General features: G+C 66.9%; 55 protein-coding genes and 1 pseudogene (1 of these 56 cut by a window edge). 26 read left to right on the forward strand and 30 right to left on the reverse strand.

Features of this window, described 5'->3' with window-relative positions:
• The 3 genes from F618_RS14830 to gshA all read right to left on the reverse strand — a co-directional run.
• Window positions 1-187: helix-turn-helix domain-containing protein (locus tag F618_RS14830; RefSeq protein WP_019567440.1), on the reverse strand; the 187-nt coding region annotated here is incomplete at its 3' end.
• 119 nt (window positions 188-306) lie between these two features.
• Entirely contained in the window at window positions 307-1,323 is a 1,017-nt protein-coding gene (locus F618_RS0109740) for a glutathione S-transferase family protein (RefSeq protein WP_019563341.1), read from the reverse strand.
• A 149-nt stretch (window positions 1,324-1,472) separates the two neighbouring features.
• Window positions 1,473-3,059 carry a glutamate--cysteine ligase gene (gshA, locus tag F618_RS0109745; RefSeq protein ID WP_018169182.1) on the reverse strand — a complete coding sequence of 529 codons (1,587 nt, stop codon included), beginning with the start codon at window positions 3,057-3,059 and terminating at the stop codon, window positions 1,473-1,475.
• Between the two features lie 175 nt (window positions 3,060-3,234).
• Here gshA and F618_RS0109750 point away from each other — a divergent pair, with 175 nt between their 5' ends.
• The 10 genes and pseudogenes from F618_RS0109750 (at window position 3,235) to F618_RS0109795 (ending at window position 10,379) form a co-directional block, all read left to right on the forward strand.
• Window positions 3,235-4,113 carry a helix-turn-helix domain-containing protein gene (locus F618_RS0109750; RefSeq protein WP_019568443.1) on the forward strand — a complete coding sequence of 293 codons (879 nt, stop codon included), beginning with the start codon at window positions 3,235-3,237 and terminating at the stop codon, window positions 4,111-4,113.
• Window positions 4,114-4,231: 118 nt separating this feature from the next.
• Complete coding sequence (locus F618_RS0109755) at window positions 4,232-5,320, forward strand: class I SAM-dependent methyltransferase (protein ID WP_019568444.1); 1,089 nt, start codon at window positions 4,232-4,234, stop codon at window positions 5,318-5,320.
• A 152-nt stretch (window positions 5,321-5,472) separates the two neighbouring features.
• Complete coding sequence (locus F618_RS16165; RefSeq protein WP_019568445.1) at window positions 5,473-5,613, forward strand: hypothetical protein; 141 nt, start codon at window positions 5,473-5,475, stop codon at window positions 5,611-5,613.
• A gap of 34 nt (window positions 5,614-5,647) precedes the next feature.
• Window positions 5,648-6,100 (forward strand): DUF302 domain-containing protein, encoded by a 453-nt coding sequence (locus F618_RS0109765; RefSeq protein WP_018144698.1) that lies wholly within the window; start codon window positions 5,648-5,650, stop codon window positions 6,098-6,100.
• A 45-nt stretch (window positions 6,101-6,145) separates the two neighbouring features.
• Window positions 6,146-6,760, forward strand: a complete 615-nt coding sequence (locus F618_RS0109770; RefSeq protein ID WP_019568446.1) for a hypothetical protein — start codon at window positions 6,146-6,148, stop codon at window positions 6,758-6,760.
• Entirely contained in the window at window positions 6,760-7,281 is a 522-nt protein-coding gene (locus tag F618_RS0109775) for a TlpA disulfide reductase family protein (protein WP_019568447.1), read from the forward strand. The genes F618_RS0109770 and F618_RS0109775 overlap by 1 nt, the downstream gene beginning before the upstream one ends.
• Window positions 7,282-7,407: 126 nt before the next feature.
• Complete coding sequence (locus F618_RS0109780) at window positions 7,408-7,806, forward strand: hypothetical protein (RefSeq protein ID WP_019563346.1); 399 nt, start codon at window positions 7,408-7,410, stop codon at window positions 7,804-7,806.
• Window positions 7,807-7,872: 66 nt separating this feature from the next.
• Window positions 7,873-8,025, forward strand: a pseudogene (locus tag F618_RS16595) (UDP-2,3-diacylglucosamine diphosphatase); the annotation flags it as partial.
• Window positions 8,026-8,074: 49 nt separating this feature from the next.
• Entirely contained in the window at window positions 8,075-8,476 is a 402-nt protein-coding gene (locus F618_RS0109790; protein ID WP_019568449.1) for a hypothetical protein, read from the forward strand.
• 217 nt (window positions 8,477-8,693) lie between these two features.
• Entirely contained in the window at window positions 8,694-10,379 is a 1,686-nt protein-coding gene (locus F618_RS0109795; protein ID WP_019568450.1) for an alpha/beta-hydrolase family protein, read from the forward strand.
• A 12-nt stretch (window positions 10,380-10,391) separates the two neighbouring features.
• Here the strand turns inward: F618_RS0109795 and F618_RS0109800 are convergent, their stop codons facing one another.
• Both F618_RS0109800 and F618_RS0109805 read right to left on the reverse strand, forming a co-directional pair.
• The gene (locus F618_RS0109800) at window positions 10,392-10,808 is read right to left on the reverse strand and encodes an ABZJ_00895 family protein (protein WP_019568451.1); all 417 of its coding nucleotides are present in this window, start codon (window positions 10,806-10,808) and stop codon (window positions 10,392-10,394) included.
• A 94-nt stretch (window positions 10,809-10,902) separates the two neighbouring features.
• Complete coding sequence (locus tag F618_RS0109805; protein ID WP_019568452.1) at window positions 10,903-11,265, reverse strand: hypothetical protein; 363 nt, start codon at window positions 11,263-11,265, stop codon at window positions 10,903-10,905.
• 252 nt (window positions 11,266-11,517) lie between these two features.
• On the opposite strand from F618_RS0109805, the gene F618_RS0109810 reads away from it, so the two are divergent.
• Complete coding sequence (locus F618_RS0109810) at window positions 11,518-12,165, forward strand: outer membrane protein (RefSeq protein WP_019568453.1); 648 nt, start codon at window positions 11,518-11,520, stop codon at window positions 12,163-12,165.
• Between the two features lie 43 nt (window positions 12,166-12,208).
• Here the strand turns inward: F618_RS0109810 and F618_RS0109815 are convergent, their stop codons facing one another.
• From F618_RS0109815 to F618_RS0109825, 3 genes are all read right to left on the reverse strand, one after another.
• Window positions 12,209-15,388: an efflux RND transporter permease subunit gene (locus F618_RS0109815; RefSeq protein WP_019568454.1), complete on the reverse strand. Its 3,180-nt coding sequence runs from the start codon at window positions 15,386-15,388 to the stop codon at window positions 12,209-12,211.
• A 3-nt stretch (window positions 15,389-15,391) separates the two neighbouring features.
• Complete coding sequence (locus tag F618_RS0109820) at window positions 15,392-16,432, reverse strand: efflux RND transporter periplasmic adaptor subunit (protein WP_155997998.1); 1,041 nt, start codon at window positions 16,430-16,432, stop codon at window positions 15,392-15,394.
• Window positions 16,433-16,604: 172 nt separating this feature from the next.
• On the reverse strand, window positions 16,605-17,660 hold the full coding sequence (locus F618_RS0109825; protein WP_019568456.1) for a hypothetical protein: 1,056 nt from the start codon (window positions 17,658-17,660) through the stop codon (window positions 16,605-16,607).
• A gap of 124 nt (window positions 17,661-17,784) precedes the next feature.
• Here F618_RS0109825 and F618_RS0109830 point away from each other — a divergent pair, with 124 nt between their 5' ends.
• Window positions 17,785-18,621, forward strand: coding sequence for a zinc-dependent peptidase (locus tag F618_RS0109830; protein ID WP_018951849.1), 837 nt, complete (start codon window positions 17,785-17,787; stop codon window positions 18,619-18,621).
• Complete coding sequence (fliL, locus tag F618_RS0109835; protein WP_019563392.1) at window positions 18,618-19,025, forward strand: flagellar basal body-associated protein FliL; 408 nt, start codon at window positions 18,618-18,620, stop codon at window positions 19,023-19,025. The genes F618_RS0109830 and fliL overlap by 4 nt, the downstream gene beginning before the upstream one ends.
• Before the next feature lie 148 nt (window positions 19,026-19,173).
• Here the strand turns inward: fliL and F618_RS0109840 are convergent, their stop codons facing one another.
• Window positions 19,174-19,470 (reverse strand): hypothetical protein, encoded by a 297-nt coding sequence (locus tag F618_RS0109840; protein WP_018144712.1) that lies wholly within the window; start codon window positions 19,468-19,470, stop codon window positions 19,174-19,176.
• A gap of 86 nt (window positions 19,471-19,556) precedes the next feature.
• On the reverse strand, window positions 19,557-21,470 hold the full coding sequence (locus F618_RS0109845) for an ABC-F family ATP-binding cassette domain-containing protein (RefSeq protein ID WP_018938290.1): 1,914 nt from the start codon (window positions 21,468-21,470) through the stop codon (window positions 19,557-19,559).
• A 265-nt stretch (window positions 21,471-21,735) separates the two neighbouring features.
• On the opposite strand from F618_RS0109845, the gene F618_RS0109850 reads away from it, so the two are divergent.
• A complete protein-coding gene (locus tag F618_RS0109850; RefSeq protein ID WP_019568457.1) occupies window positions 21,736-22,659 on the forward strand; it encodes a GGDEF domain-containing protein in 924 nt (307 codons plus the stop codon).
• 46 nt (window positions 22,660-22,705) lie between these two features.
• Here the strand turns inward: F618_RS0109850 and F618_RS0109855 are convergent, their stop codons facing one another.
• Together F618_RS0109855 and F618_RS0109860 are read right to left on the reverse strand one after the other, a co-directional pair.
• Window positions 22,706-23,644 (reverse strand): hydrogen peroxide-inducible genes activator, encoded by a 939-nt coding sequence (locus tag F618_RS0109855; protein WP_018169200.1) that lies wholly within the window; start codon window positions 23,642-23,644, stop codon window positions 22,706-22,708.
• Window positions 23,641-23,997 (reverse strand): DUF3301 domain-containing protein, encoded by a 357-nt coding sequence (locus F618_RS0109860; protein WP_026289493.1) that lies wholly within the window; start codon window positions 23,995-23,997, stop codon window positions 23,641-23,643. Before F618_RS0109860 ends, F618_RS0109855 begins: the two co-directional genes overlap by 4 nt.
• A gap of 96 nt (window positions 23,998-24,093) precedes the next feature.
• Here F618_RS0109860 and F618_RS0109865 point away from each other — a divergent pair, with 96 nt between their 5' ends.
• From F618_RS0109865 to F618_RS0109880, 4 genes are all read left to right on the forward strand, one after another.
• On the forward strand, window positions 24,094-24,924 hold the full coding sequence (locus F618_RS0109865) for an inositol monophosphatase family protein (protein ID WP_019568458.1): 831 nt from the start codon (window positions 24,094-24,096) through the stop codon (window positions 24,922-24,924).
• Complete coding sequence (locus tag F618_RS0109870; RefSeq protein ID WP_019568459.1) at window positions 24,921-26,324, forward strand: adenylate/guanylate cyclase domain-containing protein; 1,404 nt, start codon at window positions 24,921-24,923, stop codon at window positions 26,322-26,324. The genes F618_RS0109865 and F618_RS0109870 overlap by 4 nt, the downstream gene beginning before the upstream one ends.
• Entirely contained in the window at window positions 26,321-27,442 is a 1,122-nt protein-coding gene (locus F618_RS0109875) for a tetratricopeptide repeat protein (protein WP_019568460.1), read from the forward strand. The genes F618_RS0109870 and F618_RS0109875 overlap by 4 nt, the downstream gene beginning before the upstream one ends.
• 84 nt (window positions 27,443-27,526) lie before the next feature.
• On the forward strand, window positions 27,527-28,741 hold the full coding sequence (locus F618_RS0109880) for a TraB/GumN family protein (RefSeq protein WP_018938296.1): 1,215 nt from the start codon (window positions 27,527-27,529) through the stop codon (window positions 28,739-28,741).
• Between the two features lie 340 nt (window positions 28,742-29,081).
• Here the strand turns inward: F618_RS0109880 and F618_RS0109885 are convergent, their stop codons facing one another.
• From F618_RS0109885 to F618_RS0109900, 4 genes are read right to left on the reverse strand one after another with little or no spacing between them, the layout of a single operon-like run.
• Complete coding sequence (locus tag F618_RS0109885) at window positions 29,082-30,080, reverse strand: zinc-binding dehydrogenase (RefSeq protein WP_018938297.1); 999 nt, start codon at window positions 30,078-30,080, stop codon at window positions 29,082-29,084.
• A 59-nt stretch (window positions 30,081-30,139) separates the two neighbouring features.
• Window positions 30,140-30,631: a Slp family lipoprotein gene (locus F618_RS0109890; protein WP_026331211.1), complete on the reverse strand. Its 492-nt coding sequence runs from the start codon at window positions 30,629-30,631 to the stop codon at window positions 30,140-30,142.
• A 2-nt stretch (window positions 30,632-30,633) separates the two neighbouring features.
• On the reverse strand, window positions 30,634-31,218 hold the full coding sequence (locus F618_RS0109895) for a Slp family lipoprotein (protein ID WP_051080752.1): 585 nt from the start codon (window positions 31,216-31,218) through the stop codon (window positions 30,634-30,636).
• 44 nt (window positions 31,219-31,262) lie between these two features.
• On the reverse strand, window positions 31,263-32,159 hold the full coding sequence (locus F618_RS0109900) for an HDOD domain-containing protein (protein ID WP_019568463.1): 897 nt from the start codon (window positions 32,157-32,159) through the stop codon (window positions 31,263-31,265).
• A gap of 194 nt (window positions 32,160-32,353) precedes the next feature.
• Here F618_RS0109900 and F618_RS0109905 point away from each other — a divergent pair, with 194 nt between their 5' ends.
• Entirely contained in the window at window positions 32,354-33,148 is a 795-nt protein-coding gene (locus F618_RS0109905; RefSeq protein ID WP_019568464.1) for a dienelactone hydrolase family protein, read from the forward strand.
• 51 nt (window positions 33,149-33,199) lie between these two features.
• Here the strand turns inward: F618_RS0109905 and F618_RS0109910 are convergent, their stop codons facing one another.
• The 5 genes from F618_RS0109910 to metH form a co-directional block, all read right to left on the reverse strand.
• Window positions 33,200-34,573 (reverse strand): response regulator, encoded by a 1,374-nt coding sequence (locus F618_RS0109910; protein ID WP_019568465.1) that lies wholly within the window; start codon window positions 34,571-34,573, stop codon window positions 33,200-33,202.
• Between the two features lie 214 nt (window positions 34,574-34,787).
• The gene (locus tag F618_RS0109915) at window positions 34,788-36,341 is read right to left on the reverse strand and encodes a bifunctional GNAT family N-acetyltransferase/carbon-nitrogen hydrolase family protein (protein WP_018938302.1); all 1,554 of its coding nucleotides are present in this window, start codon (window positions 36,339-36,341) and stop codon (window positions 34,788-34,790) included.
• Window positions 36,342-36,398: 57 nt separating this feature from the next.
• Complete coding sequence (locus tag F618_RS0109920) at window positions 36,399-36,722, reverse strand: hypothetical protein (RefSeq protein WP_018938303.1); 324 nt, start codon at window positions 36,720-36,722, stop codon at window positions 36,399-36,401.
• A complete protein-coding gene (locus F618_RS0109925; protein ID WP_018938304.1) occupies window positions 36,719-37,111 on the reverse strand; it encodes a PH domain-containing protein in 393 nt (130 codons plus the stop codon). Before F618_RS0109925 ends, F618_RS0109920 begins: the two co-directional genes overlap by 4 nt.
• 138 nt (window positions 37,112-37,249) lie before the next feature.
• A complete protein-coding gene (gene metH, locus F618_RS0109930) occupies window positions 37,250-41,041 on the reverse strand; it encodes a methionine synthase (RefSeq protein WP_019568466.1) in 3,792 nt (1,263 codons plus the stop codon).
• A gap of 155 nt (window positions 41,042-41,196) precedes the next feature.
• Between metH and F618_RS0109935 the strand changes: the two genes are divergently transcribed.
• Window positions 41,197-41,931, forward strand: a complete 735-nt coding sequence (locus tag F618_RS0109935) for an arginyltransferase (protein ID WP_019568467.1) — start codon at window positions 41,197-41,199, stop codon at window positions 41,929-41,931.
• A gap of 28 nt (window positions 41,932-41,959) precedes the next feature.
• Here the strand turns inward: F618_RS0109935 and F618_RS0109940 are convergent, their stop codons facing one another.
• Both F618_RS0109940 and F618_RS0109945 read right to left on the reverse strand, forming a co-directional pair.
• Complete coding sequence (locus F618_RS0109940) at window positions 41,960-42,808, reverse strand: methyltransferase domain-containing protein (RefSeq protein WP_018938307.1); 849 nt, start codon at window positions 42,806-42,808, stop codon at window positions 41,960-41,962.
• A complete protein-coding gene (locus tag F618_RS0109945) occupies window positions 42,805-43,623 on the reverse strand; it encodes a class I SAM-dependent methyltransferase (RefSeq protein WP_018169217.1) in 819 nt (272 codons plus the stop codon). Before F618_RS0109945 ends, F618_RS0109940 begins: the two co-directional genes overlap by 4 nt.
• Window positions 43,624-44,115: 492 nt before the next feature.
• Between F618_RS0109945 and purH the strand changes: the two genes are divergently transcribed.
• The 3 genes from purH to F618_RS0109960 are packed head-to-tail and all read left to right on the forward strand — an operon-like array spanning window position 44,116 to window position 49,514.
• On the forward strand, window positions 44,116-45,681 hold the full coding sequence (gene purH, locus F618_RS0109950) for a bifunctional phosphoribosylaminoimidazolecarboxamide formyltransferase/IMP cyclohydrolase (protein ID WP_019568468.1): 1,566 nt from the start codon (window positions 44,116-44,118) through the stop codon (window positions 45,679-45,681).
• 13 nt (window positions 45,682-45,694) lie between these two features.
• A complete protein-coding gene (purD, locus tag F618_RS0109955) occupies window positions 45,695-46,984 on the forward strand; it encodes a phosphoribosylamine--glycine ligase (RefSeq protein ID WP_019568469.1) in 1,290 nt (429 codons plus the stop codon).
• Window positions 46,985-47,027: 43 nt separating this feature from the next.
• Window positions 47,028-49,514, forward strand: coding sequence for a glycogen/starch/alpha-glucan phosphorylase (locus F618_RS0109960; protein ID WP_019568470.1), 2,487 nt, complete (start codon window positions 47,028-47,030; stop codon window positions 49,512-49,514).
• 15 nt (window positions 49,515-49,529) lie between these two features.
• Here F618_RS0109960 and cysQ read toward each other — a convergent pair whose 3' ends face one another.
• From cysQ to F618_RS0109975, 3 genes are all read right to left on the reverse strand, one after another.
• Window positions 49,530-50,363, reverse strand: a complete 834-nt coding sequence (gene cysQ / locus F618_RS0109965) for a 3'(2'),5'-bisphosphate nucleotidase CysQ (protein WP_018938311.1) — start codon at window positions 50,361-50,363, stop codon at window positions 49,530-49,532.
• A gap of 51 nt (window positions 50,364-50,414) precedes the next feature.
• Window positions 50,415-50,960: an ADP compounds hydrolase NudE gene (gene nudE, locus F618_RS0109970; protein ID WP_018144738.1), complete on the reverse strand. Its 546-nt coding sequence runs from the start codon at window positions 50,958-50,960 to the stop codon at window positions 50,415-50,417.
• Window positions 50,961-51,153: 193 nt separating this feature from the next.
• On the reverse strand, window positions 51,154-51,858 hold the full coding sequence (locus F618_RS0109975; RefSeq protein WP_018939197.1) for a hypothetical protein: 705 nt from the start codon (window positions 51,856-51,858) through the stop codon (window positions 51,154-51,156).
• 41 nt (window positions 51,859-51,899) lie between these two features.
• On the opposite strand from F618_RS0109975, the gene F618_RS0109980 reads away from it, so the two are divergent.
• Window positions 51,900-52,637, forward strand: a complete 738-nt coding sequence (locus tag F618_RS0109980) for an HAD family hydrolase (RefSeq protein ID WP_019568471.1) — start codon at window positions 51,900-51,902, stop codon at window positions 52,635-52,637.
• On the opposite strand, the gene F618_RS0109985 is transcribed toward F618_RS0109980, so the two are convergent.
• Together F618_RS0109985 and F618_RS0109990 are read right to left on the reverse strand one after the other, a co-directional pair.
• Entirely contained in the window at window positions 52,630-52,869 is a 240-nt protein-coding gene (locus F618_RS0109985; protein ID WP_018144741.1) for a hypothetical protein, read from the reverse strand. The genes F618_RS0109980 and F618_RS0109985 overlap by 8 nt on opposite strands.
• Window positions 52,866-53,507 carry a 7-cyano-7-deazaguanine synthase gene (locus tag F618_RS0109990; RefSeq protein WP_018176310.1) on the reverse strand — a complete coding sequence of 214 codons (642 nt, stop codon included), beginning with the start codon at window positions 53,505-53,507 and terminating at the stop codon, window positions 52,866-52,868. The genes F618_RS0109985 and F618_RS0109990 overlap by 4 nt, the downstream gene beginning before the upstream one ends.
• A gap of 43 nt (window positions 53,508-53,550) precedes the next feature.
• Between F618_RS0109990 and F618_RS0109995 the strand changes: the two genes are divergently transcribed.
• Window positions 53,551-54,024, forward strand: coding sequence for a TerB family tellurite resistance protein (locus F618_RS0109995; protein ID WP_019563409.1), 474 nt, complete (start codon window positions 53,551-53,553; stop codon window positions 54,022-54,024).
• 15 nt (window positions 54,025-54,039) lie between these two features.
• Window positions 54,040-54,702 carry a sulfite exporter TauE/SafE family protein gene (locus tag F618_RS0110000; protein ID WP_019563410.1) on the forward strand — a complete coding sequence of 221 codons (663 nt, stop codon included), beginning with the start codon at window positions 54,040-54,042 and terminating at the stop codon, window positions 54,700-54,702.
• 49 nt (window positions 54,703-54,751) lie between these two features.
• Here F618_RS0110000 and F618_RS0110005 read toward each other — a convergent pair whose 3' ends face one another.
• On the reverse strand, window positions 54,752-55,204 hold the full coding sequence (locus F618_RS0110005; protein ID WP_019568472.1) for a DUF4426 domain-containing protein: 453 nt from the start codon (window positions 55,202-55,204) through the stop codon (window positions 54,752-54,754).
• A 137-nt stretch (window positions 55,205-55,341) separates the two neighbouring features.
• Window positions 55,342-55,531, reverse strand: the end of a protein-coding gene (locus tag F618_RS0110010; protein WP_019568473.1) for a YggT family protein. The gene runs 371 nt beyond the window's last position; 190 of the gene's 561 nt are visible here — the last part of the coding sequence; its start codon lies beyond the right edge, outside the window; its stop codon occupies window positions 55,342-55,344.

Raw genomic sequence — 55,531 nt, forward strand, 5'->3', positions numbered from 1 at the left:
TGCTCACCGTCTCCGCCGAGACGCCAACCCGCGCGCCAATCTCCGAAGCCTTCAGGCCTCGCGTGCTCAGCAGAATCATGCGCGCGCGCTGTTGTTCCGCCGCGGGCATCTGGCGCCGCCGCAGCCAGCTCTCGAGCTCGTCGCGTTCGGCTTCACTGATCGTCAACGTCTTGATCGGTCGTCCCATTCCGGTCGCCTCCCGAGTGCCTGTTATCAGGATACAGGGGGACAGTCACGGAGTCGATGAACTTTTGTTAAAGGACACTGGCCGGGCCACGGTTGAACCTCCCAACAGTGTAACGACCGTCACGTTTCGTCGACGTTCCGCAACGCGGCCGGCAGCTCGCCCAGGGGGCGGCCATGCGGCCGGGTGTAGTCAATCATTGGCCCCTTCGGCACGATGCCGCTGGGGTTCAACATCGGGTGACTGCCGTAGTAATGCGCCTTGATGTGGTCCATGCGCACCGTCTCGGCCACCCCCGGGCGCTGGTACAGCATGCGCAGATAGGCGGAGAGGTTCGGGAAGTCCAGCAGCCGCTGGCGATTGCACTTGAAATGGCTGTAGTACACCGGATCGAAGCGCAGCAGCGTGGTGAACAGCCGCCAGTCGGCCTCGGTCAGTCGCTCGCCGACCAGGAACGGCTGGCGTGCCAGGCGCTCCTCCAGCCAGTCCAGGGTCTCGAACAGACGGTCGAAGGCCGCCTCGTAGGCCTTCTGGCTGGTCGCGAAGCCGCTGCGATACACCCCGTTGTTCACGTTCTCGTAGACCCGCTCGTTGACCGCGTGGATCTCCTCGCGCAGATCTTCCGGATAGAAATCCAGGGTGTTGCCGGTAATACCGTCGAACGCGCTGTTGAACATGCGCACCATGTCCAGCGACTCGTTGTTCACGATGCGGTCGGTCTGGGTATCGAACAGCGCCGGCACGGTGATGATGCCGGTGTAGTTTGGATCGGTACGGGTGTAGAGCTCGTGCATGTAGCGCGAGCCGTGCACCCGGTCCCCGGTGCAACCGTCGCAGTCATCAAACGACCAGCCGGCGTCACCCATGTAGTGGTGCACCACCGAAACCCCGATATGCGGCTCCAGACCCTTCAGTTTGCGCAGGATCAGCGTGCGGTGTGCCCAGGGGCAGGCGTAGGAGACATACAGGTGATAGCGCCCTGACTCGGCCGGATAGCCGCCGTCACCCATCGGGCCCGGCGAACCATCCCTGGTGACGTAGTTACGATACTGCTGGTCCTGGCGCACGAACTCGCCGCTCTCGTCCGACTCTTCTTCCAGCCAGCCCTCGCGCAATTCACCGTTGATCAAAAGACTCATGCCATGCTCCTGCCGTCTGTGCCCGGCACCGAATGCGCGCACGCCTCAACGGCTGAATGTATGTGATAGCCCGATCATCCCATCGATTTTATCGAAGATAAATCGCGTTAAATGCGGTCAACCGTTCTACAAAATCGAACGAATCCGGTTCAGGAGGCCCGCAGGGTGCCGTCGAAATAGCGCGTCAGGAAGGTATCGAAGTCCAGCTCGTCCGCCTGCTCGATGGCCGCCTGATCGGCCAGGCTCTCGCGGGCCAGGGCCTCCAGCGTCTCGGCGCGCGGCAGCGGCCCGTTGAAGCGAAAGGCCTCGCGGTGCTGGGCCGACAGGCGGCGCGCGTAGGAGTAGAACCCCTCCTCGCGCGCCATCATGTCTTCCAGCATGCGCGCGGACGGGGTCAGATCCGCCTGCTCGACCTTGCCCCACTGCTCACTGAGCGCCCGGCGGTAGGGGTCACCCGGCAATTCCTGATCCAGAACGGCGGCCACCGGTCGCATCAGCGCCAGCAGCTCGCGCGCCCAGGCCTGGAGCGCAACGCTCTCGCCCCCCCGGCGCAGCTCAAGGCCCGGGCGACGCCCGTAATGCGCGACGTCCAGCAGGTTGCGGTCGATCGCGTCCAGCTCGCCGTCGGCCAGCAGCGGGCTTGGCTGCAGCAGACAGGCCAGCGCGAACACCTCGAGAAAACGCAGCTGGGTCTCGTCCACCCCCAACGGGTGCTGGGCGTTGATGTCCACCGAGCGCAGTTCGACGTATTCGATGCCACGCGCCTCCAGGGCGTCGGTCGGCTTCTCGAAACGCTCCAGCGGCTGCTTGGGCCGCACGGTGGAGTAGTACTCGTTCTCGATCTGCAGGATGTTGGCATTCAGCTGGCGATACTCGCCATCCACCTTCACCCCGATGTGCTCCCACTCGGGGCTGGGGGTATTGATCGCACAGCGCAGGGAGTCGACATAGCCGGCCAGCGAGTTGTAGTCCGCCTTGATGCCGGTGTCCGCCTCCTTGCGGTTGGTATAGCCGATATCGCCCATGCGCAGGCTGGTGGCATGCGGCAGATAGGAGGTGTCGTCGTCGAAGTCCTCCAGCACCGCGCCGTGGCCTTCGAGAAAGGAGTTGCAGACGGCCGGCGACGCCCCGAACAGATAGGGCACCAGCCAGCCAAAGCGCAGCAGGTTGCGGATCATCCCCATCATGCGCTCGTCGCGGAAGGCGCGGCCGTCGGGCGCACCGAGCACCTCCGCCAGGGCCGGCCAGAATTCCGGGCGCGGGGAGTAATTGAAGTGGACCCCGGCGATCACCTGCATCTTGCGTCCGTAGCGATGCCCGAGACCGATGCGGTAGACGGTCTTCATGCGCCCGGCATTGGAGGCACCGTACTGCGCGACCGGAATCGCATTGTCATCGGCCGTCACACAGGGCATGGAGGTCGACCACAGGGTCTCGTCGCCGACGTTGGCGGCGGCGAAGGCCTGCAGGTCGTGCAGGAAGCCGAGGGTCTCGCGTACATCCTCGAACGGCGGCGTCACCAGTTCCAGCAGCGCCTCGGAGTAATCCGTGGTGATGTATGGATGCGTCAGCGCGGATCCCAGCGCGGCCGGGTGCGGCGTAAGCGCCGGCGAGCCTTCCGGCCCGACCCTCAGGGTCTCCTTTTCCAGCCCGATCTGCCCGTGCAACCCGACACCCGCCAGCGCCTCGGCCAGCTGGTGCGTCAGATCCTGCAGCTTGCGCTCGTCCGTACTCACGTGATGGTAACCCTGCGGTCATCGAAACCCGGCGAACATACCCGAATGCAGCGCCACGGTCACATACGACCCGGCGCGGTCCGCGAGGTTCGTGCGACGCCTGCACCGCAAGCGGTTCCCAAATGGCCTATAACAAAGTTGCGGGGTACACGGAATGCTGCAACGTTCATCCAGCATGCTCGACTTCTTCGCCCGGGTACGTGACGCGCCGTTCCTGGAAGAGGCCCGTGCGCGACCCGATCTCCCGGTGCCGATGATCGAGAACGCGCACCCGGCCGGCCACCTGAGCACCCCGCCAGTCTGCGAACTGATGCTGAGCCAGTCCGTGGGCACCCCCTTTCGCTACCACTGTGACATCGGGGCCGGTCCGTTCTCCGGTTGCGCCGGCCCGCGCGAATTCGTGGTGATCGCCCCGCAGGTCGCGGGACGCTGCCATATGCGGGACCCGGCACGCATGCGGTTTTTCGGCATCCCGCCCGAGCTGGCCCGGGACTGCCTGGAGCGCGCCCCCGGCGATCCGCTGGACTTTGGCCACCTGCATACCCGCCACCACCGGGACCCCCTGATCACCCAGGCCCTGGATGCCCTGTGGCAGGAGATGGACCGCGACGACCCGGCCGCGCAACTGTTCGTCGAGAGCATGCTCGCCGTTCTGGTTGTGCGCCTGGCCCGCATGGCCGAACACGACCGGGACCTGGACAGGCGCCGTGGCGGCCTGGCACCGCACCAGTCGGCACGGGTGATTGACTACATGCAATGCCACCTGGATCAGCGCATCACCCTGCGCGATCTGGCGGCCCTGACCGGACTCTCGCCCTGGCACTTCGCGCGCGCCTTTCGCGATACGCACGGCCTGCCACCCCATCGCTATCTCACGCGCCTGCGCGTGGAGCACGCCCGCGACCTGCTGACCCGAACATCACTGAGCATCACCGAGATCGCTGCCGCGACCGGGTACTCCCCGCAACAGCTGGTCCGCCATTTCCGCCAGGCCCTGGGTATGGCCCCCGCGGCATACCGGCGCCTGCATTTAAACGGATCCATGCGCCCCTGAAATCACCGCAAGATTCGCCCCACCCCCGCAAGATCGTGACCGCCCGCAAGGGCTTCCCGGCCTAGGCTCGAAGTAACGCCGACACCCGGCCCGGCTTGTCCTGGCGGAGGTCCACTGCATGTCGTCAGCCCCGCAATGCCTGTCACCCCCATCTGCCGCCGAGGCCTTCGGCGAGCATCTGGTCAGCGTGCTCAACCACGGCGCGCTGTGCCTGACCCTGTCGATCGGGCACCGCACCGGGCTGTTCGACCACATGCGCGACCGGCCACCCGCCACCTCCGGCGAGATCGCCGCAGCCGCGGGCCTGAACGAGCGCTACGTACGGGAATGGCTCGGGGCCATGGCGACCAGCGGCATCGTCAAGGTGGATGCGGATGGCCCACGATTTGCCCTGCCCGCGGAACACGCCGCCTGCCTGACGCGCGCGGCAGCGGCCGACAACCTGGCCGTGTTTGCGCAGTACATGGGCCTGCTGGGTGGGGTGGAGGACACGATCGTTGCGAAATTCCGGACCGGCGGTGGCGTGGGGTACGAGCACTACACGCGCTTCCACGAGGTGATGGCCGAGGACAGCGGCCAGTCCGTACTGTCGTCACTGGAAAGCGACATCCTGCCCCTGGTTCCGGGCCTGACCGACCACCTCGAGCGCGGCATTCAGGTCCTGGATATCGGCTGCGGCAGCGGGCGCATCCTCAACCAGTTGGCCACGCTGTACCCGCACAGCCGGTTCACCGGCCTGGACCTGTCCACAGAGGCTATCGAGCGCGCCCGTGCCGAGACACGCGCCACCGGGCTGGGGAACGTCGAATTCATCCAGGCCGACGCGGCCGAACTGGATCGGCATGTGGCCGCGCAACAGTTCGCGCTGATCACCACCTTCGATGCCATCCACGACCAGGCCGACCCGCTGGGCGTACTGACGGGCATTCACCGCGCGCTCGAGTCCGAAGGCATCTACCTGATGCAGGACATCCGCGGCTCCGGACAGATTCATGGCGATCTCGAGCATCCGCTCGGACCCTTTCTCTACACCATCTCCTGCATGCACTGCATGCCGGTATCGCTCGCCCGGGGCGGACCCGGCCTGGGCGCGATGTGGGGCGAGCCCCGGGCACGTGACTACCTGGAGCGCGCCGGCTTTCACGACATCCGGGTCCACCAGCTGGTCCACGACCCTCAGAACAACTGGTACGTGGCCACCCGTTAACGACGGCGCGAGGAGGACTCATCCATGACCGCAGCCAATCCCTACGAACGCCTGGGCAGCAAGGCAGCATCTTCGGCGAGGGGAACACGGATGCATCTGCAACGGCACCGGCGGCCTGCAGGGACCGCGACAGGCTGACCATCCATCGCGGCATGAACATCCGCGAGGAGGCGTTCGCCGCCGTGGTCGACGACCTCGCCGAGACCCTGGACGGACTCGGGATTGGCCAGCGCGAAAAGGAAGCGCTGCCGATGATCTCCGAGTCACTGAAACCGGAGATCGTTCGCGTCTGACGCGCCTTCACCCACCCACCTGGAGGACACGATCATGAAAACACTCACACCCATCGCCGCCTTCACGCTGGCCACTGCACTGGCGCTGTCCGCCCCGCTGGCAGCCACCGAGCCAGACGACCACTTCATCATCCGCGACTGCGAACAGTCGCGCGCGGACCTGGCGGGGGCGATTCGCGAATACGCCGAAAACGAGGAGGACTGGATCTTTCTGGCCGAGTTCGACCTGGCCGGCGGTGACATCACCGCGCTCAAGGTCTGCTACCTGCCGCTGGGACCGGACATCCTGGATGCCGGGCTGCATGTCGGGGCGATGATGCCCTGCGGCCACATCGGCCTGTACGAGGAGGACGGGGGCACGAAACTGTCCATGCTCCACCCGAAGTTCATGACGACGCTGCAGCCGCACCCGAGCCTTGAACGTGCCGTGGAAAACGCCGAGCCCGCCTTCGAGGCGCTGCTGGATCATGTCCTTGGTGGGTCGTAGGGACGCCGCGCCAAGCCACCCCGCCGGTTTGCCACGAGGCGCCCAATGCCCGGCCCAGGGTTGACGGTCGTCGCATGGACGCTTCTGGCTCTGGCGGGGCCGGCCCTTCCGGGCGGCGCCGGGACGGCGGAGGAGATGCAGGTGCATACCGACCCCGACAGTGGGCTGATCACCTGGCACTGGCAGGGCGGGGGGCTTTCGCTGGAACTCGCACAGCGGCTCCCGGACCAGACCCGCGCGTTCTTCCTGGGCCGCGGGTTCGACACCGAGGATGCGACGTTCATCGCCGGCCACTGCGTGTTTCAGGGCGTCCTGCGCAATACCGACCGCAGCGCATCGGCCACCGTGGACCTGCGCCAATGGCGCAGCCAAACGCCCAACGGGGCCGCGCGACCGCTCCCCAACCGCGACTGGCAGGACGAGTGGGCGAGCCGGGAGGTTCCGGAAGTAGCCCGCATCGCCTTTCGCTGGGCCTTGTTCCCTGGCGAACACCGGTTCCAGCCCGGCGACTGGCTGATGGGCATGATCGTCTTCAAGCACCCGCCCAGCACGACATTTGATCTGACCGTGCACTGGCGGCAGCAGACGACCCTGCGGCAGTCCACCCTGCCCGATCTGCGCTGCGCCGGGGAACCGGAACGGGACGAGGCCGAACCATGATGAACCGGCGCCGCTTCCTGACTGCAATCCCCGGTGGCCTGCTCGGCCTTTCGCTGCGGCCCGTGTGGGCGGAAGCCACGCACCTGACCGCGATGGAGCCACGCCCCAAGGGCCCGCCCCTGGCACTGGAGGACATCGATGGGCAGCACCATCGACTGGAGGACTATCGCGGACGTGTGGTGGTGGTGAACTTCTGGGCCACCTGGTGCCCATCCTGTCGCGACGAGCTGCCGTCGTTGCAACGGCTCTGGGAGCAGTTGCGCGATGCGGGCCTGGTGGTGCTGGGCGTGAACGTGGGCGAAGACGCCGATCGCATCTTCTTCTTTACCGCCGACTACCCGGTCGATTTCCCTCTGCTGCTGGACCAGGATTCCGCCACCATCGACCGCTGGCCGGTTCGCGGCATTCCCACCACGTTCATCATCGATCCCGAGGGCCGCATCGCCTACCGCGCCATCGGCGCCCGCGACTTCGATCATCCACGCCTCCTCGAGCGCCTGCGCGCGCTCGGGCTCGACTGACAGCCCGCTGCAGCGCCCATGGCGCTTTCTGCGGGGCGGCGGCCTTCCCGGATATCGCGGCCGCCCGGTATCCCGATGCCGGCCGATCTTGTAGATTAGCAATCCCTAATAATCAAGGGATGAGACGTGGAGTCGTCCGGAGAACACCGTAGCTGGGAGGACCGGATCGTGGATGCGCTACGCGCGCCCGCGACCTGGCTGTTCGTGCTGGGGCTCGTGCTCGGTGCCGCCGCCGCGCACTGGGGCGTCGAGCGCCCACCGGCCGAGGGGGCGTTGATGGTCACGGTGCACAATGACAGCGACGTGCTGATCCAGGCGATCCACTTCGACTTCGGCCACGACCTGTCGGAATCGAGCATCCGCGAGGGCCAGCTCCAGCCCGGGGAACACCGGCGGGTGGCACTGAACCATGTCCCCGCAGCCGGCTTCAACATGGAAATCCGCTACGCCGACGGGCAGGTACAGGAGTTCTGCGCCAACCGCGGCGTGGAAGGCTGGGAACAGGAAGTCCGGGTCTACCGCTAAGGACACACCGCCCCGGCCAGGTGTTCAGGTGCCGGCCAGCACCGGGGCGACATCGGCGAATGCAAAGACTGGGTCGAACACTGCACCGCGTTGGTGGAGGACCGCGCCGGCAACCTCAGCCTGCTGCACTGGTCCGATCATGGCACTGTGCAACACGCGCAGACGGACACCCCCGCGGTCAATACACTCGATCTTGATTCGCTCCTGGCCAAACGATAGGTAGGCGCCTGTCACCGGGCTGTCATGGCCCTGTAGTACCGTGGCCACAATGAACGAATCGCGATCGCGTCACTGGGCGGGAGCCGGCGCCGACCTGCTCCTGCTGCTGCAATCCGTCGAGAACCACGAGCAGGCCCGGCGCCTGGCGCGTGTGGCCGGCTGGGTGCTGGTGTTCGCCGGGGTCGTGGTGGTGATGCTGGGTGTCCTGGTGCAGCACACGCCCACCATGCTCGAGGGCACGCTGGTCGCCCTGCTGGCACTGGTGGGCGGCTGGCTGCGCAGCCGGGTCGCCGCCACACTGCTGATGCTGCTGATGGCACTGGGGCTGGCCACCGGCCTCGCGATGGGCGCGGCAACCGGCGGACTCCTCCTGCAGGTCGCGCTGTTCGGAGTGGCCCTGCGCATGGTCGAGGGCAGCTTTCGCTTTCGCAAGTCCGTCACAACCCAATAGGCCGTATTACGAGGCAGCGAAGCACGAGGGGTCGAAGCACGTTAAGAGGCAATGGTGGCGCCGGACAGCGATTGCTTCGTCGCTGCGCTCCTCGCAATGACGGGGACACAACAAAACGCGATATCGGCGGGCCACTCGCGGGCGCGGATACTTGAATCCAGCCGGCGGGGCGGACAGGATGAGCGCCTCCATACCCCGCCAAGGAAGCGCGAACGCGATGTCCGTCGTCGGCCGCCTGCAAACCCGCCTGCGAGCCTTCATCTGGCCGGCCTGGGCCACCCGCATCCTCGGGACGCTGTCGATCCCGGGGCTCATCCTGGCCACGCTGTTCTTTGCCGCCTCGCTGACCCCCAGCCTGATCCCGCGCACCGACGACGTCCAGGGCATCCTGTCCGGGGTATCGCTGGCGGCCGGCTACGGCCTGGGCGTGTTCTTCCACTGGCTGTGGTCATACCTGGAACTGCCGGAGCTCGGCGAACGCACCCACAACACCCTGGTCGTGATCGCCGGCGGCGGGGCCATGCTGATCGTGCTGATCTTCCTGTGGCAGGCCACCGAGTGGCAGAACAGCATCCGCGCGCTGATGGAGCAGGAGCCGGTGGATGGTGGATTCCCCATACGCCTGGGGCTGATCGCAGCGGCGGTGTTCATCGCCACGCTGGCCGTGGCACGGCTGTTCCAGTTGCTGGTGCGCTTCCTCGCGCGGCACCTGCGCCGCTTCATCCCGCGCCGGCTGTCCAACGTGATTGGCGTGCTCGTGGCGGCCGGGGTGTTCTGGGCGGTGATCGATGGGGTCATCCTTGAATACGGCCTGCGCGCCGCCGATCGCAGCTTCCAGCAGTTCGACGTACGTGAACACCCCGGGGCGGAGCAGCCGGGCGCGGCCTTCCGCACCGGCAGCCCGGCCTCGCTGATCAGCTGGGACGAGGGCCTGGGGCGCCAGGGCCAGCGCTTCATTCACCAGGCCCCGGACGCCGCCGCCATTAGCGAGTTTTCCGGCGAGACCGCGCTGGATCCCATCCGCGTGTATGTGGGGCTGAACGCCGCCGAGACCATCGAGGAACGCGCACGACTGGCCCTGCAGGAGATGCTGCGGGTCAATGCCTTCGACCGTTCGGTGCTGGTACTGGCCACGCCCACCGGACGCGGCTGGGTAGACAACCGTGCGATCCAGCCGGTCGAGTACCTGCACGGTGGCGATGTGTCCACCGTGGCCGTGCAGTACTCCTACCTGCCGAGCTGGTTGTCGCTGATGGCGGAATCGCAATACGGTCACGAGACCGCCCAGGCGGTGTTCGCGGAGATCTACGGCTACTGGAAACAGTTACCGCCGGACGCCCGCCCGGACCTGTACCTCTACGGCCTTAGTCTGGGCGCGCTGAACTCGGAGCGGGCCGCGGACCTGTACGACGTGATCGGCGACCCGTTCTCCGGCGCGCTGTGGGCCGGCCCTCCGTTTCGTAGCGAGACCTGGCGCGACATCAAACGCCAGCGCCAACCCGACTCGCCGGCCTGGCTGCCGCGCTTTCGCGACAGTTCGGTGGTGCGCTTCACCAATCAGGGAAACCACCTGGACATCCCCGGCGCCGAATGGGGCCCGATGCGCATCGTGTACCTGCAATACGCCAGCGACCCGGTCACCTTCTTCGAACCCCAGGCGCTGTACCGCCAGCCGGAATGGATGCAGGCCCCGCGCGGCCCGGATGTCTCCCCGGACCTGACCTGGTACCCGGTGATCACCATGTTGCAACTGGCGGTCGACGTCGCGATCGGCGACGCCGCCCCGCGCGGCTACGGCCACGTCTACGCCACCGAGCACTACATCGACGCCTGGCAGGCAGTGACCAACGCAGACCGGTCCGCGGACGAGATCGAGTGGCTCAAACGCCACCTGGCCGACTGACCGACAGGGTGCCTACCCCGCGCTTTCCCCGGCGACCAGGCCTCGCTTGCGCAGGTTGCGGCCCGTGAAGTTAACCATTGCCACCACGGTCCCGGCATACAACAACGCGACGCCCCCCACGATCCCGAGCATCACGGCGTCCAGTGCAACCCCCTCGGCCCACATCACCAGCAGGGTGAGCGGAATCTGTGTACCGAGGAGCACCGCGATCATGGCGGCGATCACGCGCCACTTCTCGGCGCGCGACAGATAGCGCCCGTTCCTGCGCCCGAAGGACTCGCAGGGCCACACCACCGCCAGCGCCAGAATGCCCATCCCGATCGCCGTACCGGCTTGATCCAGATCGACATAGGCGCCCGCTACCATGGCAGCGATCGACAGCGAGAAATAAAGCAGTACAAACCGAAACAGCAGACCCTTGATGGACATCGTCTCCCCTCCCTGGGATATCTGAAAGCCGCACCACCCTGTGCAGCCTGGATGCATGTCGGAGTACCCCGACATACACGATCATGACATGCGGCTACTGCTCGGTGAACTTGGCACCTTCGACAATCACCGGATAGCTGTAACCCGCCCCGAAGTCGCGATCCAGGATCAGCGTTCCGGTCACCGCGACCCGGTCACCCACCTCGGGCATTTCGGTGGAGGTGATGGTGATGTAATCACCCTCGCTGCCCGTACCGTCGACGAAGTGGATGAAGTTGCGCCCCATGATGTCGTCGTTCACCCGGCCCACAATGCCTTCGAGCCGGACCTCTTCCCCATCCAGCTCGGCCGGGGCCTGATTCAGTTCCTCCACCGTATGCATCGGTTCGGCGCTCGCCACGCCCCACCCGAGCAACCCCACCAATAGTCCCGCCAGAATTCCCGCTTGTCCGCGCATTGCTCGACTCCTGTTCTTTTTACTTTCTTGTGTGCGTACGGGAGGCGCTGATCAGCGCCTCCCTGGGTGAACCGCCCCGGGATCGCAGGAACCCATGCCATAAATGGATGCGTGGGGGACACATACGCCCGGCGGCTCGATCCGTCCCATTCTGGCACACAAGGACCGGCGCCCTGTCTGACCGCCTGTGCCAGAATGCGCCCGGACGGGGCACCCGTTCACTTCCGCAACCACACCGCAAAGGAAACCACCATGTCCAGCCCGTATCGCCTCGCCACCGCCGTGACCGGCGCCTGCATCCTCCTGGGCTCGGCCGGGGCAGTTCAGGCAAGCCCGTTCCACGGTTCCTACATCGGCGGCCAGCTCGGCTGGGTCGGTTATGACATCGACTACCGCGACCCCACCAGCGATGGTCGCATCTCCGGGCTCAGCGCCTCCGGCTTCACCGGGGGTGTCATGACGGGCTGGGGTACCGTCCTGGACAACGGCCTGTACCTGGGCTTGGAACTGGATGCGCAGAACGAGGACGCCGACCTGACGGTCACCATTGACGAGGAGGAACTGGGGGTGGATAGCAAGTACAGCTACGGCATCACCGGCCGGCTCGGCACCACGGTAAACGACAACGTCCTGTTCTACGGCCTGGCCGGCTACCAGCGCTCGCGCCTGGACTACCGCCTTACCGATACAGACGAGGACATATCCATTCGCTTCAAGGACAGTATCAACGGTGCCCGGCTCGGTGTAGGCGTCGAATACCAGATGGACAACCGCCTGTTCATGCGTGCCGAGTACTCGTACACGCTGTTCGAAAGCGAGCGCTATCACATCGAGGGCGAAACCCTGCACTTCGATCCCGATGCCTCGCGCTTCATGGTCGGTCTCGGCTACCGCTTCTAGCATCCAGACAAGGCCCGCGAGCCTCTCGGTAGCGGGCCTTTGTTCAGGCTGTGCGGGCAGCGGTGTCCCGCATGCCTCCGGTCAGGCGCCGCTTCACCCTCTCCGCGGCCCGGTTCACCACCAGGTACAGGCAGGGCACCACCAGTAGCGTCAGAATCATCCCGGCGATCAGACCACCCACCACCGTCAGCGCCAACGGGCGCATGATCTCCGCCCCCTCGCCGAGGCCGATGGCCAGCGGCAACATGCCCAGCACCGTCGTCAGCGTGGTCATCAGGATCGGGCGCAGGCGCAATGCCCCGGCCTCCACGACCGCCCGCGCCGGGCTCAGGCCACGGAGTCGACGGCCCTGCTCGATGTACTCCACCAGCAGGATCGCGTTGTTCACCACCACCCCGATCAACAGGATCGCCCCGATCATCACCGGGGCGGAGACTGGCGTGCCGGTCGCCCACAGGATCGCGACCACCCCGATCAGCGACAACGGCGCGGCCGCCACGATCACCAGCGGATTCGCCAGGCGCTCGTACTGCACCGCCAGCACCACCAGCACCAGGAAGATCGCGAGCGCCACCACTGTGGCCATCTCGCGCTGGGTCTCCTGGATGGTCTCCCACTCGCCACCGATCAGCAGGCTGTAGTGCTCGGGCACATCCACCTCGGCCAGGCGCTGCTCGACCTCGGTCATCACCGAACCGACATCGTTCACCTCGGTGTTGATGTCGCCGTTCACGCGCACCACCCGGCTCTGGTTCTCGCGCTCGATATGCGCGGGCCCCTCGCCGATCTCGAACTCGGCCACGTCCGCCAGGCGCACGGGATCCCCGTTGTCGCGGAACAGGATCATCCGCCCTAGGGTGGCCGTATCCTGCACATCCTCGCGCGGCAGGCGCACGCGCAGGTCGTACTCGCGATCGTCGCGGACGTACTGCGTCGGCACTGATCCCTCCACCGCGTCGCGGATCGCCTGCCCCACCTGGCCCACCTGCAAACCCAGCGCAGCCGCCCGCTCGCGATCCACATGCACGCGCAGAATCGGACTCTGGTCCTCGCGCCCAACCTCGACGCCCTCCAGGCCCCGGATGCCTTCGAGGCGCCCGGCGATCTCGCGGGCAATGCCGCGCATCTCGGTCAGATCCGCCCCGACCACCGCAATCGAGAGGTCATCCCCGGTGATACTGAACTGCAGCCCCTGGATACTCGGCGGTCGCACGGTAATCCGTGCCCCGGGGAGTTCCAGCGCATCCATTGCCTCCTGCGCCTCGGCCACCCACTGTCCCGCGCTCATCTCGCGCTGTCCGGCCGGGGTCAACTGGACGGTGATATTGGAGGTGCCCGGGCGCTCGTTGACCACGCCGCCACCTAGGTGCCCGCCGACCATCGCGAACACGCTCTCCACATGCGGCAGATCTTCCAGCGCGGCCTCGATATCGCGTGCGGCGGCATCGGTCTCGTGCGGCGGGGTTCCCGGCGGCAGGACCATGCGCACGCTGACCTGACCATCGTCCACCTGCGGCAGGAACTCGTTACCAAGCTCCCCGCCGACCTGCACCGCACCGGCCAGCAACACGACGGCCGCCCCCAGCACCGCCCAGCGCAGGCGCAAGACCTTCGGCAACAGACGCCGGTAACGTCGGCGTAGTCCCTGCACCCCGCGATCAAACCCACGCAGCAGCCAGGTCCGGTCCACCCCACTCTCCCAGCGGATGCGCGAAAGAAGGGCCGCGAGCATCGGCACCAGGGTGATGGCCGCGGCCAGGGTCGCGATGATCGCAAACGAAAGCGTCAGGATCAGCTCGCGGAAGATCAGCGCCCCGATCCCGGTGATCAGCAGGAACGGGAGCACCGCGGCCAGATTGGTCAGGGTACCCGCGATGACCGCCGAGACCACCTCACCGGCCCCGTCATGGGCCGCCTGCTCCGGCGACTTTCCGAGCTTGTCGCGATGGCGGACGATGTTCTCCAGCATCACGATGGCGTTGTCGAGCAACAGCCCCACCCCCAGCGCGAGCCCGCCGAGGCTGATGATGTTCAGGGTGAGCCCGCCCAGGCCCATCATGGCGAAGGTCGCCATCAACGCGATCGGGATCGACAACCCGATAATGAAGCTCTTGCGCAGGCTGCCGAGAAACAGGAACACCGCCAGCATCGCCAGCACGCCGCCCAGGATCGCAGCGGTACCCACCGAACTGACCGCGCCACGAATGAACGGCGCGGAGTCGCTGACGACCTCCCACTGGATGTCCTCGGGGATGAACCCCGAGCGCTCGAGTCGTTCGAGCGTGGCGCGCACCGAGTCCACCGACTCGACGGTGTTGGCGTCCGGCAGCTTGAACACGGACACGCGCGCGGCCGGCGTGCCGTCCAGGCGGATGAACAGGCGCTGCTCGCGGTGGCCATCGCGCACCTCGGCCAGCTCGCCGAGGCGCACATGCGCGGACTGCGGCCCCGGCAACGGGATCAGCACATTGCGCACGTCCGCCGCGGAGGTAAACAACCCCTCGGTCTTGGCCATCACGTCAAAGGTATCGGAGGTCACCCAGCCCCCGGCCACCTCGCGGTTCTCGTCCTCCAGCGTCGCGCTGATCGCCGCCAGCGAAAGGCCATAGCCACGCACCCGCTCCTGGTCGAGGATCACCTCCAGCTCGCGCTCCTGCCCACCGGAGGCCTCCACCGAGGAAATGCCGTGGATCGCGATCAACTGCGGCGCCAGCTGGTGTTCCACCCAGTCGCGCACCGCGGTCTCCGAGCGCACGGTAGAGGAAAACCCCGCCTCCCAGATCGGGTCCTGCGAGGGGTCGTACTTGTACAGGCGCAGGGATTCGAAATCGTCCGGCAGCTGGGTGCGCGCCAGCTCCAGGTGGCGCGCTGCGTCCTGCAACGCCAGATCCAGGTTGGTACCGTACTCGAACAACAGATTGACGTTGGTACGCCCCTCGGAGGCACGGCTGTAGATGCGGGTGAGGTTCTCGGTGGCCGCGAGGTTGCGTTCCAGCACGCGGGTCACCTGTTCCTCCATCACCTCCGGCGAGGTGCCGGGGTGGTTCACGGTCACGCGGATATGCGGATACTCGACGTGCGGCAGCAGGTCCACCGGCAGGCGATCAACAAAGAACATGCCGAGCACGATCACCACCGAGGCCAGCGCCATGATCGCCACCGGTCGGCGGATGGAGAAGCTGGTCACCCGCCCGCGCGGACGGTCCTCCGGCTCGACGGCCATCTTCTAGCCCCGCCAGCCGACGATGCGCACGCGCTGGCCCTCGCGCATGTCGATCGGGTTGGTGGCCAGCACGATGTCGCCGTCCTCCAGGCCGTCCGTGATCTCGGTCCATGGGCCGCGGGTCACGCCGGTCTCGACCGTGCGGCGCTCCAGCTGCTCGTCCACCACCACATAGACATAGCGTTGGTCGCCGTCCTCGCCGATGGCGGCGGCCGGGACCGCCAGCACATCCGGGCGTTCGTCGACCGTCATGCGGATGCGTGCGAGATTGCCGGGACGCACGCCGTTGTCGGCCGCCTCGGCCGGCAGGGCAATCTCCACCGTCACCTGCTGGGAGTCCGGCGAGGCCGCCGGAAAGATGCGGCGGATCTTCGCGACGTAATCGGCATCCGGAAACGCGTCCAGCCGAATGGGTACATCCTGGCCCACCACCAGATCGCGCACGTCCAGCTCGGACACCCCGGGACGCAGGACCAGCGTGGTCGTATCGACCAGTTCCAGCAATGTATCGCGCGCGGCGACCGCCTCGCCGGGCTCGACCATGCGCTCGGTGATCACGCCGTCACGGCTGGCGGCGAGCGCGCCGTAGTCCACCCGCGCCTGCCACAACGCCTGTTCGCTCTCGGCCGAGCGCAACGCGGCACGTGCCCGTTCATAGCTGGCTCGGCTGGCAATCCCCTGGTCACGCAACTCGGCACTGCGCGCGTATTCCAGCCGGGCCTCCTCGACATGCGCCTCGGCCCGCGCCAGCTCCGCGCGCTCCTCGACCACGTCCAGCTCGACCAGGGTCTCGCCCTGCTCCACGCGATCGCCTTCCTCGACATGCACCGCCTCGACCACACCATCGGTGCGCGCCGCCAGGCGCACCCGCGCCCGCGGCTCGACCCGCGGGGACACCATCAGCTCGCGCGACAGATCCCGCGGCTGAAGCTCCACCGCCGCGATCGGCGTCGCGGCCTCGGCGGCCGGCTCGTCACCCGCCTGCGAGGACTCGCCCCCGCAGCCTCCCAGCCCCAGGGCAAGGACCAGCAACAGACCACCCATCCTGCGCGGCAGTGGCACGGCTCGCGGGAAGCGCGCCAGAAAAGGCCGGGCCGACCGCCGCCGAAGGAACAGGGTCTCGAGTCGCATGCGCCGGATCGCTCGTGGGGAGTGGACGAAAGCACAGGGTAGCCGCTATGTACCCCTCGACGCAGGAATGGCCCTGCGGGTTCCGTCAGGCGCTCAGGTCGATCTGCTGCACACTGCCGCTGCGGCCATCCTCGCCCACCCAGACGCCGGTCGACTGCACCTGCCCCAGAAGGCTGTTGTCGCCGCCGCGACGGAGATCAAAAGGCGTGCTGACATGCCCGAGGTAGATCGCCCCGACGCCCACCTCGCCCAGCGCCAGCAACTGATCGCGGCCCTGGGCGTCGCGGGTCCACACGCGCAGGCGGTCGTAAACCGGATCCGCCGCATCAATCCAGCCGTTGCCGTCATGATCGAACCGTCGCAGTTCGGCGAAGCCATCACCGGTCAGCGGGCCAAAGAGCTCGGAGCCGTCATCGACCTGGCCGCTGCCAGACCGGTCGATCGCGAGAAAACCACTGCCGGGTTGCAGAAAGGCCACCTGTTGCGGCGAACCGTCGGCGTCCAGGTCGAATTCGAAGCGGGTGTCCGTAAGAGCGGCCGCCGGGGCGTCGAAATTGATCACCAGCGGATCGTGCAGCTCCGCATCCATGCCACCCTGCAGACGGCTATGCTCGATGAACTCGCGGCTCATGGTCAGCGCAATATCCAGGTCGATGGTCTTGCCGTCGGCCGTGTGCACGCGCCCCTGAGCCTGGAACGATGTCCTCTCGACCTCGACCCGGGTCTGCTCCACGGACCAGGCGACACTGAGCCCTGCCGCCGGACGAGGGGGGCGCGCAACGGGTCGCTCGAGGGGTTCCGGCGGGGTGTCGGCCGGCTTGAGGTCGGCGGGATCGATCACCCGGATCTCGCGCCCGGTAAAGCGCTCCAGGATCAGTCGCAGGAGCTCGGTACGCAGCTGGTCCACCGAGGTCAACTCGCTGTCCGCCGGGGCTACCCCCACGAACGGGGCGCGTGCGGCCACGCCGGGGGCGGAATTCTGCAAGGCACGCGCTGCCGGGGCCGGATTCGCGGGCGGCTCCGGCCCCTGTCGGGGAGGCACCGCACTTCCCTCGACCACGGTCATGCGAGCCTCGCGCCGCGTCGCCTCCAACGCAAAACGCTGGCTCGATAACTGCATGGAATAATCGGCAATCTGCATGATGCCCTCGTCAATTTTCCCGCCTGCAGGGCATAACGGCCGCGGGGCGGCAATCATTAGCCGCCCCGCGGCAATCGCCTGCCGCAGGCGGACGCATGCCAGCCAAACGTGCGACGATTGACGGATGGATTCGACGCCGAATTTTCCCTTGCGCGGCCTGTTCCGGCGCATCCTCGGGCCCTTTGCCGGCCTGGAGCCCGAGGCCGTGCAACTGGACAACGACGAGTGGGAGGCCCTGCGTCGACGGGCCCCGTTCATCGCCCGCCTCACGCCGGAAGAGCGCTCCCGGCTGCGCGAACTGGTCGGCCAGATCCTTGCGCAAAAGGAATTCATCGGCATCGCCGCGGAACCGGAACCCTGGCAATGCCAGGTGATCGCCGCCTACGCCGCGCTGCCGGTGCTGGAACTGGGCCTCGAGCCTTACCGCGACTGGCGCACGCTGATCCTGTATCCCGACACCTTCGTGCCCGAACACGAGTGGGTGGACGAGGCTGGCATCGTCCATCAGGGGGCGATCCCCCAGTCCGGCGAGGCCTGGGAACGCGGCCCGGTCATCCTGTCGTGGAACGATGTCGAGCGCGACGGCGCTGTGGTCGTGCACGAGATGACCCACGTACTGGACGCCGGCAACGGCGAGGTGAACGGGTTCCCGCCACTACGCCGCGGGCAGTCGGCCGGTGCCTGGACGGAGGATTTCTCGCGGGCCTTCGAGGCATTCGTGGAGGCCGTGGAGTCCGGCGAAATCGACGAGGCCGAGCTGCCGCTGGACCCCTATGCGGCCACCGCCCCGGAGGAGTTCCTGGCCGTCGCGACAGAGTCCTTTTTCTTCGAGCCGGCGCGCCTGCGCGAGGCCATGCCCGAAATTTATGAGCATCTGGTGGCATACTTTGATCAGGAGCCCCATCGACGCGGCGACCTGATCGCCTCCAGCACGCAACCCGCCCCGGAGCACACACCATGATCCGCAGCCCCTTTCGTTCCCTGCACCTTGCTCTTCTGGGGATTGTCCTGATGCTGACCGCGCCCCTCGCGCTCGCCGTGGACGACCTGGACAGCCATTACGTGACCCTGGAGCCGGTGGTGGTGAACATGGCATCCTCCGACCGCGGACGTTACCTGCAGGCCTCCATCCAGCTGGAAGGCAACGATCTGGAAGACGCCCGCGCGATCCGCGAGCACATTCCCGCAGTGCGCGACCGACTGATCCGCATCCTTGGCGGGCGCAGTCCGGACAGCCTGACCGGCGGTGGCGCGCGCGAGGATCTGCGCAACGAGGCCACGGAGGAGCTGAACGAGTTGCTCGAGGAGATTACCGGCTCGCCCCGGATCGCAGCCCTCTACTTCTCGGATTTCATCCGCCAGTAACGCTCGCTCTCCAGCGAACCGCTCACCGGCAAGGAAAAGCCCCCGGCAACACAGGCTACCGGGGGCCGATGCTCCCGCCAGTACATGACGGGATCGAGCCCCGCTGGGGGCTCACTCCATAATCGATCATCGCTCCTTGATGGAACGATCAGTGCGGCCGATGCAGCAGCGGCATCTCGCCACGCTCCATCATGTGCCGGATCAATGCAGCCCGACCGGGCTCTTCCTGCTCCAGCTCGTCGGCGCACTGCGAAGGCTCGTGCGCGGCCTCCGATAGCATGACCTCCAGCTCGCGCAGGTCGACCTTGGGTTCCTGCAGGTCTTCCGGCTTCGGGTTCTCCAGCATGTTGGTTTTCCAGAACATGCGCGGGTGCCAGCAATGCAGTTTCGCATCCGGGTTGTGAAAGAGCTCGACACAGCGACGATTCAGTTCCTGTGCATTCATGGGGATCACTCCTCGCTCCAATGCATTCACCCTTATGTATAGACCCCGCAATACCCGAGTTCAAGGGTTGGTCTTTGAAGAGGGCCTCACTCCGCAGTCTCACCCCGGGCGGATTCCAGCGCCTCCAGCGCCTCCATCCACTCGGCCTCCGCCGTCTCCAGCCGACTGCGCAAATCGCCCTGTTCGCGGGTCAATTGGGCCAGACGATCCGCCGCCTCATCGGCGTACAGCGCCGGATCGGCCAGCTCGGTCTCCAGCGCATCCAGTCGTTCCTGAACACGGACACATTCCTGCTCGGCTCGGTCCGCACTCTTTTTCAGTGGCTTGAGCGCGGCACGCGCCTGCGCCGCCTGCTGCCGCCGTTCCTTCTGTGACAGTGCCGGACCACTCGGGGACGTCGTGGCGGGCGTTCCAGGGTCTTTCGCGGCGACACTTTCCCGCTCGCGGGCCTTCAGCTCGCGGGCGTAGTCATCCAGGTCCCCCTCGAAGTCGCTCAGGTGGCCGCCTTCCACCTTCCAGAAACGGTCGCAGACGCGAGCCAGCAGTTCACGGTCATGCGCCACCACCACCAGGCCACCGGCATAGTTCTCCAGCGCCTCGGCCAGCGCCTCGCGCATGTCCAGATCCAGGTGGTTGGTGGGTTCATCCAGCAGCAGTAACGAGGGCGCCTGCCAGATCAGCAGCGCCAGTACCAGGCGCACCCGCTCCCCGCCGGAACACTGACCCACCGGAGCGTCCGCTTTCTCGCCGGGAAAACCCATGCCACCGAGAAAGTTGCGCAGGCGCTGCTCCTCGGCACGCGGGTCCTGACGTTGCAGGTGCACCAGGGGCGAGGCCTTCAGGTCCAGCTGCTCGCTCTGGTGCTGGGCAAAATAGCCGACCTTCAGGTTCGGCTCCACGCGGCGCTCGCCCGCGGTCGGGGCCAGCTCGCCGGCCAGCAGCGTCAAGAGTGTCGATTTTCCGGCACCGTTCGGGCCCAGTACGCCGATCCGGTCCTCGGGGCGCAGACGTAAAGTCGTCGGATGCAGGCGGACGCGATCCCCGGATCGGACCTCGGCATGATCCAGCGCCAGCAGGGGGTCGGGCAGACGCTCCGGGGTCGGGATCTCGAGATGAATCGGCCGGGCCGCGCGGATCACCGCAACCTCGTCGAGTTTTTCCAGACGCTTCAGTCGGCTCTGGGCCTGGCGGGCCTTGCTCGCCTTCGCACGGAAGCGACGGACAAAGTCCTCCAGGTGGGCGCGCTCGGCCGCCACCTTTGCGGCCGACGCCTCGCTCTGGGCCATGGCCTCGGCGCGCTTGGCCTCGGCGTGGGTGTAGCTGCCGGCGTACAGCGCGATACCACCGCGCTCGATGTGCGCGATATGGGTGCAGACCGAATCAAGAAACCGACGGTCATGCGCAATCACGATCACCGTCCCCGGATAACGCGCCAGCCAGTCCTCCAGCCACAGGATGGTCTCGACATCCAGGTGGTTGGTGGGCTCGTCCAGCAACAAGAGATCCGAGCGCGTCATCAGCGTGCGCGCCAGGCCCAGGCGCATGCGCCAGCCGCCGGAGAAATCACTCATGGGCCGATCCGCATCCGCCGCAGCGAATCCGAGGCCTGCCAGCAGTCGGCGCGCACGGGCATCGGCCGTCCAGCCGTCAATCGCCTCCAGCGCGCCAAACAGGCGGGCCTGCTCGGCGCCATCGGACACCTGCTCCAGGCGCTGCTGCAGGTCGCGCAGTTCGGTATCCCCATCCAGCACGTAGTCCACGGCCGAGCGCTCGCTCCCGGGAACCTCCTGTGGAAGGTGCGCCACCACCCATTCCGCGGGCTGGTCGATTTCGCCGGCATCCAGGCTCAATTCGCCCTGCAAAGCCGCCAGCAGGCTGGATTTTCCGGACCCGTTGGCGCCGGTCAGGCCGACGCGCCAGCCCGCATGCACGGTGAGGCTGGCGTGCTGCAGCAGGATCTGGCGGCCGCGACGCAGCTCGATATCTTGTATTCGAATCATGCGGCGCAGTGTAGGGCAAGCGCGCGCCCGGCTCATGTAGACCGGCCGTTCCTCGGGAAACGCCGCCCCGGCGCAGGGTGTCAGAATCCTGCCACCCCTTGCCGCCTGCGGCGGTGAGGACCTGCCGGGGGCGGCGAAAAATCGCCGATTTTCCGTCAAGGGCTCCGTTATCCGTGACACAAGTCTCTGTTTTCACTAAATATACGATAAGTGGCATGGATCTGGCTTTACTCTCGATCCAACGATCGATGCAAGCGAGACGGCCATGAACCGCGATGGGAACGCCCACAACCTGCGACTGGTATCCGCCAAGGGCAAGACGACTGGCGATGCCGGGACGCCCTTTGATGCCCTTGCCTTCGTGCAGGCCCTGTCCTCCAGCCTCGAGCTCGGGACCGTCCTCGCCCGCCTGCAGGAACACCTGCACGCCCAGGTCCATCACAGCGGCTGGTTCTTCATCCTGCAGGAGAGTGACGAGACCTGGTCCGGCGGCGACGAGGATCGCCATCGCATCGAGTACGGCATGAGCTTCAACAACGAGACCATGGGTTCGCTGATCCTGATGCGCGGACGCCGCTTCAGCGACGACGAACAGCAGTTGCTCGAAGCTTTGCTGGGGCTGGCCGCCCCGGCACTGGCCAACGCCCTGCGTTTCCAGCGCCTGAACGAAAGTCTGGAGACCGATGAACTGACCGGTCTCGGCAACCGCCGCGCCTTCGAGAAACAGGGCGCCCAGTGGCTGGCCGACTGCCGCCGCCAGGATCGCCCGATGTCGGTGCTGGCGATCGATCTCGATCACTTCAAGCAGATCAACGATGAATACGGCCACAGCGTGGGCGACGACATCCTGCGCCTGGTGGCGCAGACCCTGCGCAGCACCACCCGCGAATCCGACCTGTGTGTGCGCATGGGCGGCGAGGAGTTCCTGGCGGTGCTGCCCGGCGCGGATCTCAGCCGCGCCATGGAATGCGGCGAGCGCATCCGCCTGGCTATTGCCGCCCTGCGCGCCTGCGCCAAGGCCACCGACAAGTCCGCGCTGGAGAGCGACGGCGCGGTCAAGGTGACCGCGAGCGTTGGTGTGGCCGGCGTCGGGCGCGGCGCCACCCTGCAGTCCGCCTACCAGGCGGCGGACGAGGCCCTGTATGCGGCCAAGCAGGCCGGGCGCAACCGCGTCCTTGCCGGCAACTGAGCCGCGGCAGCCCATCCCGCGCGAATCCGCATTACCTTGAAGCCGCCTACCCCGCGCCGGGCTGGATAAAATCGACACAGGTCAGCGGGGTCGAGAGCACCGCGCGCCGCAGCGCCTCGATGGCCTCCGGACGCGGGAAGCTGGTGCGCCATGCCAGGGCCACACGGCGGCTGGGCGCCGGATCCTGAAACCGCCGCACGGCCAGCAGTCGCTGGGCATAACGATCCGCCCCCACCGCCGTGCACGGGAGGATCGTTACCCCCATCCCCGAGGCCACCATGTGGCGGATTGTCTCCAGCGACGACCCCTCCAGATTGCGCGGCGTACTGCCATCCGCAGTCACCGTACGCTGACAGTCCGGGCAGCGCTCCAGCACCTGGTCGCGAAAACAGTGTCCGGCGCCCAGCATCAGCAGGGTCGCATCGGCCATGTCTTCCAGGCGCAGGGGTTCCTTGTCCTTCAGCGGGTGCGCCGCCGGCAGCACGGCCATGAACGGTTCGTCGTACAAGGGAAGCGTGACCACGCCCGGCTCCTCGAACGGCAACGAAATGAGGATCGCGTCGAGCTCACCCTGCTTGAGCCGCTCGCGCAACCGCCCGGTGTAGTTCTCATCGATCACCAGCGGCATGTTCGGCGCGCGCTCGTGCAGCGCGGGGATCAGCTCCGGCAGCAGGTACGGACCAATGGTGTAGATCGCACCCAGGCGCAGCGGGCCGGAGAGTTGATCCTGACTCTGTACGGCAACCGAGCGCAGCTGTTCGACCTCGGCCAGCACGCGCCGCGCCTGCGCGATAATCTGCTCACCTGCCGGCGTCACGTTGACCTCGCCGCGGCCGCGCTCGAACAGGGTCACGCCCAGTTCTTCCTCGAACTTGCGCACCGCCACCGACAGCGATGGCTGACTGACATGGCTGGCCGCGGCCGCCCGCCCAAAGTGGCGGGCATCGGCGACGGCGACCACATACCGCAGCTCGCTCAGGGTCACCGGGGCGCCCCTCCGCTGTTGTCATCGCTGTCCAGCCCCTGAAACTCGCGGCCGCCGTCCGGCCAGTCCAGGGTCACGCGCTTCAACTGTCGGCCTTCCAGCGAGATCTCGCCGGGATGTCGCCCCGCCCCATCGGCGGAAAACTCGAAGCGGTAGCGGCGTTGCAGGGCCAGGCCGCGGTCGCCCCAGACCAGGCGCTGGCCGGTACGCACGACGGTGGCATCGAGCAACTGCACCCCTGCCCGCTCGCAGGCCTGCCGCCCCACCCGACGGGCACGCTCGTTGGCACGCCAGGTGTCATTAACGTAAAACCCTATCAAGGCAATGGATATGATTATGATCAAGCCGGTCATGGACCGGTATGATAAGCGCAATCGAACCCGAGTTTTTCCGGGCATGCCCGGCCGTCTCCGGTTCGTTTACCTTGCCACCAGCGTTTCCGGGTCTGCATGACTACCACTGCCATCCCCTTCTCCGATCTCGCGCAGGGCCTGCGCGAGATCGGGCAGCAAGAACTGCTGCCCCGCTTCGAGGCCGATATCGCCGTTGATTACAAGGCAGACGGCAGCGTAATCACCGAGGCCGACCACGCGGTGGATGCGCGTGTACGCACCCTGCTGGGCGCATACGGACAGGACACGCCGGTACTGAGCGAGGAACAGGCACGCGGCGAACAGGCACGCGTACTGGAGACCGCCCCCGCCTTCTGGCTGGTGGACCCGCTGGACGGCACCTCCAATTTCGCCGGTGGCATGCCCTTCTTCGCCATCTCCATCGCCCGCATCGAGGGTGACCGGGTCACCCATGGCGCGACCTACGATCCGGTACGCGAAGAACTCTTTACCGCCACCGAAGACAGCGCGCTGGAGCTCAACGGGGTCACCCCGCCGGCGACCACTCGCCCTCCCGTCACGGAGCTGGGCCGCGCCATCGCCCTGGTGGACTACAAGCGCCTGGATACCCCCCTGGCGGGTGAACTGGCCTGCAACGCGCCGTTTCGCTCGCAACGCAACCTCGGCGCCTGCGCCCTGGAGTGGGCCTGGCTGGCCGCCGGGCGCGCCGATCTGTACCTGCACGGTGGCCAGGCCCCATGGGACAGCGCGGCCGGTGGGCTGATGCTCGCCCGCGCCGGCGGTGCCATGTGCAACCTCGCGGGCGAGCCCGTATTCGGCCGATCGCTGACCAAGCGCTCCGCAGTGGCGGCGCGCTCCGACACCCTGCTCGCCGACTGGCGGGCGTGGCTGGCCCCTTGGCTTGCCGCCCCGGAGTCCCCCTCATGATCCGCCGCCGCAAGTCCGGCGGCGGCGCACGCCTGGGCGTCGGCAGCGCCGACTTCACCCCACGCTACCTGCCGATCGCATGGAAGATCGTCGCGGCGATCGCCGGGCTGACACTGGCCGGGATCGTGACCCTGTCGGCTGTGGTGCTGAACCAGGTCAGCAACGTGCTGGACAACCAGATTCGCGCCCAGGCCGAGAGCACCGTGGCGCCGGTCGCGCGGACCTCGGCGGAACTGATGCTGGCCGAGGACTACCTGACCCTGGAGACCCTGTTGAACTCACTGGTGGAGGAGGGGCGCGTCGAGTCCATCGCCGCCTACGCGATCGACCGCGGTCAGGTTGCCCGCGCCGGGACACCCCCGGAGCAATCCCTCACCGACGGGGTGTGGCCGCTGGCACCGACGATGGAGCCCTACCGACGCAACGTGCGCTTTCAGGACGTACAGGTGGGCTACATTGAGGCCTACATCGACACCTCGCCAATGCAGGAGCTAATCCGCAACACCCTGAACGCCGGGATCGCCACGGCCGTCGGGGTGTTTCTGCTGAGCCTGATCCTGGCAATCGACATCAGCAAGCGCCTGGTGCGCCCACTGGAACGCCTGGCCGAGAGCATGCGTTCACGCGCCCGCCCCATGGATGACCAGGGCAACACGCTGCCGATGGTGCGCCAGGACGAGATCGCCCAGCTGACCGACGCCTTCAACGATATGGCGCGCGACCTGCTGCGCAAGGACCAGGTCGAGGCCGCCCTGCGCCGCTACGTGTCGGACGCCATCGCCCAGGACATCCTGGAGAATCTGGACCGGGTGGAGCTGGGCGGACGCGCGCTGGAGGGATCGGTACTGTTTGCCGACATCCAGGGCTACACCGCGCTTTCGGAGCGCTGCAGCCCGGAGGCCCTGGGCCGCATGCTCAACGAATTCTTCGGCCCGATGTCGGAATGCATTGCCCGTCACGGCGGCACGGTGGACAAGTACATGGGCGACTGTACCATGGCGGTCTTCGGCCTCGGGGCGGACGCCGGAAACCATCGCCTGACCGCTGTGCAGACCGGCCTGGCCCTGCTGGACACCGTCGCCTCGATCAACGCCGAGCGTGAACGCCGCGGCGATACCCGGGTGGAGTTCCGTATCGGCCTGAATGCCGGCGAGATGCTGGCCGGCAACATGGGGGCCGAAGACCGCATGCAGTTCACCGTGGTCGGCGACACCGTCAACCTCGCAGCCCGCCTGGTCACGGTCGCGCCCCCCGGCGGGCTGGTCACGACTGCCGCATTCATGGAGCACGAGCAGGTGAAGGGACAGTTCCGCACCGAAGACTGGGGCACCCACGAGCTGCACGGGGTCAGCGAAGCCGTGCCCACCACCCGGGTACTGAACGCTACGGATCGCACATGACTGCAGCCCGCGGCCTGTTCCCGCTCGCGAGCATCCTGCTGGCCCTTCTGCTGGTCCAGGGCTGCGCCGCTCTGGACCCCTTCGCCCCGCCCGAGCAGCGCATCGAACGCGCCCTGGAGACGGGTAACTACCAGCATGCCCTCGAGCTGATCGACGAGCACGACCCGGAACCGCGAGCCCGATGGGCCGAGCGCCGGGCAGCCATCGAGGAAGAGGCCGCGACCGCCGCGGCCGAGGCGATGCACGAGGCGCGCGCCGCCTCGGCCGAAGGCGCGGTCGCTCAGGCCCTGGAGATCCTCGAGACGGCCGAGGCACAACTGCCGCCGGACAGCGAACGTCGGGAATTCATCAGCCAACTGGAACGCCAGCGACAGGTTGGATTACAGACTCTGCAGCAACGCCACGACATCCTCGAGGCGCGCGCCCTGGTCCAGCGGCTGCGCCTGCTCGAGGTGATGCGTCCGTTGGTGCGCCACAGCGAACGACTGCCGGACGATCCCGACCGCCTTGCCAATCGTCGCGAGCCCCTGGCGCGGGCGCTGGATGGCTACGCCGCCGACACCGATGGCGAGGAACGCCTGGAGCTACTGCACCTGGCCCAGGGCCTGGCCTCCAACTCCGAACGCGCAGAACGCATCGCGCGCCTGGAGCGGGAACTGCGCCAGGCCGAAGCCCCCGAGATCGAGGAAGAGGTCCCGCGTTCCACCATCAATGCACGCCTGCGTCAGGCCCTGGAGGCGGGCGAATTGGCCACGGCAGCGCGCTGGTGTCGCAACGAGATCACCCCCGACACCGACGCCTCCGGCCCGGACCAGGCCGCCCAGCGAGCCCATCGCGCGCTGTGCGAGGAATGGCGCGAGCGCCGAGACGCGCGCGCCGAGACGCTGCTGGAGGAGGGCCGCAGCCATTACTCCGCCGGTGACATCGAAGAGGCCCTGAGACACTGGGAAGAGGGGCTCGAACTGGCGCCCGACCATGCCGGACTCCTCTCGGCCCACGAGCGTGCGCTGCGCGTGGTCGAACGCCTGGAGAGCCTTCGCGTGCCGGAACCGCTCCCCGAAGCGGAGGCAGACAGCCCGCCCGACGACGTGCCACAGGCCGAGCCCGATGCCCCGTAGCGCGCGATCCGGCGGCCGGCGCTGCGGGCCGCGCGCATTCGCCGTAGAATACGGCCCGCCCACCGGAGCAAGAGCCCGCCACGCATGAATCCCGCCGTCCAGGAACTGATCGCCGACGAACCCCACCGCGTCCTGCAACTGGGCGACACTGAAGTCGTGGTGCTGGGCACCGCGCACGTGTCGCGCGCCAGCGCCGACAAGGTCCGCGCCCTGATCGACACGGGGGCCTTTGACAGCGTGGCGGTCGAGCTGTGCGAAAGCCGTCAGCGCGCGATGCTGGACCCCGACGCAGTCGGGCGCATGGATCTGTTCAGCGTGATGCGCAAGGGCCAGGCCCCGATGATCGCCGCCAGCCTGGCGCTCGGGGCCTACCAGCAACGCCTGGCCGACCAGTACGGCATCGAACCCGGCGCCGAGATGCGCGCGGCCATGGACGGCGCCCTGGACAATGGCCTCCCCCTGGCCCTGATCGACCGGGATATCGGTCTAACCCTGCGCCGCACCTACCGCGCAGTGCGCTGGTGGGAACGCATGGGGCTGATCGGCGGACTGTTCAGCTCCGTACTCTCGCGCGAGAAGATCGACGAATCCGAGATCGAGCGCCTGAAGGAAGGCGACATGCTGGAGTCCACCTTCAGCGAGTTCGCCGAGCAGTCCGAGGACCTCTACCGCACCCTGATCGAAGAGCGCGACCACTACATGGCCGCCCACCTGCGCCGCCTCGCGGCCAACCCGGAGACGCGCTGCATCCTGGCGGTGGTGGGGGCTGGCCACCTGCCCGGGATTGCCGAACAGGCCGAGGATCACCTGACCCCGCCGGACGCGATCCTCGACGCCCTGGACCAGGCCCCGCCCAAGGCGCGCTGGCCCAAGGTCGTCCCGTGGGTGGTGATCGGGATCATCCTCGCCGGCTTTGCCATCGGGTTCTCGCGCAACCCGGATATCGGCCTGCAGATGGTGACCGACTGGGTGCTGATCAATGGCGGCCTGGCGGCCCTCGGCGCGATCATCGCCCTGGCCCATCCGCTAACCGTACTCACCGCGGCCCTGGCAGCCCCGCTGACCTCGCTGAACCCCACCATCGGGGTCGGCTTTGTCGCGGCCGCGGCCGAGCTGTTCCTGCGCAAGCCGCGGGTCTCCGACTTTGCCAGTCTGCGTCAGGACACCACCACGCCACGCGGCTGGTGGCGCAACCGCGTCTCGCGCGTGTTGCTGGTTTTCCTGCTGACCACCCTGGGCTCGGCCGCCGGCACCTACATCGGCGGCGCACGCATCTTCAGCCACCTCGTCGGCAGCTAATCTCCTCCCCCGCGCGCTTCAGGAGTCCACCCCGAAGCGCGCGAAGGGCGATTTCACCACAGAGGGCACGGAGAGGGGTGCGTTTTGGCAGCACGACGTGGTCGAAGCCGTGGCCCTCGCAATGCTGGAAGTGCTGAGGCCGCAGTGCCCGTCGTCATCGCAAGCCGCGAAGCGGCGTGGCGATCTGCGCGGACTGGCGCGGCGTTTGGGTAGTACCTCGATCGCTAAACAACGCCCCGACGGATCCGCCACCTCGCCTTTCTTCGTGGCCTCCGTGGTGACTCGCCCTGGACCTTGCCCTTCTGCGTGTCTTCGGGCGCTTCGTGGTTGCAAGACCCGCTTATTCGGGGATGCGCAGCACGAGCTTGCCGCGGCGGCCGCCGGCTTCGATGCGCCGGTGGGCCTCGGCGGCCTCGGCCAGCGGGAGGGTATCCTCGACGTTGACCTGCAAGCGACCGCTGGCCAGCCGGGCCAGACCCTCGGCCACCAGGGTGGCCTGGTGCTTCAGACGGCGGCGATCATTCTCCAGCATCGGGGTCAGCATCAGCTCCAGGCTGATGCTCGGGTTGCGCAGCCGCGCCGGGTTCCAGTCGGTATCCGCCGGGGGGGCCAGAAGGGTCACCAGATCCCCGCCATAGGCCACCTGCGTCAGTCCCTCGCGGAAGACCTCGCCACCAACGGTGTCCAGCACGATGTCGAAGCCACGCCCATCGGTGTACTGCATGATCGCGTCCGCGGCATCCGGCTTGCGCAGGTCGACGACATCGCCCCCAAGTGCGGTGACAATCGTGCCCGCCTCGTCGCGCCGCACCAGGCCCAGTACCCGGCCGCCGGCAGCGCGTGCGATCTGTACGGCCATCTGCCCGACCCCGCCGGCCGCCGCGTGAACCAGCACGCTCTGGCCGCGCTGCAGGTCGGCCCGCTCGAACAGGGCCTCCCAGGCGGTCAGCCAGGTAAGCGGCAGGGCGGCGGCCTGGGCATCGGATACCGCCGCCGGCACCGGGACCACCGCGGCCTCGGGCACCACGACCTGTTCAGCGTAGGTCCCCGGATCGGCCCCGACCCCACCAAAACAGAAGGCAACCCGCTGCCCCGGCCGCGCGTGATGCACGGCGCTGCCACATTCCTCGATGATGCCCACCCCATCGCAGCCCGGCGTGTTGCGCGGCGCACCGGGGACGATCATGCCCCCGGCGCGCACCTTCGTATCCACCGGATTGACACCGGCCGCCAGCATCCGGATGCGGACCTGGTCGGGGGCCGTGAGCGCCGGCTCCGCTACTTCGTCCAGACGCAGGGCCTCGGCGGCTCCGGGTTCGTCGAACACGACTGCTCGCATGAATACTCCTCGTTGCATGGGGATTCGTGGAAACGCGCGCCGGCCGCCCCGAGTGCGGCCTACAGGCCGATCCCGATGCCTATGCCAAAGCGCACACCACCGGAAGATCGTGCCGGCTCGGGCTCCGGCCACAGGTGCATCGAGTGGGCCTCCAGCACCGGGAAGACGTAGTCCAGCTCGCCGATCCGGCCGTCCTCGACCCCGGTCACCGTGCCGACACCGGTAACCCGGCGCCCGGCACGATAGTCCACCGGGTCGGCGAAGCCCTCCACACGCAGGCGGAAACGCCCGATGGTGGACTGCCGCGTCTGTGGCTCCTGACGACTGAGCGGGTACCCGACCACCTCGATGAAGGTCGCCTCGGCGCGATTGTCCACGCGCGCGATCACCCCGCCCCATACCTGCTCGTCGGGCGGCAGGCTATCGCCGGTGACTGCACGCGGTTCGACCTGTACGGCCGGGTCATCCGGGGCCTCCAGCGGGCCGGAGGCGCAGGCGGCCAGGAACACGGGCAGCAGCAATGCCAGAAAAGGACGCAGGAATCGGGTCATGCTCACCAGTACCAGGGATGCGGGTGATAACGCCCATAGAGGCCGTAGCGCGGGCCCCAGGGGCTATAGAACGGGTCATAAAACGGGCCGTAGAACGGATCGCGATAGCCGCGCTCCGTCGGTGGCGGGCGCCGCGACCACAGGTAGACCGCATCCGCCTGCAGCGTAACGAAGGTATAGGCGTAGTCACCGATGCGGCCCTCCTCGATCCCGTGGATGACACCCCGCACGGTCACCTCGCGGCCTTCCTTGTAGATCTGCGGGTCGAGGAAACCGCTGCTGACCACGCGGAAGCGCCCGGGTGAGCGATCCGCCTCCTGTGGTCGCCCCTGGCGATCAAGTTCGCGGGCCACCACCTCCAGCCGGGTACCGCCCGAGGTGTTCTCGATGTCCGCAATCACTCCGCCCCAGACCACGGTCTCACCCTTCACGGCCTCGGGATCCGCCAGCACCTGATCGCGATCGGGGGCGGCAACAGGCAACGGGGAAAGGGCCGCCGGAACCCCGGCACAACCCGTCACCAGGAGCAGCAGCCCCGTCAGGACCAGCGAGCGCAATCGTACAAGTGGCAATGCCCGACTCTGCATAGCCGATGGGACTCGAGCGCCAGCCTCAAGTTCACGGCGAGCAGTCATGGCCGCGGCTCCCCCTCGTGCGCCGGATCGCAAAGGTCCTGCACCGCCAGCACCTCGTGCTGGGCCTCCTCCACTGCGGCGAGCAAGACCTCGGGGGCCAGGTGCAGGGCGTCCCACACCGCCGGATCTACCGGGGGTGCATCCGCCCAGTCGCGCGAATCGATCTCGGCGAGATGGGCACCGGTGTTGGCCAGATGCACCAGCATCACGGCGGTGCGATTGCGCTCCGGCGCCTGCAGCGGCTGATGGTGACCGGCGAGGCAGTCGACCAGGAGTTCCGGCAGACCCCAGTGCGCGGCCAGGGCCCCACCCAGCTGCGCATGATCGAAGCCCAGTTGCGCGCGCTCCGCGCCCTGCGGGCTCAGGCCGTCGCCAACATCCAGACTGGAGAGGAAGGCCCGGTGGGCCGATTCCGGCGACTGCGAGAACAACAACAGCTTGCCAAGATCATGCAGCAGGCCAGCCAGGAAGATCCCGCTGGCCTGGCGCGGCGACACGCGCATCGCCAGTTGCCGCGCGATCACCGCGCAGTAGGCCGAATGGCGCCAGAACACCTCCAGCGGCAGGCGTTCCTGATCGGGGATGCTGGCCGTGGCGCGGGTGATCGCGCTCGCCACGACCAGACGCTGCAGGGCATCGCGACCCAGCATGGCAATCGCGCGGTCCACCGAGTCAACCGGACGCGCCGGGGCATAGGCAGGGCTGTTGGCGATGCGCAGGACCAGGGCCACCAGGCCGGGATCGCGTCCCAGGCTGCTGGCGATCCTGGCAGCCGTGGCGTCGTCGTCCTCCAGCAGGCGCGCAACCTCGAACACCACCTGTGGCATGGCCAGAAGCTTGTCAGCCGACTGGACGCGGGCCTCAAGGGAATCGTTGGCGGATCGGTCGGACATGGATGGATCCTCTTGCCGAGGCGGAACGGGGATCGCTGCGCCTCACTCGTCCTGTTTCGAGGCCACCTCGCGCACGTGGCCCCGACCTCTCTACTGTAGCCGCTGTCCCCTTCGTTGTAACCCGGCCGGGCCCGAACCATACTCGCAGGCCCGGGTCGAAAATACGACGCTTCGTCCACCAAGGAGGTGCCCATATGTTTAGCAAGTCCGCATTTGCGCCGCTGGCCGTTTTGCTCGCCGGCCTGCTCCCCGGCATGGCCCTGGCCGGCATCCAGACCGAAGAGATCGCCTACGACCATGACGGCGACGAGATGACCGGCTATCTGGCCCATCCCGAAGGCGACGGGCCACACCCGGCGGTCCTGGTCATTCACGAATGGTGGGGCCACAACGACTACGCCCGCGACCGTGCCGAGCAGCTGGCCCGCGAGGGCTACACCGCCTTCGCCCTGGATATGTACGGCAGCGGCAAGCTGGCCGATCACCCGTCTACCGCCGGCGAGTTCGCCGGGGAAATCCGCGAGAATCGCGACCTGATGCTGGGCCGCTTCCAGGCCGCCTACGACTGGCTGCGCGCGCATGATGCCAGCGCGGATGCGGCGCCCTCCGCAGTCGGCTACTGCTTCGGCGGCACCGTGGCCCTCGAGGCCGCGCGCGCAGGGATGGACCTGAACGTGGCGGCGAGCTTCCACGGCGGCCTGGCAACCGAGCACCCGGCCGAGGTCGGCAAGGTGTCGGCCGAACTGCTGTCCTTCACCGGTACCGCAGACCCGATGATCCCGCCGGAGCAGGTCGCCGGTTTCCAGAAGGAGATGCAGGAGGCCGAAGTACGCTACACCGTGGTGGAATTCTCCAGTGTGAAGCACAGCTTCACCAATCCGGGGGCCGATGCCATTGCCGAGGAGTTCGGCATGCCGGTCGGCTATGACGCGCGCGCCGACCACGATTCCTGGAACCACCTGCTGGGTGTCCTCCGCGATCGGCACTAAACCCGATGTACGGCGGGCACTGCCAGGTGCCCGCCCCTTTCACGCGGCGCCTCAGGTCCCGCGCAGGTAGATCGCCACCCCCAGGACCACGATCACCGCCAGCACCCCGACAAACGCCAGCCGGAACCAGCGACGCCCCGCCAGACGTGCGGGTCGCGCGTGTTTCGCATCGGACAGGGGCGCCCGCAGGCTGTCCTCCGGCTCCGCCTTGACCGGTTCACCCCGACTCGGCTCGCTCGCCGGCTCCGCCGCAGCGGTGGTGCTGTGGCCGGTCAGGGCATGTTCCAGATCACGGATCCGGCCACGCAGGTCCTGGTTGCGTTGCTGGGCCTCCGCCAGTTCCCGCTCGCGGGCCACCAGGCGGTCACCCAGATCCGAAGCCGAATCCTGGCTATCCGAACAGCGCTGCTCGGCCTCGGCCTGGGCCTTCTCGGCCGCCGCGGCGCGCTCGCACTGCTGGTTGCGCTCACGGCGCAGGCGTTCGGCCTCGCCCCGCGCCACCTTCAGCTCCGTCTGCTGCTCCTCGCGCTGACGCTCCAGGTCGACGAGCTCGTGGTCCAGGCGGACATTCTCGCTCTCGAGCTCGCGCACCCGGCTACGCAGTTGTTCGGTCTCGTGGTCGGGCTCGGTCGACTCCGGGGGACCCTCAGCCTCGAGTTCTTCCACGCGCACACGCAAGGCCGCAAGCTCCTCCTCGCGGGCTGCGGCCTGTTCCGCTGCGGCCACGACCTCGTCGTCCCGCGCCCGCGCCTCGGCCAGCGCCGTCTCGGCCTCCTCCAAACGCCCCTGCAGAGTCTCGATCTCGCGATCCCGCTCTTCCGCGCGCTGGAATGCCGCCGTGGACTCGTCGCGGGCCTCGCCCAGGGCGTTGCGCAGACGCTCCAGCTCTTTCTGCGCCTCGCGCTCATTGGAGGATTGTTGCCGCAGCATCAACTCGCGGCGCAGGCGCTCGACCTCGTCGCGCAACGCCTGGTTCTCGGCGGAGTCGGGGGCCCCTCCGGGGGCCGCCGGCTCGGGGACCGGCGGCGGTGGCAGGAGTTCGGCCACGACCTCGCGCACGCGGGTGGGAACAAACGGCTTCATCAGGACGGCATTGGCCCCCAGTGAACGCCATTCGTCGCTGGCCGCCTCGTCGCTCTCCTGACCGGTCACGATCACCACCGGGAGGTCCGAGGGGAGGTCATCGACGCCATCACGAATACGCAGCAGGAGATCCTGGCCGTCGATGCCCGGCATCGAGAGATCGGTCAGCACCAGCCCGATATCGGGATACTGCTGAAGCAGTTCCAGTGCCTGTTCGCCGTCGGCCGCCTCGTAGACGGTGTTCTGACCCTGCAGGATACGTTGCAACGCAACCCGGATGACCTTGGAGTCATCCACCACGAGGATCGCGGCGCGTTTTGGGTCCGGTATCTGATCGCTCATGCTTCCCCCTGACTGACATCCGGCCGCCTGACAGCGGCACGGCCGCCGACCACGCTGTACCCCCCAGTGGCCGAACATCCCTAGACTCGCAAGACTACGGGCCCCCGCGTCCGGATGCCAGTGGGGTCGCCGGGGCAACCGGACGCGGTTCACACTTTCTCGCTCCGGGCGATCGGCCCGCGGAGCGTCGTGCGCGACCACCGCTCCGTGTTTGCTACACGGGCTTCGACTTCCACTTGACCGAGTAGAGGTCGCGCCGACGATCACGCAGGTTGCGCACCGAGCCGTGATTGCGCAGCTCCTTCAGGTTGTCGAGGTCGAGATCCACGATCAGGGTCATCTCGGTGTTGGGGGTCGCCTCCGCGGCCACCGCGTCGTGCGGGAAGGCAAAATCGGACGGGGTGAACACCGCAGCCTGGGAGTACTGCATGTCCATGTTCTCGACCTTGGGCAGGTTGCCCACCGAGCCGGACATGACCACGTAGCACTCGTTCTCGATCGCGCGGGCCTGGGCGCAGCGCCGTACCCGGAGATAGGCATTCTTGGTGTCGGTCCAGTAGGGCACGAACAGGATCTGCAGGCCGTGATCGGCCATCACCCGCGGCAGTTCGGGGAACTCCACGTCGTAGCAGATCAGGATGCCGATCTTGCCGAAGTCGGTATCGAAGACATGCACCTCGTCGCCGCCCTGCAGTCCCCAGTAGGACACCTCGTCCGGGGTCACGTGGATCTTGTACTGGCGGTCCCAGGTGCCATCGCGACGGCACAGATAGGAGACATTGCGCAGGACATCATCCGTGTACTCGGGCATCGAGCCGGCCACGATGTTGATGTTGTAGGCGAGCGCCAGGCGCACCATCTCCTCGCGGACCGCCTCGGTGTACTCGGCCAGGCGGCGCACGGCCTCGGCCGGGTAGTCCTGGTTGAAGGCCCCCATCAGCGGGCCGTTGAAGAATTCCGGGAACAGCACGCAGTCCGAGCGATAGCCGGAAACCGCATCGACGAAATACTCCACCTGCTGGAACAGGGAGTCCAGGTCCACCGTCGGGCGCATCTGCCACTGGACGACGCCGATGCGCACGTCCGAGCGGCTGCCGCCGATCAGCTTTTCCTTCTCCTCGTAGTAGATGTTCAGCCACTCGATCAGCGTCGCGTAGGCCCCGGACTTCTCGTCGTCCGGCAGGTAGTTGGTGATGATCTTGCGGACGTGAAAGTCGTTCGCCAGCTGGAAGGTCAGGATCGGGTCGATGATCTCGTGGTTCTTCACCCGGCGTACGTACTGCTGCGGCGTCAGCTCGTCGCGGTACTGCTCGTAGCCGGGGATACGCCCACCGGCGACGATCGCCCGCAGGTTCAGCTTCTCGCACAACTCCTTGCGCGCGTCGTACAGGCGCCGGCCCAGACGCAGCCCGCGATAGTCCGGATGCACGAAGATGTCCACCCCATAGAGCGTGTCGCCGTCCGGGTCGTGGGTAGTCAGGAAGCCATTCCCGGTGATCTGCCAGTAATTGTGCTGATCGCCGAAGCGCTTGTATTCGACGATCAGGCTGATCGCCGCGGCGACCACCTTGCCGTTGTCCTCGATACAGATCTGCCCCTCGGGGAAGCGCATCACCTGGGAGCGGAACTGCGCCTCGCTCCAGGCACCGTCGAGGTCGTGATAGACCCGCTCCATGATCTCGCGGATGTCCTCGTAGTCCTCGACCCGCGTCGGACGCAGGGTCAGATGGTGCTGGGGGTTCGACTCGTTGTCCGCGTCAGTGGTCACGCTTGGGGGCTCCGGGGTTGAGACAGAGTGGCAGGATGCACGGGGAGCGGGCGTGGATCAAAAGATCCAGGCCAGCATCAACCAGAAAAACACAAAGAACAGAAAAAAACCGGGGATCATGAACTGCAGTTCCCCGATCAGGCCCTCGCCGGCGGCCAGGGCGAATACGATCGACACCAGCACCGAGACGATGGCCGCGACCAGGGCCGCGTTCTTCAGGCCCATACCATCATCGAAGGTGAGCGCGACCCAGTCCGACAGCCCCGGCAGGGACACCGCTGCCGCCAGCACCAGCAAAGCCACCAGCAACGCGGCCAGCGCCGAGGTGCCGAGCAGGATGCGCAGCGCCAGACGGCTGTCCCGCCGGTCCGCACGGCTCATGCCACGCCCTCGCGACGGCCTCGCACATATTCGCGCACCCGGTTGGGGTCCGGGATGCCGTTAACCCGGAATTCCGGATTGTCCCCGGTGGTGTACACCGCGATGCGGCCCACGCGGAAGATGCGGTCGAAGAAACTCTGATCCACCTTCACCGTGCGGATCTGACCGATGTCGAGGTCCACATGCGACTTCGACAGCAGGCCCCGTTCCAGATGCACCTGATCGGCGTCGATGCGCAGGCGTACCGAGCGCGTCTGGAGGTACCACCACAACAGGATCAGCAAGCCGAGGCCGAAGGCCGGGATCAGTAACACGCTAAGGATGAAGCCGAACGGATGATTGCGGAACATCGCCGGTCGAGCGTCGATCGCGGGTTCACGAGCGGACATGCGCGGACTCCAGTTGGGGACAAGCCCGTCCAGTTTGGCGCGGCACCCCAAACAAAGCGAGCCCCGCACGGGGCGGGGCTCGCAGTTTTCCGGGCACAAGGGCCTGTCGGCCAGCCCACCCGGGGCAGGATCGCGAAGTTACGCGGTCCGGGCGTCGCGCTCGGCCTTGGCTTCCGCCTTGGCCTCGTCGCTGTCGTCGTATCCGAGGTTCGGCGCGAGCCACCGCTCGGCCTCCTCGAACGACATGCCCTTGCGCTTGGCGTAGTCCTCGACCTGGTCGCGGTTGACCTTGCCGAGACCGAAGTAGCGCGATTCCGGATGCGCGAAGTACCAGCCGGAGACGGCCGAGACCGGCAGCATGGCGAAGCTCTCGGTGAGCGTCATGTCAGCGTGCTCTTCCGGCTGCAGCATCTCCCACAGGGTCGCCTTCTCGGTGTGCTCCGGGCAGGCCGGGTAGCCGGGCGCCGGACGAATACCCTGGTACTTCTCCTCGATCAGGTCCTCGTTCTCCAGCGACTCGTCGGGGACATAGCCCCAGTATTCGCGGCGCACATGGTAGTGCATGCACTCGGCAAAGGCCTCGGCCAGACGGTCCGCCAGGCTCTTCACGAGGATGGCGTGATAGTCGTCGTTGGCCTTTTCGTATTCCTTGGCCTTGGCGTCGACATCACCACCGGCGCTGACCGCGAAGGCCCCGATGTAGTCCGGACCACCGGCTTCCTTGGGCATCACGAAATCGGCCAATGAATGGCTCGGCTGCCCGCGACGCTTCTCGGTCTGCTGACGCAGGTGGTGCAGCTTCTTCAGGACCTTGGAGCGGCTATCGTCGGTGTACACCTCGATGTCGTCGTCATCAACGGTGTTCGCCGGGAAGAAGCCGACCACGCCACGGCAGGTGACCCACTTTTCGTCGATCATCCGCTTCAGCATGTCCTTGCCATCCTTGAACAGCTTGCGCGCCTCTTCGCCGACCTTCTCGTCATCCAGGATGCGCGGGTAGGCGGCGTGCAGCTGCCAGGAGTGGAAGAACGGCGTCCAGTCGATGTATTTGGCGACCTCGTTGAGATCGTAATCATCGAAGCGCAGCAGTACGGTGCCGTCGCCATGCGGGTGCAGCACCTTCGGCTGCCCCGGCAGTTCGTCAGTTTCCAGCGCCTTCGGTTTCGGCGGCGTGTAGTCGGACCAGTCGATTGTCGGCTTGTTGGCGCGCGCCTTGTCGAGCGTGACCCATTGGGTCTTCTTCTTGCGCCCGGCGTTCTGCACGCGCAGCTTCTCGTACTCCTCGCGGACGTCGGCGGCGTACTTCTCGCGCAGCTCGGGGCTGATCAGACTCTGGGCCACGCCCACGGCACGCGAGGCGTCCTTCACCCAGACCACCGGACCGGAATAGTTCGGCTCGATCTTCACCGCGGTGTGGGCGCGCGAGGTCGTCGCGCCGCCGATCATCAGCGGGGTCTTCATGCCTTCACGTTCGAGGTCGGCGGCGAAGTTGGCCATCTCCTCCAGCGAGGGCGTGATCAGGCCGGACAGGCCAATGACGTCGACGTCATGCTCCTTGGCCGCCTTCAGGATATCGGCCCCCGGCTGCATCACGCCGATGTCGATCACCTCGAAGTTGTTGCACTGCAACACCACGCCCACGATGTTCTTGCCGATGTCGTGGACGTCGCCCTTCACCGTGGCCATCAGGATCCGGCCGTTGTTCTCGGTGCCGGTCTTCTCGGCCTCGATGTACGGGATCAGGTGGGCCACGGCCTTCTTCATGACACGCGCGGACTTGACCACCTGCGGCAGGAACATCTTGCCCTCGCCGAACAGGTCGCCGACCACGTTCATGCCGTCCATCAGCGGCCCCTCGATCACCTGGATCGGGCGGTCATAGGCCTGGCGCGCCTCTTCGGTGTCGTCGACCACGTAGGTGTCGATGCCCTTGACCAGGGAGTGCTCGAGGCGCTTGGAGACCTCCCATTCGCGCCACTCGAGATTCTCTTCCTTCTTGCCGCCGCCCTGGCCCTTGTACTCCTCGGACAGTTCGAGCAGCCGGTCCGTCGCGTCATCGCGACGGTTCAGGACCACGTCCTCGACCGCTTCCTTCAGCTTCGGATCGATGTCGTCGTACACCGCCAGCTGACCGGCGTTGACGATACCCATGTCCATGCCCGCCTTGATGGCGTGGTACAGGAATACGGCGTGGATCGCCTCGCGCACCGGCTCGTTGCCACGGAACGAGAACGACACGTTGGACACGCCGCCGGAGACCAGTGCGTGCGGCAGGTCGTTCTTGATGCGACGGGTGGCCTCGATGAAGTCCACGCCATAGTTGTTGTGCTCCTCGATGCCGGTCGCGACCGCGAAGATGTTCGGGTCGAAGATGATGTCCTCGGCCGGGAAGCCGACCTTCTCGGTCAGCAGCTTGTAGGCCCGGGTACAGATCTCGACACGACGCTGTTCGTCATCCGCCTGGCCGTCCTCGTCGAAGGCCATGACCACGATCGAGGCGCCATAGCGGCGGCACAGCTGGGCCTGCTTGATGAAGTTTTCCTCGCCTTCCTTCATGGAGATCGAGTTGACCACCGGCTTGCCCTGCACGCACTTCAGGCCCGCTTCGATGATCTCGAACTTGGAGGAGTCGATCATCACCGGGACGCGGGCGATATCGGGCTCGCCGGCCAGGAGGTTGAGGAAGCGGACCATTGCCTCCTGCGACTCCAGCATGCCCTCGTCCATGTTGATGTCGATGATCTGGGCGCCACCCTCGACCTGATTCAGCGCGACTTCCAGCGCGACGTCGAATTCCTCGTTCTGGATCAGGCGCAGGAACTTGCGCGACCCGGTCACGTTGGTGCGCTCGCCGACGTTCACGAACAGCGAATCGTCGGTGATGTTGCACGGTTCCAGACCGGACAGGCGGCAGGCCGGCTCGACCTCCGGCACCTTGCGCGGGGGATGCTTCTCGACCGCCTCGCGCATGGCCCGGATGTGCTCGGGCAGCGTGCCGCAGCAGCCGCCGATGATGTTCAGAAGACCCGATTCGGCCCAGGGTCCGACGTCCTCGGCCATCTGTTCCGGGCTCTCGTCGTAATCACCAAACTCGTTCGGCAGACCGGCATTCGGGTGCGCGGAGACAAAGGTATCGGCGATGCGCGACAGGTCGGCCACGTACTGGCGCATTTCCTTGGCACCCAGCGCACAGTTCAGCCCGATCGAGACCGGGTTGGCGTGACGCACGGAGTTCCAGAACGCCTCGGTGGTCTGGCCGGACAGGGTACGGCCGGAGGCGTCGGTAATGGTGCCGGAGATCATGATCGGGAGTTCCTTCCCGAGCTCGTCTTCCAGCGTCTTCACCGCGAAGATCGCGGCCTTGGCGTTCAGGGTGTCGAACACGGTCTCGATCAGCAGCAGGTCCACGCCGCCCTCGACCAGGGCCTCGGCCGCTTCCTTGTAGGAGTCGACCAGGGTGTCGAAATCGACGTTGCGCGCGCCGGGATCGTTCACGTCCGGGGAGATCGACGCGGTGCGGTTGGTCGGGCCGAGGATGCCGGCGACGTAGCGCGGCTTGTCCGGGGTCTTCTCGGTCCACGCGTCGGCCGCCTTGCGCGCGAGCTTCGCGGATTCGCGGTTCAGCTCGGGGACGAGGTCCTCCATGTGGTAGTCCGCCATCGCGATGCGGGTACCGTTGAAGGTGTTGGCCTCGATGATGTCGGCACCGGCTTCGAGGTAGTCGTTGTGGATCTGCTCGATGATGTCCGGACGCGTGAGGGACAACAGGTCGTTGTTGCCTTTCAGGTCGGACTTCCAGTCCTTGAAGCGCTCGCCGCGGTAGTCGGCCTCCTCCAGCTTGTACAGCTGGATGGTGGTACCCATACCGCCGTCCAGGATCAGGATGCGCTCTTTCAGCGCGTTCTCGATGTCTTTGCGTGTTGCCGTCATGTGCCGTACACCATTGGTTTCGAATGGGATAAGTGTACACGCCGGGGTTCCATCCCGTGCGTGGAGCCCACCCTGGTGGCAGGCCCTTTAGTGTCTCGTGGCGGCCCCGGATGCGGCCTGGTTGCGCCCGTGAGCAGAACTGTCACGATAGCGCCATGCAGGAACATCCGATCCGCTGGTTCATCACTGCCCCGCAGGCCTGCCCCTATCTGGACGACCGCGAGATGCAGAGTCTGCTGGTCGACCCCGCGGTCAGCCTGGGCGGCGCGCGCTTCGGCCAGCTACTGGCCGAGGGCTTTCGCCGCAGCGGTCAGTTTGTCTATCGGCATCACTGCCCCGAGTGCGCGGCCTGCGTGCCCGTACGCATCCCGGTTGCGGCCTTCCGCCCGAACCGGAGCCAGCGCCGCTGCCTGGATCGCAACCGCGATCTCGCGGTGACGATCCGCCGGCCGCCGGAACAGCCCGGGACATCGCCCGCCGCCGATCTCGACGAGCACATGCCGCTGTTCTCGCGCTACCAGACCGCCCGTCACACGGGCGGTGGCATGGAACAGATGGGACGCGAGGAATACGCGGGAATGCTCGCCCACCGCAACGGCCCAGTGGATCTGATCGAATTCCGCCAGGCCGACACGCTGGTCGCGGTGGCCGTCACCGATCGCACCCCCCAGGGGTTGTCGGCGATGTACAGCTTCTTCGATCCGGATCAGCCGCGCCGCGGCCTGGGCACCCTCGCAATCCTGACCCAGGTGGCGCATGCGCACCGCCTGGGTCTGCCCCATGTCTACCTCGGCTACTGGATCGACCAGGCGCCGAAGATGGAATACAAGACCCGGTTCCAACCGCTCGAAGGCCGCATGGACGGGGTCTGGAGGCGGCTGCCCGCCTGACGGCGGCCAGCCACCCCTCGCGCGCGGCCTAGCGGGCCGGCTTGCGGAAGCGGAAGATGCCCCAGGTCAGGTAGCCCGAGTTGCCGCCATCGACCCAGTGCTGCAGGCCCTGCTTCATGCGGTCGATGTAGTCCTGCGAGATGTAGTTTTTCAACTCGTCCTCGCGGGACTCGAGCTCCTGCTTCACGCGACCGTAATGGGTCGAGATCTGGCTGGAGTGTTCCTCGAAGCTGACCTCTTCCAGGCCGGCCGCCTTGGCCGCCTCGCGGTACAGCGCCGGGCTCGCCAGCGAATCCAGGTGGATACGGGCCAGAATCGGGTCCAGCACGCCATCCGGGCAATCGTCGGTCTGCATCGGATCGGTGAAGATCAGCCAGCCACCCGGCTTCAGGACGCGCGCGGCCTCCTGGATCACCTTTTTCTTTGCCTCGTTCTGGCTGTGCAGGAAGGAGTCCTCGGACCAGACAACGTCATAGGACGCGTCCGGCTCGTCGACCTTCTCGAAGGAGCCATCGACCACGGTGATCTTGTCGTCGAGGTGGCGCGCCTTGTTGATCTCGCGATCGCGCTCGTTTTCCTTCTCGGACAGGTTCAGCGCGGTGACGTCGCAACCGTAGTTTTCCACCAGGTAGCGGGCGACACCGCCGTAGCCGGCGCCCATGTCGAGCACGCGCCATTCCGGCTGCGGCTCGCCCAGGAGGTCGGACATGTGCGCGACCGTGCGACGGCTGGCGTCGCCGATCGGCTCGTCCTTGTACTCGTACAGCCCGATATGGAGGTCTTCACCGCCCCACACCATCTTGTAGAAGGTGTCGGCGTCCTCGCTGTTGTAGTAGTCGCGAGCGGTTTCGACTACGTCGGAGTAGTTCTCGCTCATCGTTCCTCGCCCTCGATATAACGCTTGTCGGCCACGTGGATGAAGAAGTCCGGATCACTCTCGCGATAGGTCTCCTGGAAGTCCCCGTAGGTCTCGATCTTCTGGAAACCGACCTCGCGCATCAGGCGGCGGACATAGGCCTTGCGCAGCGGGAACATGTTCAGGAAGTACTCGGAACCATCCGGGAACTTGTACTGGAAGCGCGCCAGGCCTTCGTCAACGTGGGCCGGCTGCACCTGGACGTTGTCGCCGCAGTAGTAGTAGGTGTGCTTGGACGAGTAACCGTGGTCCATGATGGTGTCGTAGTTGCGCTGGTCGAGGATCAGCACGCCATCGTGGTTCAGGGCGGAGTAGAACTCGGCCAGGGCCTTGCGGCGGTCGTGTTCATTGAACAGGTGGGTAAACGAGTTACCCAGGCAGACGACGGCGTCGTAGCGGCCGTAGATGTCGCGATTCAGCATGCGCCAGTCGGCCTGCACGGTGCGCAGGATGTGACCCCGCTTGCGACCATTCTCGAAGGCCTTGACGAGCATCTCGGGGGCGCCGTCGGCGGTCACCACGTCAAAGCCCGCTTCGCGCAACTGTACGGAATGGAAGCCGGTGCCGGCGGCGACGTCGAGCACGCGCTTGGCGCCGCGCTTCTTCAGTTCTTCGATGAAGAAGGTGCCTTCGCTCTTGGCGCGGTTGTCCCAGTCGATCAGGTCATCCCACTTGTCGACGAAGCCGGTGGTGTACTCGTTGAGATAATTCTCGGTATCGCGACGTTCGGTCGGCTTCTCGCCGAAGTCCTGATCATTCTTGATATTCGCTGCCATGCTGGTTCCTCTTGGCTTTGCTGCTGTTGTAAGCGTGACTGGACCGGCCTCTGGGCCGATCCGTCGGCACAACACCCCGCAAACGCAGTAAACCGCGACCTCCGCATCACACGGCGGTCTCGCCAGCAGCCCGATCGAGCCAGGCGGGTGCCGCCCGGTGTTCGGGTATCAATGCGCCGGGTGCGTTGTTCGCAGCACCCGACACCGGCCTGGCCGGTTCTTCCTGCACATCCGGAGGGCAATCGGTACCCGGATGCCGAGCCGTGGTCTGGCGGGCCCATCCCGCCTGGCTCGGGGATCGTTTACGGCGCCGCGCGATGCGTCTGAACGCGGGCGTTGTGTCCGAAATCGTTTTTATACCCTGAAGGTTTTGCGCAAAAATTACAAGCTGAGGGCCCGTCTGGCGACCTCGGCTTCGCGACGCCGAACGCCGATCCATCCGGGCCGCGCGTTCGATATAATGGTCGTTTTGCAGCGATCCCGAGGTCCCGCATGACCCCCAGCCGCCCTATCCAGCGCGCCCTTTTGTCGGTCTCCGAAAAGACCGGCGTCGTGGAGCTCGCCCGCGCCCTGCATGAACGCGGCGTCGAGCTTCTGTCCACCGGCGGGACCGCCCGCCTGCTGGCCGAAAACAACCTTCCGGTAATCGAGGTTTCCGCGCACACGGGCTTCCCCGAGATCATGGATGGCCGAGTCAAGACCTTGCACCCGCGCATCCACGGCGGGCTGCTCGGCCGGCGCGACATCGACTCCGCGGTGATGGCTGAGCAGGACATCCCGCCGATCGACCTGCTGGTGGTGAACCTCTATCCCTTCGAGGCGACGGTGGCCCGTCCCGGCTGCAGCCTGGAAGACGCCATCGAGAACATCGACATTGGCGGCCCGGCGATGCTGCGCGCCGCGGCCAAGAACTACCGCGACGTGGCCGTGGCCACCAGGCCCGACCAGTACAGCGAGATCGCCGCGGCCATCGGCGACCATGGCGAGGTGCCGCAGTCGCTGCGCTTCCGCCTGGCGGTCGCGGCCTTCGATCACGTAGCGCGCTACGATGCCGCAATCAGCAACTACCTCTCGGCCCTCGACGAGGATGGCGAAGCGGCTCCGTTTCCGGGACAGCTGAACGCCAGCTTCGAACGCGTCGAGACCCTGCGCTACGGCGAGAATCCGCACCAGCGCGCCGCGTTCTATCGTGATCCACAGCCTGCACCCGGCACCCTGGCCAGCTACCGCCAGCACCAGGGCAAGGCACTCTCTTACAACAACCTGGCCGACGCCGATGCCGCCTGGGAATGCGTGCGCCAGTTCGAGGCCGGGGCCTGCGTGATCGTCAAGCACGCCAATCCCTGCGGTGTGGCCGTCGCCCCGACCCAGCTGATGGCCTACGAACGCGCCTTCCAGACCGACCCGACCTCGGCCTTCGGCGGCATCATTGCCTTCAACCGCCCGCTGGACGGCGACACCGCGCATGCGATCGTCAGCCGCCAGTTCGTCGAGGTGGTCATCGCCCCCGAGATCACCTCGGGCGCGCTGCGCGCCCTGGCCACCAAGAAGAATGTTCGCGTGCTGGAGATCCCGCCGGCGGGTGTCGGTCCCGGCCTCGACTACAAGCGCATCGGCGGCGGGCTCCTGGTACAGGATGCCGATCGCGGCAGCCTGGCCGATGTGGAGCTGAAGACCGTGACCGCGCGCGCGCCCTCCGAACAGGAGATGAAGGACCTCTGCTTCGCCTGGCAGGTGGGCAAGTACGTGAAGTCCAACGCGATCGTCTACGCCCGCGACGAACAGACCATCGGGGTCGGTGCCGGGCAGATGAGCCGGGTGTATTCCGCGCGCATCGCCGGCATCAAGGCCGCCGACGAGGGCCTGCAGGTGGCCGGCTCGGTGATGGCCTCGGACGCCTTCTTCCCGTTCCGCGACGGCATCGATGCCGCCGCCGAGGCCGGCATCACTGCGGTGATCCAGCCGGGCGGCTCGATGCGCGACCAGGAGGTGATCGACGCCGCCAACGAGCACGACATCGCCATGCTGTTCACCGGCATGCGCCACTTCCGCCACTGATCCGGGGCCTCTCATGAACGTACTGGTAATCGGCAACGGCGGACGCGAACACGCCCTGGCGTGGAAGCTGGCGCAGTCCCCGCGCATCGAGCGCGTCCTGGTGGCCCCCGGGAACGCCGGGACCGCGCGCGAGGCAAAGTGCGAGAACGTCGAGATCGGCGTCACCGACATCGACGCGCTACTGGCCCTGGCCGAGCGCGAGGCAGTGGCCTTTACGGTCGTCGGCCCGGAGGCCCCGCTAGTCGCCGGTGTAGTGGATGCGTTCCGCGCCGCCGGCCGGCGCTGCTTCGGCCCCACCGCGAAGGCGGCGCAGCTAGAGGGCTCGAAGAGCTTCGCCAAGGACTTCATGCAACGCCACGGCATCCCGACCGCCGCCTACGGCAGCTTCGAGGACGAGACCGCAGCGCTTGAGTTCATCGCCACCCACGGCGCACCCATCGTGGTCAAGGCCGACGGCCTGGCCGCCGGCAAGGGCGTCATCCTGGCGCAGACCGAAGACGAGGCGCGCGCCGCAGTACACGACATGCTGGCCGGCAATGCCTTTGGCGAGGCCGGGAACCGGGTGGTCATCGAGGAATTCCTGCGCGGCGAGGAGGCCAGCTTTATCTGCATGGTGGATGGCGAGCATGTCCTGCCGCTGGCCTCCTCGCAGGACCACAAGGCGCGCGACAACGGCGACCGGGGCCCCAACACCGGCGGGATGGGGGCCTACTCGCCCGCCCCGGTGGTGACAAATGCCCTGCACGAGCGCATCCTGCGCGAGGTTATCGAGCCGACCGTGCAGGGCATGGCCGCCGATGGCGAACGCTACACCGGCTTTCTCTATGCCGGCGTGATGGTCGACGCCACAGGCAACCCGAAGGTGCTGGAGTTCAACTGCCGCTTCGGCGACCCCGAGACCCAGCCGATCCTGAGCCGCCTGGACTCCGACCTCGGCGAACTGGTCGAGGCCGCGCTGGAAGGCCGCCTGGACCAGGTCCGGGCCGAGTGGGATGCGCGCGTGGCGCTGGGCGTGGTCCTAGCCGCTGGCGGTTACCCCGGAACCTACCGCAAGGGCGACGCCATCACCGGCCTGGAGGCCGTGGAACGCGATCCCGATGCCCACGTGTTCCACGCCGGGACCGCACAGGGCGAAGACGGAACGATCGTCACCGCCGGGGGCCGTGTGCTGTGCGTGGTCGGCCTCGGCGAGGACGTGAAGGCCGCGCAGAAAAAGGCCTACGCAGCCGTACAACAGATTCATTTCGACGATATATACTGCCGAACAGATATCGGCTATCGCGCCGTCGCCCGGGAGGGATAACCCCGGGCAACGGCGCGTCTACCCCCTCCTGGAGAACCACCCGATGGCCGCCCCCGAAGTCACGCACCTGCCCAACCTCCCCAACGACGCGGAGGGCCTGCGGCAATCGATCCGCGATGCCGTGGTCCGCGTGGTGGGGGAAGACCCGCGCGAAGCCACCGAACGCGACTGGATGGAAGCACTCGCCTTCGCCATCCGTGAACGCATGGTGGAGCGGCGCCTGTTGACCCGCCGGCAATTCGCCGACGAGGACGTCAAGCGCGTCTACTACCTGTCGCTGGAATACCTGATCGGGCGCATGCTCGAGGCCAACCTGCGCAACATGGGCATCCTCGAGCCGGCACGCCAGGCGATGGCGGACCTCGGCGTGGACCTGGATACCATCCTCGACCTGGAAGACGACGCCGCCCTCGGCAATGGCGGCCTCGGGCGCCTGGCCGCCTGCATCCTCGAGTCGCTGGCGACCCAGGGCTACCCCGGCTACGGCTACGGCATCCGCTATGAATTCGGAATGTTCCGGCAGGAGTTCGAGCCCTACCAACAGGTCGAGCACCCGGACAACTGGCTGCGCTACGGCAACCCCTGGGAATTCCCGCGCTCGGATCGCAAATTCCCGATCCACTTCTACGGCTACGTGGTCGAGCATCATGACCCCGACGGCTCCACCCGTTACACCTGGGAGGACGGCGAGGAAGTCCTGGCCATGGCCTACGACTACCCGACGGCGGGCTACGGCCGGCGCAACGTGAACAATCTGCGGCTGTGGGCGGCCAAGGCCACCCGCGACTTCGACCTGCGCTACTTCAACGAGGGCGATTACATCCGCGCCGTCTCGGACAAGGCCGAGTCGGAGACCATCTCGATGGTTCTGTACCCCAACGACACCACGGCGGTCGGCAAGGAACTGCGGCTGAAACAGGAGTATTTCTTCGTCTCCGCTTCGCTGCAGGACATCCTGGAGCGCCATCTGGCACTCGGCTACAGCCTCGATGAAGTGCCCGACAAGATTGCGATCCAGCTCAACGACACCCACCCGGCGATCGCCGTGGCGGAACTGATGCGCCTGCTGGTGGACCACCATGAACAGTCCTGGGACCATGCCTGGGACCTGAGCCGGCGCACCTTCGCCTACACCAACCACACCCTGATGCCCGAGGCCCTCGAGACCTGGCAGGTGGAGTTGATGGAGCGCGTTCTGCCACGGCACATGGGGATCATCTACCGTATCAACCAGGATTTCCTGGAAGAGGTCCGTCACCGCTATCCCGGGGACAACGACCGCCTGACCCGGCTGTCCATCATCGACGAGGACCATGGCCGCCGCGTGCGCATGGCCCACCTGGCCGTGGTCGGCTCGCACCACGTCAACGGCGTGGCCGCGCTGCATACCCAGCTGTTGCAGGAGACCCTGTTCGAGGACTTCTACGCCCTGTGGCCGGAACGCTTCGTCAATGTCACCAACGGCGTGACCCCGCGCCTGTGGATGATCCAGTCCAACCCCGCGCTCACCGAACTGCTGGGCCAGCGCATCGGCAACGACTGGCAGTACAACCTGGACCGTCTGCGCGCGCTGGAGCCCTACGCCCAGGATCCCGAACTGCAAAAGGCGTTCATGGACGTGAAGCGCGCCAACAAGCAGCGCCTGACCGACCTGGTCCGCGAGCGCACCGGCGTGGAGTTGAACCCGGACGTGATGTTCGACGTGCAGATCAAGCGCATCCACGAATACAAGCGCCAGCTGCTGAAACTCCTGCACGTGGTGGATCTCTACCAGCGCATTCGCGCCGGCGAGGACGTCCCGCCGCGCGTGGTCCTGTTCGGCGGCAAGGCAGCACCCGGCTATGCCCGCGCCAAGGGCATCATCCAGGTGATCAACGAGGTGGCCGACATCGTGAACCACGATCCGGTCGTGGGCGACCGCCTGAAGTGCGTGTTCTTCCCCAACTACGAGGTCAGTTCCGCCAGCATCATCATCCCGGCGGCCGATGTCTCCGAACAGATTTCCACCGCCGGTTTCGAGGCCTCCGGCACCGGCAACATGAAGCTGGCGCTGAACGGCGCCCTGACCATCGGCACGCTGGACGGTGCCAACATCGAGATCCGCGACGCGGTGGGCGAGGAGTCCATCTTCATCTTCGGCATGACTGCCGACGAGGTGGTCGAGCATCGCCGCAGCGGCCCGAGCCCCGAGGCCATCCTGGCGCAGCAGCCCAACCTGGCCGCCGCGGTGGAGATGATCGAATCGGGGTTCTTTACCTGCGACGACCCGGGGACCCATGGCGACCTTGGGCGCTACCTGCGCCACGAGGACCCGTTCTTCGTCATCGCCGACTATCCGGCCTACGCCGCGGCCTGCGACCGGGCGGATGCCCTGTACGCCGACCGTACCGCATGGGCCGAGGCAGCCATCCTGAATGTCGCGCGCATGGGGTACTTCTCCATCGACCGCACGGTGCGCGACTACGCCGACCGGATCTGGGATATCACGCCGGAGCCGGTGGCCCCGTCGCGGACCAACGGCGCCGCCTGACACGGAGCGGGGGACTCAGGCGTCGGGAAGCCCCAGGCGGCGCAACCAGCCGTCGGGGTTGCCCGCGCACACCAGGAATTCGGGGTTCAGCAGGCTTTCGCGCGTGTTGTAACGCAGCTCCTGCCCGTGGAGATCCGTCACCCGTCCGCCTGCGGCCCGGACCACGGCGTGCGCCGCGCCGGTATCCCACTCGCTGGTGGGCCCCAGACGCGGATAGATGTCGGCAGCTCCCTCGGCCACCAGGCACAGCTTCATCGAGCTGCCCATGCTGACCAGGTCGTGGGGCCCCAGACGGTCCAGCGCGACCTTGAGTCGCTCCGCCCCGTGCGAACGGCTGCCCGCCACCAATGGGTGATCGGTGCCAATACGGTCGCGCGCCACTGCGATTTCCCACGGGGGCTGATCCTCGTCACGGCGAATGGCCACGCCATCGCGATGACCGGCGTACAGGCGCTTGAGCACCGGGCACCAGACGACGCCCAGCACCGGCTCGTGGTCGTGGATCAGGGCCACGTTCACGGTAAATTCGCCGCTGCGCTTGACGAACTCGCGGGTGCCGTCGAGGGGATCAATCAACCAGTAGGTCTGCCACTGGCGACGGCGCTCGAAGGGCACGTCCTGCCCCTCCTCCGACAACACGGGCCAGTCGGGGTCGATGTCGGCCAGCCCATGGGCAAGGATCCGGTGGGCAGCCAGATCGGCCTCGGTGAGCGGCGAATGATCGGCCTTTTCGGTGACCGCAAAGCGCGTCTCGTAGAGTTCGAGGATCGCGTGGCCGGCCTGGTCGGCCAGCGCAGCCACCTCGTGCATCAGGGCAGTAAGAGCCGAATCCTTCGGCGGAGCATGCATGGGGAACTCCCGTTTTCCCGGAACGTTCCGCCTAGCTTGGCAGGGTTGCGCTCAAGCGTCGAGGTAATCGCGCACCATGTACAGCGCGGCGATGGAGCGCGCCTCGGTCAGATCTTCCCGGGCGACCAGCTCGGTCAGCCGGTCCAGCGACCAGGGGACCACCTCGAGCGCCTCCGGCTCGTCGCCTTCCGCGGCCTGCGGATACAGATCCTCGGCCAGCACCAGATGGGTCTGGTGGGCCATGTAGCCGGGTGCCACGGTCAGCGCGCCCAGGTGGGTCAGGCGATGCCCGGCGTGGCCGACCTCCTCCATGATCTCGCGGTTGGCGGCAGTCAGGATGTCCTCGCCCGCCTCCATCCGCCCCTTGGGCAGACCCAGCTCGTAGCGGTGGGTGCCGGCGGCGTACTCGCGGATCAACAGGACGGTCCGGTCGGTCTGCACCGGGGCGATGATCACCGCCCCATGGCCGCGACTGACCAGACGCTCGAAGCAGGTGCGCGCGCCATTGCTGAATTCGAGATCCAGCTCCTCCACCTCGAACAGGCGGCTGCTGGCGACCGTACGGCGGCCCTGGACATCCGGCTTGTCTCGGCTCATGCGCCCTCCGGGAGACATGTAGGAAAACGCTGCTTAATGTACACGCTCGCGTTGGCACCTTAGGGGGTCCGCCGCCTTTTCGCGCGCACGGCGCCGCGGCTCACCTCTGCCGCACAGGGACTGCACGGCAGCGCCGCACCTTGGTTGCACGCAAACACGTCAAGCGCGAGCGGGTAAATGCGTCAGCGTTTCCCTAATGGCTGTTGCGTAGCCGCACCAGGGTACGCAGTTCGCCCTCGAACAGGGTGTCGAACATGAAGCCATGATCGGAGGTGACCACCTCGAACCCCTCCTGGTCGGCCGGATCGGTCTCCGCCAGACGCAGGTCAAGATCGCCCCAGCTCACGGCCATGGTGACGCGCATCGGGAAGTAGCCATCCAGGAAGCGGCGCACGAACGGGCCGTTCTCCAGGCGATAGACGCCGTCCCCCTCGTCTTCGACGATCTTCATGCGCGCGGTCACGCAGACCTCGGCGTCCCGCTGCACCCCGCGCAGGTCCACGCGATCGCCCTCGGCACGCGCGGATTCGATATTGCGGGTGGACTCGACCTGGAGCTCGTCGATTCTGGCTTCATTGTACACAATGACCATGCGCCGAATGGCCGCCACATCATTGTGACACTGGCGCAGATCGGCCCAGCCATCCTCCAGCGAGGACTGCGTGATGCGGATCTGGTTCTGGTGGTGATGCGGAGTCCGGTCCGGCTCCTCCAGCAGGAAGGTCAGCTCCGGACTGGTGGTCTGGGTCTGGTCCGGGGAGACCGTCTCGCCCCACAGGCTGTCGTCCTCCAGCGGGTCGTAGTCCGAGTCGCCGGGGTCCATTCCCTGCACGGCCAGCGGCAGCGCCATCAGCGCAAGGAGCAGGGGCGCGGGAAGGAACCGCGATTGGGGTACCATGGGGGCCATCGTCGTCACCCTCTTTCGTGTAGCCGTTAGCTGTGGACCTGCAAAACCCCGAAAAAAATCCGCGCCCGCCCGCGGCCCGCGCCGCGATCGCCTGGGATCGCATCGACACTGTGCTGTTCGACATGGACGGGACGCTGCTGGATCTGCACTTCGACAATCGCTTCTGGCGTGAACTGATCCCGCAGGAATACATCCGCTGCCAACCGGATGACCCGGAATGCGCGCGCCGCCGCCTGGAGGACGAGATGCAGCGGGTGCGCGGCAAGCTGGAGTGGTACTGCGTGGATCACTGGACCCGCTTTACCGGTCTGGACATCCTCGGCCTGAAACGCGAGCTGGCCCACCACATCGCCCTGAAACCGCATGCCGGTCAAGTCCTGGGTGCCCTGCAAAGGGCCGGGCGGCGGCGGGTGCTGGTCACCAACGCCCACCCGCAGGTCTACGCCTTCAAGCACCAGCTCACCCGCATTGGCGACCGCCTGGATACCATTGTCTCCGCCCACGACCTCGATTGCGCCAAGGAAGACGGCAGCTTCTGGGAACGCCTGCAGCGGGTCGCACCGTACGCTCCGGAACGTACGCTGCTGGTGGACGACAACCTGCTGGCGCTGGCCAGCGCCGCCGGAGTAGGGATCGCCCAACTGCGGGGGATGCGCTACCCGGACGAGCGCGGCGAGCCCATGCACTCGGAGGACTTCGAACTGCTGGAATCGCTCGCGGACCTGTTGCCCGGCCTGAGCGACCCGGGAGGCGTGGCGGCTGCTACTTGACCGGTGTCGGCAGGTTGCGGATCAAGTCCAGCCGGATCTGCACCGTACGGCCCTCGCATTCCCCGTCGAGCCAGTGGCACCCGTCCGCCTCGCGCACCTCGCGCGGGGTCACCTTGCCCCACCAGGCCTGGCTGGAATTGGGCTCGACCCAGTTCAGCTGCAGGGTCTCACCGGTAAGGATGGCGATCTCCAGACGCTCGGAGACATGACGGGGAATGGCGGGATCGGTCATCGGGGGGCTTCGCGGTAGTCGGTCGGGTCGGGGATGCCGGCCGCGGCGAACGCGGCACGCCGGGCCTGACACTGCGGGCAACGCCCGCACTGCCGCGATTGTGCCAGAAGGCAGCTCCAGGTGTGACGCCAATCGATCCCCAGCGGGTCGGTGGCGGCAATGATCTCGGCTTTGCTCCGGTCGATCAGCGGGGCCTCGACCTGCAGGCCGGGCACCAGACCTGCGGCCAGCTCCGAGACCTGCTGCACAAACCCCGGTTGCGAACCCGGACCATGCCCCTGATCCTCGCGGTTCAGCGCCAGCAGGATGCGTGCCGCGCCGTGGTGCTCGGCCAAGTTGACCGCCAGAGCCAGCACCAGCAGATTGCGCTGGGGCAGCGGCACGTGCCCGACCCAGTCGTTGCGGCGGGTGAAGGCCGTGCGCAGGGACTGGAGATCCAGCGCGATGGGGGCGCAACCGTAGACCGCCGACAGATGCTCCACCGCGGTCCATTCGCGCGCGGCATTGCGCTGGCCGTAGTCGACCCACACGGCACGCAACAAACGACCGGCGGCATGCTCCTGCGCCAACAAGGCGCTGCTCTCGATGCCGCCGGAGAGCAGAAGCAGATCGGGGGATTCGGGCCGGGCGGATTCCATTCGGGCACCATACCGCACAGCGCAAGACCACGGAGACCCTGACTTGATCGAACAACTACGCAGCCACTGGCAGCGCCTGCTGGGCGCCGAACGCAGCGACCGCCCCGAGGGCGCCTCCGAGGAGCGCCTGCAACGCGCCGCGGCGGCGCTGATCATGGAGGTCTGCCGGGCCGACTTTGATCTGCACGCCGAGGAACTGGAGTCCGTGCGCGCCAGCCTGATCGAACTGTTCCGGCTGGATCGCGATACCGCCGATGCGATGCTGGAGATCGCCCAGGAGGATAGCGACGAACTGATCTCCATCCATCCTATGGTGCGCGAAGTGAACGCGTCCTTTGATGCCGAGCAGAAGACCGACATCATGCGCGCCCTGTGGCGTGCCGCCTGGGCCAACCGCGACCTCAACAAGCGCCAGGAAGCGGTAATCCGGCACCTGGCAGACCTGCTCTACATCCCGCACGCGACCTTCATCCGCACCAAGCACGAGGTGCTCGGCGATGCGGCCGACCCTCGCTGACCGAGGCGCTTTCTGATGAGTGATCCGGGTACCCTGCTGGCGGCCCTGGCCGTGGGCATCCTCGGTGGCGTGCACTGCCTGGGGATGTGCGGCGGCATCGTCGGCGCGATCTCCATGGGCCACGGCCGCCGCGGACCCGGGCTCGATCTCCTGCTGGCCTACAATCTCGGGCGCATGGCGAGTTACGTGGTCGCCGGCGCGCTGGCGGGATGGCTGGGGGCCAGCCTGCTCGGCGGCCTGCCCGCCGGGCAGGCGATCCTCCAGGGCATCGCCGCCGTCTTCCTGATCCTGCTCGGGCTCTATCTCGGGGGCTGGTGGCCGGTCCTGGCCCGTCTGGAACAGGCCGGTGGCGTACTGTGGCGCCGCATCGAGCCGCTCGGCCGGCGTTTCCTGCCAGTGCGCCATGCCGGTCAGGCGCTGATGATTGGCGGGCTGTGGGGCTGGCTGCCCTGCGGCCTGGTGTACAGCGTGTTGGCCTGGTCGCTCAGTGCCGGCGGCGCGCTGGAAGGGGCCGCCCTGATGGGGGCCTTCGCCCTGGGGACGCTGCCGAATCTGCTGCTGATGGGGGTGTTCGCCGCGCGCCTGGCGGCCTTCGTGCGCCGCCCCTGGGTCCGCCGGATCGCCGGCGGCGGGGTCGCACTGTACGGCGCATGGATGCTGCTAGGCCTGGTGCTGTGATGCCCCGCCCGAACGAGCGGGGCATCGTTCGCAGGCCCCGCGGCGGGGCTCAGTCGGCGTAAAAGTTGCGGGTGAAACGGATCGGCAGCGTGCGGTCGCTGTCCGCCGGGGTAATGTCGATCTGGAACTCGAGCGTTTCCCCGCCACGCACCGTCACCTCGGAGAGGTGATAGATGGCATCACCGTCCTGAATCTCGCGGAAGCGCAGACTGCGCATCTGGTCATTCATGTTGGTGGCCGAACCACTGACTTCCGCGGAGACCGCCTGCAAGCCGTTGTCGCCCCGCTCCATCACGCTGATGTTGACCATGGCCCGGTTGGAACTGCGCCGCACGTCATAGGCCCGCGCGACCTCCGGGGACAGGAAGGTGGTGTTGATCACGTTGTAGTAGACGACGTAATTGTCGAATTCCGCCTCGTTGGCGGATGCGATCGAGCTTCCGAGAGCAACCGCCGCCAATGCGACGAGAAAGCCGGTGATGACCCGATGCACTCTTGCCATGACTGACTCCTGTTCCGTTTGAGAAACGGGGACCTGGCGGCGGCATTGCCACAGGGGCCCCTCGTCCCGAGTCTAGCCCGTTTTGCACCCGAACTGGCAAGGCCGCCCCACGCATTTCGCCCGGACAGCAATCCACCTCAAAAAGAGCGCACGATAATCAGCAAGATATAAAGCCCAACCAGGGCGATCATTGGCGAAAAATCGATCGCGCCGGTATTCGGCAAGGCCCGGCGCAGAGGGCCGAGGATGGGGCGGTTCACCGCCCCCGCCAGCCGCATGATGGGGTTGTTGGCGGAACCGCCCCCCGCCTGAAGCCAGCTCATCACC

This window comes from Thioalkalivibrio sp. ALMg13-2 (assembly GCF_000381185.1).
GTDB lineage: Bacteria > Pseudomonadota > Gammaproteobacteria > Ectothiorhodospirales > Ectothiorhodospiraceae > Thioalkalivibrio > Thioalkalivibrio versutus.

Excerpts from the sequence above, each read along its gene's own strand:
- F618_RS0109740 (WP_019563341.1), bottom strand. The coding sequence starts at position 1,323 with ATGAGTCTTTTGATCAACGGTGAATTGCGCGAGGGCTGGCTGGAAGAA.
- F618_RS0109750 (WP_019568443.1), top strand. The coding sequence starts at position 3,235 with ATGCTCGACTTCTTCGCCCGGGTACGTGACGCGCCGTTCCTGGAAGAG.
- F618_RS0109755 (WP_019568444.1), top strand. The coding sequence starts at position 4,232 with ATGTCGTCAGCCCCGCAATGCCTGTCACCCCCATCTGCCGCCGAGGCC.
- F618_RS16165 (WP_019568445.1), top strand. The coding sequence starts at position 5,473 with ATGAACATCCGCGAGGAGGCGTTCGCCGCCGTGGTCGACGACCTCGCC.
- F618_RS0109765 (WP_018144698.1), top strand. The coding sequence starts at position 5,648 with ATGAAAACACTCACACCCATCGCCGCCTTCACGCTGGCCACTGCACTG.
- F618_RS0109770 (WP_019568446.1), top strand. The coding sequence starts at position 6,146 with ATGCCCGGCCCAGGGTTGACGGTCGTCGCATGGACGCTTCTGGCTCTG.
- F618_RS0109775 (WP_019568447.1), top strand. The coding sequence starts at position 6,760 with ATGAACCGGCGCCGCTTCCTGACTGCAATCCCCGGTGGCCTGCTCGGC.
- F618_RS0109790 (WP_019568449.1), top strand. The coding sequence starts at position 8,075 with ATGAACGAATCGCGATCGCGTCACTGGGCGGGAGCCGGCGCCGACCTG.
- F618_RS0109795 (WP_019568450.1), top strand. The coding sequence starts at position 8,694 with ATGTCCGTCGTCGGCCGCCTGCAAACCCGCCTGCGAGCCTTCATCTGG.
- F618_RS0109800 (WP_019568451.1), bottom strand. The coding sequence starts at position 10,808 with ATGTCCATCAAGGGTCTGCTGTTTCGGTTTGTACTGCTTTATTTCTCG.
- F618_RS0109805 (WP_019568452.1), bottom strand. The coding sequence starts at position 11,265 with ATGCGCGGACAAGCGGGAATTCTGGCGGGACTATTGGTGGGGTTGCTC.
- F618_RS0109810 (WP_019568453.1), top strand. The coding sequence starts at position 11,518 with ATGTCCAGCCCGTATCGCCTCGCCACCGCCGTGACCGGCGCCTGCATC.
- F618_RS0109815 (WP_019568454.1), bottom strand. The coding sequence starts at position 15,388 with ATGGCCGTCGAGCCGGAGGACCGTCCGCGCGGGCGGGTGACCAGCTTC.
- F618_RS0109820 (WP_155997998.1), bottom strand. The coding sequence starts at position 16,432 with ATGGGTGGTCTGTTGCTGGTCCTTGCCCTGGGGCTGGGAGGCTGCGGG.
- F618_RS0109825 (WP_019568456.1), bottom strand. The coding sequence starts at position 17,660 with ATGCAGATTGCCGATTATTCCATGCAGTTATCGAGCCAGCGTTTTGCG.
- F618_RS0109830 (WP_018951849.1), top strand. The coding sequence starts at position 17,785 with ATGGATTCGACGCCGAATTTTCCCTTGCGCGGCCTGTTCCGGCGCATC.
- fliL (WP_019563392.1), top strand. The coding sequence starts at position 18,618 with ATGATCCGCAGCCCCTTTCGTTCCCTGCACCTTGCTCTTCTGGGGATT.
- F618_RS0109840 (WP_018144712.1), bottom strand. The coding sequence starts at position 19,470 with ATGAATGCACAGGAACTGAATCGTCGCTGTGTCGAGCTCTTTCACAAC.
- F618_RS0109845 (WP_018938290.1), bottom strand. The coding sequence starts at position 21,470 with ATGATTCGAATACAAGATATCGAGCTGCGTCGCGGCCGCCAGATCCTG.
- F618_RS0109850 (WP_019568457.1), top strand. The coding sequence starts at position 21,736 with ATGAACCGCGATGGGAACGCCCACAACCTGCGACTGGTATCCGCCAAG.
- F618_RS0109860 (WP_026289493.1), bottom strand. The coding sequence starts at position 23,997 with ATGACCGGCTTGATCATAATCATATCCATTGCCTTGATAGGGTTTTAC.
- F618_RS0109865 (WP_019568458.1), top strand. The coding sequence starts at position 24,094 with ATGACTACCACTGCCATCCCCTTCTCCGATCTCGCGCAGGGCCTGCGC.
- F618_RS0109870 (WP_019568459.1), top strand. The coding sequence starts at position 24,921 with ATGATCCGCCGCCGCAAGTCCGGCGGCGGCGCACGCCTGGGCGTCGGC.
- F618_RS0109875 (WP_019568460.1), top strand. The coding sequence starts at position 26,321 with ATGACTGCAGCCCGCGGCCTGTTCCCGCTCGCGAGCATCCTGCTGGCC.
- F618_RS0109880 (WP_018938296.1), top strand. The coding sequence starts at position 27,527 with ATGAATCCCGCCGTCCAGGAACTGATCGCCGACGAACCCCACCGCGTC.
- F618_RS0109885 (WP_018938297.1), bottom strand. The coding sequence starts at position 30,080 with ATGCGAGCAGTCGTGTTCGACGAACCCGGAGCCGCCGAGGCCCTGCGT.
- F618_RS0109890 (WP_026331211.1), bottom strand. The coding sequence starts at position 30,631 with ATGACCCGATTCCTGCGTCCTTTTCTGGCATTGCTGCTGCCCGTGTTC.
- F618_RS0109895 (WP_051080752.1), bottom strand. The coding sequence starts at position 31,218 with ATGCAGAGTCGGGCATTGCCACTTGTACGATTGCGCTCGCTGGTCCTG.
- F618_RS0109900 (WP_019568463.1), bottom strand. The coding sequence starts at position 32,159 with ATGTCCGACCGATCCGCCAACGATTCCCTTGAGGCCCGCGTCCAGTCG.
- F618_RS0109905 (WP_019568464.1), top strand. The coding sequence starts at position 32,354 with ATGTTTAGCAAGTCCGCATTTGCGCCGCTGGCCGTTTTGCTCGCCGGC.
- F618_RS0109910 (WP_019568465.1), bottom strand. The coding sequence starts at position 34,573 with ATGAGCGATCAGATACCGGACCCAAAACGCGCCGCGATCCTCGTGGTG.
- F618_RS0109920 (WP_018938303.1), bottom strand. The coding sequence starts at position 36,722 with ATGAGCCGTGCGGACCGGCGGGACAGCCGTCTGGCGCTGCGCATCCTG.
- F618_RS0109925 (WP_018938304.1), bottom strand. The coding sequence starts at position 37,111 with ATGTCCGCTCGTGAACCCGCGATCGACGCTCGACCGGCGATGTTCCGC.
- metH (WP_019568466.1), bottom strand. The coding sequence starts at position 41,041 with ATGACGGCAACACGCAAAGACATCGAGAACGCGCTGAAAGAGCGCATC.
- F618_RS0109935 (WP_019568467.1), top strand. The coding sequence starts at position 41,197 with ATGCAGGAACATCCGATCCGCTGGTTCATCACTGCCCCGCAGGCCTGC.
- F618_RS0109940 (WP_018938307.1), bottom strand. The coding sequence starts at position 42,808 with ATGAGCGAGAACTACTCCGACGTAGTCGAAACCGCTCGCGACTACTAC.
- F618_RS0109945 (WP_018169217.1), bottom strand. The coding sequence starts at position 43,623 with ATGGCAGCGAATATCAAGAATGATCAGGACTTCGGCGAGAAGCCGACC.
- purH (WP_019568468.1), top strand. The coding sequence starts at position 44,116 with ATGACCCCCAGCCGCCCTATCCAGCGCGCCCTTTTGTCGGTCTCCGAA.
- purD (WP_019568469.1), top strand. The coding sequence starts at position 45,695 with ATGAACGTACTGGTAATCGGCAACGGCGGACGCGAACACGCCCTGGCG.
- F618_RS0109960 (WP_019568470.1), top strand. The coding sequence starts at position 47,028 with ATGGCCGCCCCCGAAGTCACGCACCTGCCCAACCTCCCCAACGACGCG.
- cysQ (WP_018938311.1), bottom strand. The coding sequence starts at position 50,363 with ATGCATGCTCCGCCGAAGGATTCGGCTCTTACTGCCCTGATGCACGAG.
- nudE (WP_018144738.1), bottom strand. The coding sequence starts at position 50,960 with ATGAGCCGAGACAAGCCGGATGTCCAGGGCCGCCGTACGGTCGCCAGC.
- F618_RS0109975 (WP_018939197.1), bottom strand. The coding sequence starts at position 51,858 with ATGGTACCCCAATCGCGGTTCCTTCCCGCGCCCCTGCTCCTTGCGCTG.
- F618_RS0109985 (WP_018144741.1), bottom strand. The coding sequence starts at position 52,869 with ATGACCGATCCCGCCATTCCCCGTCATGTCTCCGAGCGTCTGGAGATC.
- F618_RS0109990 (WP_018176310.1), bottom strand. The coding sequence starts at position 53,507 with ATGGAATCCGCCCGGCCCGAATCCCCCGATCTGCTTCTGCTCTCCGGC.
- F618_RS0110000 (WP_019563410.1), top strand. The coding sequence starts at position 54,040 with ATGAGTGATCCGGGTACCCTGCTGGCGGCCCTGGCCGTGGGCATCCTC.
- F618_RS0110005 (WP_019568472.1), bottom strand. The coding sequence starts at position 55,204 with ATGGCAAGAGTGCATCGGGTCATCACCGGCTTTCTCGTCGCATTGGCG.